Raw genomic sequence first — 57,053 nt, 5'->3', positions numbered from 1 at the left:
CCCGGCACTGGAAAAGCTGCTGCCCAAGGTGACGCTCGGTCCGGACGTCGCCGGCGCCAGCTTCGGCCGGCGCGACGGGCACGCCAACCCCCTGCGGCTTCTGGCGGCGCTGCATGCCGGCGTCGTCCATCATGGCGGCGCGCTACGCCATCGCGCCAAGGTGCAGCGGATCGAGCGTGTCGGCACCGATTTCAGGCTCGTGCTCGACGGCGAGACACTGGTGGCGCCGCGGATCGTCATCGCCGCCGGGCTCGGCTCGCCAGAGCTAGCGCGTCAGGTCGGGCTCGATGTGCCGTTGCGGCCGGAGCGGGGCCAGGTGCTTGTCACCGAACGGCTCGCACCCTTCCTGCCGCTGCCCGCCAGCGGCCTCCGCCAGACCGGCGAAGGCACGGTGATGATCGGCGCGACCAAGGACGATCCCGGCTTCGACGTCTCCACCACCGGCGAGGCGGCGGCGCGGCTCAGCCGCAAGACCGTGCAGGTCGTTCCCGCCTTGGCGAAGGTCGGCCTCGTCAGGCAATGGGCCGGGCTGCGCATCATGACGCCCGACAGCTACCCGATCTATGCGCAGTCGCAGAGCCATCCCGGCGCCTTCGTCGCGCTCTGCCATTCCGGCGTGACGCTCGCGGCCTTTCACGCCGTGGAGCTCGCCTACGCCATCGCCGCGGGCAGCCTGCCCGAACGCTTTTCTCCCTTCCACCAGAGTCGGTTCGATGTTCCGCAAGCTGCATGATCCGGGGCCGCAGGCGGTCACCATCTTCATCGACGGACGCCCCGTCGCGGCCGAGCTCGGCGAGAGCGTCGCCGCGGTGCTGCTGCGCCAGAAGGAAGGCTGGAGTCGGACCACGCCGGTCTCGCAGAGCCCGCGCGCGCCCTATTGCATGATGGGCGTCTGCTTCGAATGCCTGGTCGAGATCGACGGCCAAGGCTCGGTGCAGAGCTGCCTGACGCCGGTCGCGGGCGGCATGCGCATCGCTCGCCAGCAGGGCCGCCGGAGCCTGTCGGCATGAGCGAGCACACCGATCTCCTGATCGTCGGCGCCGGCCCGGCCGGCATGGCCGCCGCCGTCACCGCCCGCCGCCACGGGCTCTCCGTCCGTGTCGTCGACGATCAGCCGGCGCCCGGCGGCCAGATCTGGCGGGGAATCGAGACCGTCGCCGCGACGTCGCGCGCCAAGCGGCTCGGGCAGAGCTACCTGTCCGGCACCGAGCGCGCCGCGGCCTTCCGCGCCTGCGGCGCCTTCTACGAACCCGAGAGCCAGCTCTGGCAGATCGAGCCCGGCTTCCGCGCCTTCGTCACGCGTGGTGGCAAGGCCCGCATCGTGACGGCGCAGGCGATCATCCTCGCCACCGGCGCGCAGGAGCGGCCTGTGCCCTTTCCGGGCTGGACCCTGCCGGGCGTGCTCACCGTCGGCGCCGCGCAGATCCTGCTGAAGACCGCCGATTCCGTGCCTGAAAATCCGGTCTGGATCGCCGGCTGCGGACCGCTGCCGCTGCTCTACATGACCCAGTTGCTGGCCGCGGGCGGCCGTATCGCCGGCTTCCTCGACACCACGCCGCGTGGACGTGTCGGTGCAGCGCTGCGCCACCTGCCGCAGGGGCTCGGGCGCCTCGGCGACCTCATCAAGGGCCTAACCTGGTCACTGGCCCTGCGCCGGGCCGGCGTTCCGATCATCCGCCATGTCACCGAGCTGCGCGCCGAGGGTGAGGGCCGTCTCCAGCGCCTGCGCTATCGCACGGAAGACGGCCGCGAGACCGAGGCCCCCGCCGAGGTGCTGTTGGTCCATGAGGGCGTGGTGCCGAACATCCATGCGCCGCTGGCGCTCGGTTGCGCCGTGCGCTGGCATGCCGGCCAGCAGTGCTATGTCCCGGTGCTCGATGCCTGGGGCGAGAGTTCGCAGGCCAATATCTTCGTCGCCGGAGACGGTGCCGGCATCGGCGGGGCTGAAGCGGCGGAGCCACGCGGACGGCTCGCGGCGGTGCGGGTTGCGGCCAGACTCGGCCGGATAGATGACACCACCGCAGAAACTGCTGCCACGCCCGAGCGAAGCGCGCTTTCCAGCGCGCTCGCGCTGCGGCCCTTTCTCGATGCGCTCTATGCGCCGCGCCCTCAGCTTTATGCTCCGCCCGACGAGACGCTGATTTGCCGCTGCGAGGAGGTCACCGCCGGCGAGCTCCGAGCCCGCGCGGTCGAGGGCCGGCCTGGCCCGAACCAGCTCAAGGCCTTCACCCGCGCCGGCATGGGCCCCTGCCAGGGCCGGCAATGCGGCTATTCCATGGCCCATATCGTCGCCGCCGCGCAGAACCGCCCTGTCGAGGAGGTCGGCTTCTACCGGATCCGGCCGCCGCTGAAGCCGGTGACGCTCGGCGAGCTTGCCAGCCTCGACGAACAGGAACCGGCGGCATGACCGACGCCGCATACGACGTCATCGTGGTCGGCGGCGGCCTGCATGGCCTCTCCGCCGCGCTGCACCTCGCTCGCGCCGGCCGCAAGGTCGCGCTGGTCGAGCGGCGCTGGACCGGCCGCCACGCCTCCGGCGCCACGGCGGCGGGCGTTCGCACCCTCGGCCGCGACATCGCCGAGATCCCGATCTCGCTCGAAGCGATGGCGATGTGGCATCGCATCGAGACGATCGTGGGCGATACCTGCGGCTTCCACGCCCGTGGCCAGCTGCGCGTTGCGGAGAAGGCCGAGCACATGCCGGCCCTGATCGAGCGGCAGGCGCGCACCAGCGCTCTCGGCTACGGCCATGAAGAGATCATCGACGCCGCCGAATTGCGTCGCCTGGTGCCGGCCCTGAGCCCGCATTGCGTCGGGGCGCTGGTGGCGCGGCGCGACGGCGCCGCCGACCCGCACCGGACCATCGCCGCCTTCCGCCGATCCTGCGAGGCCGAAGGCGTCGTCATCGCCGAGGGCTGCGGCGTCGAGGCCGTCGACCGGTTAGGCGGCGACTGGCTCATCGTCTGCGGCAGCAGGCGCTTTCGCGCCCCGCAGATCGTCAACGCCGCCGGCGCCTGGGCCGGCCGGCTCGCCGCTCTGTTCGGCGATGTAATCCCGCTCGGCGTGCGCGCCTCGATGATGATCGTCACCGAGCGGCTCGCGCCTCTGCTCGATCCCGTCGTCAGCGTCGTCGGCCGGGCGCTTTCCTTCAAACAAGCCGGCCAGGGCACGCTGGTGATCGGCGGCGGCCTGCAGGGTTCGGCCGATCTCGAGCGCGAACACAGCAGCGTCGACTTCCGCCAGCTCGCCCGGGGCGCGCGCGCCGCCAGCGATCTCTTCCCGGCCGTGTTGGGCGTTCGGATCGCCCGCTGCTGGACCGGCATCGAGGCAGAGACGCGTGACCACATCCCGGTCATCGGCCTCTCGCCGAACGCGCCCGGCCTCGTCCATGCCTTCGGCTTCTCCGGCCATGGCTTCCAGCTCGTCCCGGTGGTCGGCGCGATCCTCGCCGAGCTCGTCACCGAGGGCCGGACGCGCCGCGAGATCGCCGCTTTCGCGCCCGGACGGCTGATGCAGGAAAGGGCGGTGGCATGATCGGCTATCTGGTCAGGCGCATCCTGCTCGCCATCCCCACGCTGTTCGTGATGCTGACCGCGATCTTCGTGCTGGTCCGGCTGGTGCCGGGCGATGCCGCCTCGGTCATCCTCGGCGACCAGGCCAGCGCCGCCTCGCTCGCCGCGCTGCGCGAAAAGCTCGGCCTCGACCAGCCGGTCCACGTCCAGTACCTCGCCTTCCTCGGCAAGATCCTCACCGGCGATTTCGGGCAATCGCTGTCGAGCGGGCGCAGCGTCATCCGCGAGGTGCTGCTCGTCCTGCCCTCGACGATCGAGCTCACCGTCGCCGCCATCACGATCGGACTTCTTTTCGGCCTGCCGCTCGGCGTCGCCGCCGCGCTCAGCCGCAATGGCTGGGTCGACTATGTCTCGCGCGTCGTCTCTCTGGTCGGCCTGTCCTTCCCCGCCTTCGTCTCCGGCATCCTGATGCTGATCGTCTTCGCGATCCAGCTGAACTGGTTCCCGGTGCTCGGGAACACCAGCGGCTCCGGCAGCCTCACCGAGCGTATGCGGGCGCTGGCCCTGCCGGCGCTCAATCTCGGCATCATCATGACCGCCTATGTGATGCGCGTGACCCGCGCCGCCATGCTCGGCGTGCTGACCGAGGACTATATCCGCACCGCTCGCGCCAAGGGCGTCGGCCCGGCCCAGCTCGTTGTTACCCATGCCCTGCGCAACGGGCTGATCCCGATCATCACCGTGGTCGGGCTCTATTTCGGCACGCTGATCGGCAACTCGGTGCTGACCGAGATCATCTTCAACCGGCCCGGCCTCGGCAAGCTGATCATCGGCGCGCTCAACGCCCGCGACTACACCCTGCTGCAGGGGCTGATGATCATCTTCGCGATCTGCGTGATCGTCGTGAACACGCTGACCGATCTCGCCTACGGCCTCGTCGATCCCAGGGTGAAATACTCATGAGCGCCGCCGACACCCCCGTCGCGATCCAGCCCGGCGGGCTCTGGCTCGCCTTCACGCAGAACCGGCTCGCCTGGATCGGGCTCGTGCTGCTGGCGCTGATCGTCAGCATCGCGCTGTTCGCACCCTGGCTCGCCCCGCACGATCCGCTCGAGCAGAACATCGTGGCGCGGCTGGAGCCGCCTTCGGCCGAATTCTGGCTCGGCACCGATTCCTATGGTCGCGACGTGCTCTCGCGCCTGATCTATGGCGCGCGCATCTCGCTCTTCGTCGGCTTCGTCGCGATCCTGATCGCCATGCTCGTCGGCACCGCGATCGGCGTGCTCGCCGGCTACATCGGCGGCGTCTTCGACCAGCTCGTCATGGGCGTGCTCGACGTATTGCTCGCCTTCCCGACGCTGCTGCTCGGCCTGATGATCGCCGCCATGCTCGGCGCCAGCCTGGAGAACCTGATCATCGCCATCGCGGTGACCGAGGTCGCCCCCTTCGCCCGCGTCGCCCGGGCGCCGACGATCACCTTGCGCCAGCGCGATTTCGTCGAGGCCAGCCGCTCCTATGGCTGCGGCCCGTTCCGGATCATGACGCGGCACATCCTGCCGAACATGATCTCGGACGTGGTGGTGATTAGCTCGCTCTGGCTGGCCTCGGCGATCCGGACCGAGGCCTCGCTCAGCTTCATCGGGCTCGGCGTGCCGCCGCCGGCGCCGACCTGGGGCGCGATGATCCGCGAGGGCTTCGAGAACATCCTCGACGCCTGGTGGCTGGCGGTCTTCCCGAGCCTTGCCATCCTCGTCACGGTGCTGGCGCTCAACCTGCTCGGCGATGCCCTGCGCGATGCCTCGGATCCGCGCACGCGCTCGCGATAATGGTGCCGGAGCTCACGGCTCCAGCTCGGAATCCCAGTAGAGATAATCCAGCCAGCTGTCGTGCAGATAGTTCGGCGGGAACAGCTTGCCGTTGCGGTGCAGGTCGTTGATCGACGGCGCGAACGGCTTCTGCATCGGGATCATGCCGACCGCGGTCGGCATCTTGTCGCCCTTCATCAGATTGCAGGGCGAGCAGGCTGCGACGACGTTCTCCCAGGTGGTGAGCCCGCCCTTCGAGCGCGGAACGACATGGTCGAAGGTCAGCTCGTCGCGCGTGCCGCAATACTGGCAGGCGAAGCGGTCGCGCAGGAAGACGTTGAAGCGGGTGAAGGCCGGGGTGCGCGAGGGCTTGATATAGGTCTTGAGCGAGACGACCGAGGGCAGCTTCATATTGAAGCTCGGGCTGTGCACCACCGTGTCGTATTCGGAGACGATGTTGACCCGGTCCATGAAGACCGCCTTGATCGCGTCCTGCCAGCTCCACAATGAGAGCGGGTAGTAGCTCAACGGCCGGAAATCGGCGTTGAGCACCAGCGCCGGACAACCGTCCGGCGAGGCCATCGGATGCATCACATGCGCCGTCACCCGTATCGCGCCTCCGCTTCTAGGGCTCGCACGAATCCTGCTGCATCAATGTAAGCGCGATGCGACAGGAATGTGAAGCGACGATGTTGCGGCGCGAATGCGCAGACGCACGCGTCATTCCCAGGCGGAGCCCTCGGGTCCGACCTTCGGTCGACCCGAGGAGAAACTCAGCGCAGACCCGGGAATCGCATGCGGAATCTGGTTTTCGAGATGCTCGGCTCAAGGCCGAGCAAGACGGCATAGTTTTCAGCGCGTCGGAATCGGCTTTTCGCCGCGATAGTCGTAGAAGCCGCGCTTGGTCTTGCGACCGAGCCAGCCGGCCTCGACGTACTTCACCAGCAGCGGGCATGGCCGGTACTTCGAATCGGCGAGGCCGTCATGCAGCACCTGCATCACCGACAGACAGGTGTCGAGGCCGATGAAGTCAGCGAGCTGGAGCGGCCCCATCGGGTGATTCGCGCCGAGCTTCATCGCCGTGTCGATCGCTTCGACCGAGCCGACGCCCTCATAGAGCGTGTAGACGGCCTCGTTGATCATCGGCAGCAGGATGCGGTTGACGATGAAGGCCGGGAAATCCTCGGAGACCGACGCCGTCTTGTGCAGCGCCGCGACGAAGCCCTTGGCGCGTTCGAAGGTGCCGTCGTCCGTGGCGATGCCGCGGATCAGCTCGACGAGCTGCATCAGCGGCACCGGGTTCATGAAATGGATGCCGATGAAATGCTCGGGGCGATCGGTCGCCGCGGCCAGCCGCGTGATCGAGATCGACGAGGTGTTCGAGGCCAGGATGGCGTCGGGGCGCAGATGGGCGCAGACGGCGGTGAAAATCTTGCGCTTCACCTCCTCGCTCTCGGTCGCGGCCTCGATCACGAGGTCGCACGGGCCCAGATCCTCCAGCTTCGGCGCCGCGACGATCCGGCGCATCGCGGTGCGGCGATCCTCGTCGGCGATGGCACCCTTGGCGACCTGCCGGGCCATGTTGCCATCGATCGTCGCCAGCGCCGCGTTGATGCGGTCTTCGGCAACGTCGTGCAGCCTGATGTCGAAGCCCGCGACCGAAGCGACATGGGCGATGCCGTTGCCCATCTGCCCGGCCCCGATGATGCCGACGGTCTTGATCTGGTGGTCCATGTGACGCTTCTGTTCCCCGAGGGAGCTGGCGCGGACGGCCTGATCGCCGCCCGCGACGCGACTTAGTCTACCGATTACTTGCCGGCTTTTTCGAGCTCTTTGTCGAGCTCGGGCAGGATGGTGAAGAGGTCGCCGACGAGGCCGTAATCGGCGATCTGGAAGATCGGCGCCTCCTCGTCCTTGTTGATGGCGACGATGACCTTCGAGTCCTTCATGCCGGCGAGATGCTGGATCGCACCGGAGATGCCGACCGCGACATAGAGCTCGGGGGCGACGACCTTGCCGGTCTGGCCGACCTGCCAGTCGTTCGGCGCGTAGCCGGCATCGACCGCCGCGCGCGAAGCACCCATCGCCGCGCCCAGGCGATCCGCCACCGGCTCGATCACCTTGGCGAAGTTCTCGGCCGAGGCGAGCGCTCGCCCGCCCGAGACGATGATCTTGGCCGAGGCCAGCTCCGGCCGGTCGGACTTGGCGACCTCCTCGCCCTTGAACGACGAGGTGCCGGGATTCTCGGCAGCCGAGATGCTCTCGATCGGCGCGCTGGCGGAGCCATCGCCGGTCGCGGCGAAGGAGGCGCCGCGGACGGTGATCACCTTCTTGGCATCCGATGACTGCACCGTCTGGATGGCGTTGCCGGCATAGATCGGCCGCTCGAAGGTGTCGGCCGAGACGACCTTCGTCACTTCCGAGATCTGCATCACGTCGAGCAGCGCGGCAACGCGCGGCATGACGTTCTTGCCGGTGGTGGTGCCGGGCGCGACCAGCGCGTCGTAAGCAGGCGCGAGCGAGACGATCAGCGCCGCCAGCGGCTCGGCGAGGCGATGCTCGTAGGATGCGTCGTCGGCGAGCAGCACCTTCTCGACGCCGTCGAGCCTGGCAGCGGCTTCGGCGACAGCCTTGGCGTCAAGGCCGGCAACCAGGACATGCACGGGCGCGCCAAGATCCTTGGCGGCGCTCAGGGCCTTGCGGGTGGCCTCGTTGAGGCTCTTGTTGTCGTGCTTGGCGAGCAGCAGCGTGGTCATCAGATCACCCCGGCGGTCTTGAGCTTGGAGACGAGTTCGGCGGCGTTGGCCACCTTGACGCCGGCGGAGCGCCCGGCCGGCTCGGCCGTCTTCAGCACCTGGAGGCGCGGGGCGACATCGACGCCGAGGGTCTCGGGCGTGGTCTCGTCGAGCGGCTTCTTCTTCGCCTTCATGATGTTGGGCAGCGAGGCATAGCGCGGCTCGTTGAGGCGAAGATCGGTGGTGACGATGGCAGGCAGCTTGAGCTGCACGGTCTGCAGGCCGCCATCGACCTCGCGGGTGACGTCGGCAGAACCGCCATCCAGAACGACCTTGGAAGCAAACGTGCCTTGCGGCCAGCCGAGCAGCGCCGCCAGCATCTGGCCGGTCTGGTTGCAATCGTCATCGATCGCCTGCTTGCCGAGGATGACGAGTTCGGGCGTCTCCTGCTCGACGACCTTCTTCAGCAGCTTGGCTACCGCCAGCGGCTCGGTGGCGGCGTCGGTCTTCACAAGGATGCCGCGATCGGCACCCATGGCGAGGCCAGTGCGGATCGTCTCGGCGGCCTGCGCCGGCCCGACCGAGACCACGATCACTTCCGTGGCCTTGCCGGCTTCCTTGAGCCGCAGCGCCTCTTCGACCGCAATCTCGTCGAAGGGATTCATCGACATCTTCACATTGGCCAGTTCGACCCCGGAACCGTCGCCCTTCACGCGGATCTTCACGTTGTAGTCGACCACTCGCTTCACGGGCACAAGTATCTTCATAAGGGCGTCACCGGTTGTGGAGAGATGCGATCTGATGCCGATCCGCCGGCCAAGCGACGGCCAGCATCGCGGCACCCGGCTGAAATGCGGACGGACCGTAGCGACGGGAATTTGCGCTTGTCAACGCCATGAAAGTCACGGCAGCCCCCGCATGCCGCGGCCGAACAAGGGCAGCTCGCGCCGGATCAGGAGCGGCGTCAGCGCTGCGCCGGCGCCGAGCCCGCCGAGATGCGCCCACCAGCCGACGGCGCCCTGCTCGTCGAACAGCGCCGAGAGCAGCTGGAACAGGATCCAGGCGCCGAGCGCGTACATCGCCGGGATGTGTAGGGGAATCCATTTGAAGGCGAGGCCCCAGACCCGCACGCGCGGGTAGAGCATCAGATAGGAGGCGATCACGCCCGAGATCGCGCCGGAGGCGCCGATCAGCGGCTGCTCCGATTCGGGGTTCATCAGCGCATGCAGCAGAGCCCCGGCGACGCCGCAGAGCAGGAAGAAGACGAGGAAGCGCAGATGCCCCATCGCATCCTCGACATTGTCGCCGAAGACCCAGAGGAACAGCATGTTGCCGATCAGATGGGCGAAGCTGGCATGCAGCATGATGCCGGTCATCAGCGTCAGCCAGGGTGGCGCCTTGAGCAGTTCCGGCGGCAATTGCGCCTCGCCGAACAGCACTGCCGGGATCGTGCCGAAGCCGGCCAGCACCGCGACCTCGCTCGCCTCGCTGGTCCAGTGCATCAGCATGAGCCGCAGCACGATGCAGAGCGCGATCAGAAAATAGGTGACATAGGCGACGCGGATGAAGCGCATCGGCATGCCGTCATGCAGCGGCACGAACATCGGCTAGATCACGATGATCTTGGATCGTCTCGATCCAAAATCGTAAGAAATGATCGATTCCGAGAGTTTAGAGCAGGATCTCTGCGAAAAACCGGTTCCCACTTTTTCGCATCCTGCTCTAGCGGTTCTGGCCGGGCGTCCAGAGCACGTCGCCCCCCGCCCTGGCATTGAGGTGGCGCGAGGCGACGAAGAGGAAGTCCGACAGCCGGTTGATGAACTTCAGCGCCGGCTGGGCGACGCTCTCGCCCTCCTCCTGCGACAATTCGACCATCAGCCGCTCGGCCCTGCGGCTGACAGTGCGGGCAAGATGCAGGTGGGCGGCGCCCGGCGTGCCGCCCGGCAGCACGAAGGAACGCAACGTCCCGAGCGGTCGGTTGAGCTGGTCGATCTCCGCTTCGAGGCGGTCGACCTGCGCCTGCACGATCCGCAGCGGCTCCCATGCCAGCTTCTCGCCGGTGTCGGGCGAGGCAAGCTCGGCTCCGAGGTCGAAGAGATCGTTCTGGATGCGGCCGAGCATCGCGTCGAGCTCGGGATCCTCCCCGGCGCAGTGCAGCCGCGCCATGCCGATGCAGGAATTGGTCTCGTCGACCGTGCCATAGGCGGAGACGCGCAGGTCGAACTTCGGCCGGCGCGCGCCGGTGGCGAGCGCCGTGGTGCCGTCGTCGCCGGTGCGGGTGTAGATGCGGTTGAGAACGACCATATCCGAGTTATAGCGCGCTGCAGCATCGGCGGAAGAGGCAATCTCACGCCATCGCCAGCGGCAAAAGTCCCGGCTCCTTCAATGTCTCCAGGGCGATCTCGGAACGCACGCGCGCGACGCTCTCATGCGGCAAAAGCACCTCGTTGACGAGGCGCGCGAGTTCCTTGAGATCGCCGACCGCCACCTTCAGCATGTAGTCGGCCTCGCCGGTCAGCGCATGCGCCTCCAGCACCGCGGGCGTCAGCTTCACCAGGTCGCGGAAGCGCCGCGCGTTGTCGCGCGAATGGGTGTTGAGCGCGACATGGATGAAGACGGTGACGGAGAGCCCGATCGCCTCCGGATCGATCAGGGCTCGATACCCGCGAATCACGCCCGCGCCTTCCAGCGCCTGGCGCCGCCGCGAGACCTGGCTGGCGGAGAGGCCGACGCGCTCGGCGAGCGCGCCATTGGTCAGCGAGGCGTCCTGCTGGAGCGCTTCGAGCAGGCGCCAGTCAAAGGCGTCGAGCTGCGGCATTTCGTGAGCCTTCCTGCGCTTCCGTACACGATCCGTGCAAACTCAATCCTAGAGCGTCGAATTTTGCAAACCTTTCGCCGTCGGGATGCGCGAGGATCGGCCAACGCAGATTTCGAGGAGGACGCATATGGGACCGTTCCCGCACGACGCCGAGCCGCCGGCCATTTCCGCCGCCAACCCGATGGGCACTGACGGCTTCGAATTCGTCGAATACGCCCATCCCGAGCCGGAGAAACTCGGCGCGCTGTTCGAAACCATGGGCTTCACCAAGGTCGCGAAGCACCGTTCCAAGGACGTCACGCTCTATCGCCAGGGCGACGTCAACTTCATCGTCAATGCCGAGCCGGAGTCCTTCGCTCAGGGCTTCGCCGCCGAGCACGGCCCCTGCGCCTGCGCCATGGCCTTCCGCGTCGTCGACGCCAAGCATGCCTTCGAGCGCGCGGTGTCGCTCGGCGCCGAGCCCTATGAGAGCAAGGTCGGTCCGGGCGAGCTGCAGATCCCGGCGGTGAAGGGCATCGGCGGCTCGCTGCTCTATTTCGTCGATCGTTATGGCGAGAAGGGCTCGATCTACGATGTCGACTTCGAATGGCTCGGCGAGAGCGACCCGCATCCCGAGCAGGCCGGGATGTATTATCTCGACCACCTCACCCACAACGTCATGCGCGGCCGCATGGACCATTGGGCCGACTGGTATGGCGAGCTCTTCAATTTCCGCGAGATTCGTTTCTTCAATATCGAGGGCAAGCTCACTGGCCTGATCTCGCGGGCGCTGACCTCGCCCTGCGGCAAGATCCGCATCCCGATCAACGAATCCCTCGACGACAAGAGCCAGATCGAGGAGTACCTGCGCCAGTACAAGGGTGAGGGCATCCAGCATGTCGCGCTCGGCTCGCGCGACATCTACTCAAGCGTCGAGCAGCTCCGCCAGAACGGCTTGCCCTTCATGCCGTCGCCGCCCGAGACCTATTACGAGAAGGTCGACGGCCGCGTGCCGAACCATGGCGAACCGGTCGCCCGGCTCAAGGCCAACGGCATCCTGATCGACGGCGAGGGCGCGGTCGCGCTCGGCTCCAAGGAAGGCCGGATGAGCAAGGTGCTGCTGCAGATCTTTTCGGCCACCGTGGTCGGCCCGATCTTCTTCGAGTTCATCCAGCGCAAGGGCGATGACGGCTTCGGCGAGGGCAATTTCCGCGCTCTGTTCGAGTCGATCGAGGAGGATCAGATCCGCCGCGGGGTGTTGAAGCCGCAGGCGGCGGAGTAAGGCGTCTCACGCCGCCAGCCGCGGCGCCGCCATCGCCTCACGCAGCGCCTGCGCGAAATGACGCGCGGCTATGCTGGCCTGCGGTGCGATCACCAGTGCGACCGAGAGCTCGAACAGCGCCGGCAGATTCTCGGACGGCTCCAGCCGACGCAGGGAAGCAGGCGCCGCGCTCTCGGTTATCGCGGTGACGCAGAGGCCCGCCTCGACGGCTGAAAGCAGCCCGGCCATATGCGACGACGAGAACACCAGCCGATGCGGCCGCTCGGCCGCCTGCAGCGCGTTCAGGATGCGCGGACGCGCCCGGCAGCCCTCGTTGAACAGGCCGAGCGGCAGGACCTCGCTGAGCTCCGGCCGATGACCGCGCGCCGCGACCCAGACCAGCGGCTCGCGCCTCAGGCGCTCGCCCTTCGGCCGGCCGGGATCCTGGGTGATCACCGCGAGGTCGAGCTCGCCCGCCGCCACTGCCGGCTCGATCCGCTTCGACAATTCGCAGTGAACCTCGATCTCGACGCGTGGATGCTCTTCGGCGAAGCGCACGATCAGCGGTCTCAAATAGGCGTCGACATAATCGTCCGGCAGGCCGATCCGCAGCCGGCCCACCGCCTTGTCGCCGTCGAGCTCGGCCCGCGCCTCGCGTTCGATCGCGAGCAGGCGGCGCGCCTGGGCAAGCAGGCGCTCGCCTGCCTCGGTCGGCGTGACCCCGCGCCGCGAGCGCTCCAGCAATTGCCTGCCGAGCACAGCCTCGAGATCCTGGATGCGGCCGGAGACCGCCGATTGCGTGCGCCCGAGCCTCGCCCCGGCCGCCGTGAAACCGCCGGTGTCGGCGACCGCGACGAGCATGGCGAGGGCATCGAGATCGAGATGGGTCGACATCACCAATCCATCGGAAACAGTAATAGATGAATCAGGTTAATCCGTTTTTCCGATTGCGGGAAGCGGGCTAGGTTATGACGAACAGAACAGCCTTCACGCCGGGGAGCGATCGCAGATCGCGGCTCCTCAGGATGGGGTTGCGTCGATTCCAGGATTCGAAAGCCTACCCCATGTCCGCCCCGAGCCTGTCCCTCTCCGATCGTCCTGCCAGCCCGGCGCTCGGCATGTTCCTCCTGCTGCTGCTCGGCGCGACCTGCATCGGTTTCTCCGGCATCTTCGTGCGCTTCGCCGATGTCGGCCCAGCCGCCGCCGGCTTCTGGCGCATGGCCTTTGCACTGCCGGTGCTCGCCGCCTGGATGGCGCTGGAAGACCGCCCCGGCAGGGCCGAGCGCGTGAAGCCCGGCGCCATGCTGCCGATCGCGCTCGCCGGCCTCGCCTTCGGCGTCGACGTCGTGCTCTATAACGCCTCGCTCGGCTTCACCTCGATCGCCAACGCCTCGCTGCTCGGCAATCTCTCGCCGGTCGGCGTCATCCTGGGTGGCTGGCTGCTATTCCGCGAGAAGCCGACCCGGCGCATCCTCGGCGCCCTGCTGCTCGCCATCGGCGGCGCCGGCCTGCTGGTCCTGCCGAAGCTCTCGGGCAGCGCAACGCCGCTTTCAGGGACCGGCCTGTTCGGCGACGGCCTCGCCATCGGCGCCGCCTTCTCCTATGCCGCCTATATCCTTGCCGTCCGCCGCGCCCGCAACCGCGCAGCTTCGGGTCGCATCGGTCTGATCTCGAGCGCCATCTGCGCCGTGTTCTGCATCGCCGCTGCGCTTGGCCTCGGCGAGACCATCCTGCCGCAGAGCCTGACCGGCTGGCTCGCAGTCGCCGCGCTCGGCCTGGTCTCGCATGCGATGGGCCAGGGCCTGATCACGCTGGCGCTCGGCCATTACGGGGCGAACGCCGCCTCGCTGGTGATGGTCTGGCCGGCGCTGGTCTCGGTGCTCGCCGCCTGGGCGATCTTCGCCGAGCAGCCCTCCCCCGCCCAGGCCTTCGGCGGCGTCGCCATTCTGGCGGCCGTGCTGCTGGTGAGGAAGGGATAGAACGCCCCCTTCCACGGATTTGCGCGTCACCAGTTCAGTTCCCAGTGGCGTAGCGCAGAATCACGGTGCCGTTCTTGAGCGGCCGGCTTTCCAGCAGCTCGAGCTTCTGGCGCTCGCTGCCCGGCTTGAAGAACAGCGTACCCCCGCCGAGCCGCACCGGCACCAACGCCAGCATCAACTCGTCGACCTGCTCTTCCCTCAGCAATGTGTCGATCAGTTCGGCACTGCCGAAGACGAGGATGTCCTTGCCCGGGGCAGCGCGCAGCCTGGCGATCTCGCCGACGATGTCGGCGGTGACGCGAGTATTGTTCCAATCGGAGCTCTGAGCGCTGCGCGAGGCCACCAGCTTGGGCAACGCGTTCATATAGCGCGTCACCTCGCCGTCTTCGTTGGCCTGGGCCGAGGTCCAATAGGCCTTCATCCCGTCATGGGTGACGCGGCCAAAGACCAGCACTTGAGCCCGCTTGCCGAACTCCTTGCTGAGCGCGTCGAGCTCCTCGCCCCAGGCGTCGCTGTGAAACGAGAGATCCCACTTCTCCTTGCCTTCGAAATAGCCGTCCAGCGTCACGAGATTCCAGACGATCACCTTGGCCATCGCATCCTCCTACCTGGCGCTGCGTCGCGCCGTCAAAACCGCTTGCATTTTGCAATCAGTTGGCTTCTAGTAAGACCGATTGTAGAATGCAAGTGGTTTTGGAGAGAAGCATGAAAGAGACCGGCCGCTCCGGCTGCCCGATCAACCTGACGCTCGAAATTCTGGGCGATCGCTGGAGCTTGATCGTGCTCCGCGACATGATGTTCGGCAATCGCCGGCATTTCCGCGAGTTGCTGTCGAAGTCGGACGAAGGCATCGCCTCGAACATCCTCGCCGACCGGCTGAAGCGGCTGCTCGAGAACGGACTGATTTCGCGTCGCGACGACGCCAGCCACAAGCAGAAGGGCATCTACAGCCTGACGGAGATGGGGATTTCGCTGGTGCCGGTCTTCGCCGCCATGGCCGATTGGGGCCGGCGCTTCCTGCCGGTGACGCCCGAGATGTCAATCCGCGCCGAGATCCTGGCCGAGGGCGGACCAGTCCTGTGGCGGAAATTCATGGACGAGCTTCGCTTCCTTCATCTCGACGCGCCCCGGCCGACGCAATCCGTCCTTGACGACCTGACCACCGCCTATCGCGAGGCCGTGGAGCGCAAACGCGTGGCTGAGGCGGAGACAGCCTGATGCCTCCGGCTGCCTAGCTATCAGGCCATCTCAGGAGATCGCCGATCCGAGTCGCCAAGTAGAGTCTCACATCAGCGACTTCGGTGATCTTCCGCACCGCCAGATCGGGCACGAGCACATTGTCGAGCTCGACATGCGAAACCACGAAGACAGTGACGTCCCGGGGCAGCCATGCGAGCTCCGCCGCCACCTCGGCCAGTGTCTCGGAGGTCGCAGGGTCGGGCAGTTGCGGGAGGTCGTGTGCCCGCTTTGCCCAGAAATTCAGGAAGACCTGCGTCGGCAGCACGTTCCGGCCGGCCAGATGCCGCAACAGCAGATGCGGGTGCTCGACGAAGACATGCGCTTCGGTTGCCGGCACCGGCTGAAACGCCCTGACCAGTCTCGCAAAACGCCAGGCACGCTCGATCGCGCCGGGACGCATCTCTCCGACCTCCGGAACGAGCAGCACGATCGCATTCGCAGGGATCTGCTTTGCGATCGCTTCGTAGGTCGCGTCGATCTGCCGGAGCGGAGACCAGAGATAGAGCAGCAGCCCGGCCTTCAGGGCCGCGATCGCGATGAGCAGCGCAGACACCGCCCGATCCAGCCTGACCGGCTGCGGCGAGGGGCCGCGCAGGTAAATCACTGCCAGCGTCACGAGAGCCGGGACGAGGCGGCGATCCGCAGCCCCGACGCTCATCAGGTCTTTCGGCATGACGATGAACAGCAGGCAGCCTGCGAGCAGCCCGGCCAATTCATGGCGGCCGGCAGTCAGACCCCGCCGCCAGGCCAGCCAGCCGACGACCCCGAGGACAAGAGCCGACAAGCCATATTCGAGCGACAGGTTCGTCGTCTTGCCGACCGAGAAGATGCCTGTGACCTTGGTGATCAGGTGCCATTCCGTCGGGCCCGACTGCCCCGGCTCCATGACCAGCAGAAGCATGCCCACCACAAGCGCAGACAGCCAGTGCAACCTGAGCAGCCTGGCGCTCGCGGCGAAGCGCCGTGCCCGCCAGTCGTCGAATGCCGCGACCATGAGGATGCCGCCGCAGAAGCATACATAGAGCATCACCGGGAAGATGCTGATCAGGCACATCGCGCCCAGGATCAGGGCCTGGCTGACGACGAAGCCGGCCGAGGGGGTCTTGTGCTGCTCGACCGCCCTGTGCAGCGCGACGAACATGACGCCGAGCCCGAGTATGTAGTTGAACAGCCCCCAATACAGCGGCTCGGAATAGACGGCGAGAAGGATGAGGAGGAGAATGGGAAGGTCTGTTCGCTCTCCCCGCGCCTGCCGGCACCAGACGGCGGCTGCGATATAGGCGCACACCGCGGTGCAGATGAATACTGTCAGCGCGACGGACGGCGACACGATCTTGCCGAGAGCGCTGGTGAACACGTCGATGGCGAGATTCGGATAAAGCCTCTCGCCGGCCTGAAAGAATTGCGCCGCCGCGTCGTCGGCCAACAGCATCTCCCACAGAGTCACGCGGAAAAGATGGTTCGGCCCGTCGACGAAGAAGGCGCCGCCCGACGCCAGGATGGGCAAGCTCGCCGCCAGCATGACGAGTGCGATGGGGCCCAGAGGCACGCCTCTTGCGGGCACGGCAACGGCGCCGCGACCGTCCTGGCCCTGGCTGCTCGGCGCTGTTCCTGCGAGGACCTGGTCTTCCATGGCAGGAGTGTAAGACGCTGCATTCCGCAGGCAGCAGCCGTGCAAAATAGGTAGCTCATCGGGGCGCGGCGCGGCTGCTCCGATGCGCTGCCTGTCCGGCTAAAGCGCCCTTGCCCTCACTCCGCCGCCAGCCGCGGCGGCGGCAGCTTGCCGGCCATCGCCTTGGCGCTGGCTTCGCCCGGCGTCTCCTCCTCGCGGATCGCCTCCCACTGGCTCTCGTCCTCGGCCTTGCCGAGGAATCGGCCGAAGACCCAGCCGGTCAGCCGGCCGAGATCGTCCATCACCACGTAGAAGGACGGCACGAAGACGAGGGAGAGCACGGTCGAGACGAGCAGGCCGCCGATCACCGCGATCGCCATCGGCGCGCGGAACTCGCCGCCATCGCCGACGCCATAGGCCGAGGGCAGCATGCCGGCGGCCATGGCGATGGTGGTCATCACGATCGGCCGCGCCCGCTTGTGGCCGGCTTCCAGCAGTGCCGTCAGCCGGTCCTTGCCGCGCGCGACCTCTTCGACCGCGAAATCGACCAGCATGATCGCATTCTTGGTGACGATGCCCATCAGCATCAGCAGGCCGATATAGACCGGCATCGAGACAGGGTTGTGGGTGGCGAGCAGCGCGATCACCACGCCGCCGAAGGAGAGTGGCAGCGAGAGCAGGATGGTGATCGGCTGGAAGACCGAGCCGAACAGCAGGATCAGCACGGCGAGCACCAGCATCAGGCCGGTGGTCATCGCGTGGATGAAACCTTCGACCACCTCGCCCTGGATCTCGGCATCGCCTGTCGCAGCGATGCGCACGCCCTCGGGAAGGCCGACCTCTTTGACGATCTCCTGGAACTTCTCCTGTGCGGTGCCGAGCTCGAAACCGCGCTTCAGGTCGGCGCCGATGGCGGCGCGGCGGACGCGGTCATAGCGGTCGATTGAGGACGGCCCCTCGCCGAAGCCGATCTCGGCCACGGCGGTGAGCGGAACCGAGACGCCGGACGCGCTGATGACGCGCAGCGCCGCAATGTTGCGGATGTCGGTGCGGGCCTGCTCGTCGAGCTGGACGCGGATCGGCACCAGCCGGTCGCCGGCATTGAACTTTGCGAGGTTGGGACCGATGTCGCCGATGGTGGCGACGCGCAGCGCCTCCGAGATCGCCTCGGGCGTGACGCCGAGATTGGCGGCCTGTTCCAGCTTCGGCGTGACGCGCATCTCCGGCCGGCTCAACGAACCGGCGGTCGCGACGTTCAAGTAGCCGTCGACCTGGCGCATGCGCGCCTCGATCTTCGCCACCGTCTCGTCGAGTGCGTCGCCGTCCTTGGACAGGATCGAGAACGCCATCTCGCGCTCGCCGCGCTCGTTGACGTACCAGGCGCGGACGTCGGGCACGCCGGCCAGCTTCTCGGCGATGACGACCTTGAGTTCCTTCTGCGGAACGTCACGCTCGGCCTTCGGCGTCAGCAGGATGAAGACCGCGGCGCGGCGGACCTCGCGCTGGCCGGTCGGCGATGCCCCGCCAAGCACGAAGACGTTCGTCACCTGCGGGATCTCGCGCAGCTTGTCGACGATCTTGTCGGTCGCGACGGTGGTGTCCTCCAGCGTCGCGCCAGGCGGCAATTCGACCGATGCGACGATGCGGGCGGTGTCCTCCTCCGGGAAGAAGCCGGTCGGCAGCAACGCCGTCGCCTGGATCGAGACGAACAGGAAGCCGAAGCCGGCGATCAGCGTGAGATAGGCCGTGTTGAACGGCAGCTTCCGCCATGTCCCCGAACCGTCGAAGCGCGGCAGCACCGGGATGCGGCGCTTCCTGAGCGAGGCCTCGAGCAGCCAGGAATAGCCGCGCATCACGAAGCCGTCCTTGGCGTCGTGGTGCTTCACCGGCCTGAAGAGATAGGCTGCCATCATCGGCGTGATCAGACGCGCGACCAGGAGCGAGAACAGCACAGCGATCGCGACGGTGAGGCCGAACTGGCGGAAATACTGGCCAGCGATGCCGCCCATGAACGAGACCGGCGCGAAGATGGCGACGATGGTCAGCGTGATCGCGATGACCGCGAGGCCGATCTCGTCGGCGGCCTCCATCGCGGCGCGATAGGGCGATTTGCCCATCTTCATGTGCCGGACGATGTTCTCGATCTCGACGATCGCGTCGTCGACCAGGATGCCGGTCACGAGGGTGATGCCGAGCAGGCTGACGAGATTGAGCGAGAAGCCGAGCAGCTCCATCGCCCAGAAGGTCGGAATGGCCGAGAGCGGCAGCGCGATCGCGGTGATCAGTGTCGCCCGCCAGTTGCGCAGGAAGACGAAGACGACGAGCACGGCCAGCGCCGCGCCCTCCAGCAGCGTCTCCATCGCCGCCTTGTAGTTGCCGTAGGTGTAGGCGACGGCGTCGTCGATCGGCGCCAGCTTGATCGTCGGATAGCGCTTGTTGAGATCGTCGATCTTGGCCGCGACCACGTCCTTGACCGAGAGCTCGCTCGAACCCTTCGAACGGAACACTGCGAAGGACACCACAGGCTGCTTGTTCAGTCGGCCGAAGGCACGTGGCTCCGAGCTGGCATCCTCGACCCGGCCGAGTTCCTTCAGGCGGACCTCGCGCCCACCTGTGAGCTGGATCTTGCTGTCGGCCAGTTCGGCGACGGTCCTGGCGCTGGCTAGCGTGCGGATCGCCTGCTCCTGGCCGCCGACCTCGCCGCGCCCACCAGCCAAGTCGACATTGGTTGCGCGGATCTGGCGGTTGACGTCGCCGGCAGTGGTGCCGAGCGCGAGCAAACGGTCGGGATCGAGCGAGATCCGGATTTCGCGATCAACGCCGCCATAGCGTTCGACCCGGCCGACGCCCTTCAGCCCCTGCAATTCGCGCGCGACGACATCGTCGACATGCCAAGAGAGCTGCTCCAGCGTCAGCCCGGGCGAGGAGGCGCCATAGGTCAGGATCGACTGGCCCTCGACGTCGATGCGCTGGATCACCGGCTCGTCGATGGTGCGCGGCAGCTCGGCCCTGATCTTGGCGATCGCGTCCTTGACGTCATTGACGGCACGGTCGGTGTTGGTTTCGAGCCTGAACTCGACCAGCGTCACCGAAGAGCCGTCGGTCAGCGTCGACATCACATGCTTGACGCCGGTGATGTTGGCGACCGCGTCCTCGACGCGCTTGGAGACCTGGCTTTCCAGCTCGGCCGGGGCAGCGCCCGACTGGGTCACCGTCACCGAGACGAAGGGCACGTCGATATTCGGGAAGCGCGTCACCGGCAGCTTCGAGAACGAGAGCAGCCCGAGCACGCAGAGCACGACGAAGAGCAGGATCGCCGGAACAGGCTTTCGGATCGACCAGGCGGAGAAATTGACGCTCACGGATAGCTCCGTCGGTTCAGTTCGACGCGATCGGCGTGATGGCGTCGCCATCGCGCACGAAGGTGCCGGCCCGCGCGACCACGCTTTCACCCTCGGCGAGGCCGGAGGCGATTTCGGCGCGCCCGCCGCCGATCAGTCCGAGCGTGACCTTCTTCGTCGTCACCTTGCCGTCCTTGACAGACTGGACCATGGCGCCGCCGCGGGCATAGGTGATCGCCGAGAGCGGCAGCACGATGCTGGTCTTGCGGCCGGTCTCGATCACGCCGCGCGCGAAGGAACCGACTGCGACCGGCGGGTTGCCCGTCAGCGTGATACGCAAGCGACCGAGCCGCGAGGCCTTGTCGACCTCGGGCGAGATCAGCCGGATCTGACCGGCGAGCGGCTTGTCGGAGCCGGCCGGCGTGACCGCGACCGCCTGCCCGATCTTGAGATTGGGCAGCTCGACCTCGGCGACATCGGCTTCGAGCTCGATCGCGCCGTCGGCGATGATCTTGAACAGCGGCTCGGCCGCCGCCATCGTCGCCATCGCACCGAGCCTGGCGTTGCGGCGGCTGACGATGCCGGCCTTCGGCGCCTTGATCTCGGTACGGGCGAGCCTGACGTCGATATCGCGGCCCTGAGCCTGGGCCAGCGCCAGATCGGCGGTGGCAATCGCGAGCGCCTGCTTCATCGAGTTCAATCGCGCCTGCCCGCCTCGCGCCGCGGCAGCGCGCTGGTCGAAGGTCTCGAGGCTGGCATTGCCGCTGTCGCGCAGCGCCTTGGTCCGGTCGAAGGCGTTGTTGGCCTGGACGAGATTGGCCTCGGCCTCGACGATCTGCGCCTTGGCCTGGTCGACCGCCGCCTCTGCGCGCTTGATCTGCGCCTCGTTCTGGGAACGCTGCACTTCGAGCGTGGTGCGCGACAGACGCGCCAGCACCTGGCCGGCGACGACGCGATCGCCCTCCTCGGCGAGCAGCTCGGTGATGACGACGCCGTCGATCTCGGGCGCAACCATGATCTCGTCGCGCGCGATCATCGAGCCGGAGACGACGACGCTCTGCACGATCTCATCGCGCCTGGCCGATGTCACCGTGATCGCAGGTCCAGCGGAGGGCTTCTGGGCGGTAGCAGCGGAGGCCGGCACCTGGGCGAAGGCCGCTCCGGGCGCATAGGCAAGCGCGACGAGCGGCAGCAAGATCAGTTTTTTGGTCGAGATGGGCATGGTCGGCCTTCTTACGAAGTTTGGCCGTCGGCGAGCGGCAGCAGCATGGTCTGCGCCAGTCCCCGCATCGCGGCGAACAGGGCTTCGGCGCCGGCGGCGGCGTCGAAATTCGGATCAACGGCACGCCGGCAGAAGAAGCCGTCCGCCATCATGAACAGCGCCGTCAGAAAACGGGCTTGATCGAGATTGCTCGGCAGTTCGCCGCTCGCCTTGGCAGCCGCGACGGCGGCTCCTAGGCCCTGCTCGACCACCTCGTCGAACCCGGCACAGATCTGCGCCATCTCGGGTGTGCGCGACGCCTCGGCCCAGATCTGCAGCGCGATGATCGCCTTCTCGCGGGGCTTGCGCACCATGTGCTGGCGGCCGAGCTCCTCGAGCTGGTCGAGCAAGCCGCCCTTGGCCGGGTCGAGCTGGGCGAAATCGGCCGCGACCTCGGTCCGGTCGCGCTCGCTGATGCCGGCGATCAGCGCGTCCTTCGACGAGAAGTAGCGGTAGAGATTGCCCGGACTCATCGCGGCTTCCACAGCGATGTCGTTCATCGTCGCGGCATGAAAGCCGGCGCGCGCGAAAACGCGCTCGGCCGCATCGAGGATGCGGATATGGCGCTCCGAGAGACCGCGTTCGGCCGAGAAGGAGGATACGACTTGTGACATGCTTGTTTGGAACAGTGAGAATGAATGTTCATTCTCATGCCTGAGCCTGGCGCGAAAGTCAATCGTCGTCAGCACTGATGGTTGCATTGCCAGAGGTGTGTTGATGAAAGATTGCACGGAGCATGCACGGCGCTGGGCTCCGTCATGCTGGCGCTGGCTTACAATTTGCTTGCAGCGACAGCCGGCAAACCGCATTTTAGATATGATCCGGCGCGGAGAATCCGGTTTCGGGAGCGCAATCGACCATCGCGATGAACGATCTGTCCTATCGCTTCGAGGCCCGTCGCCGGCTCCGCACACGCCTCGACGCCCTGCCACCTCGCAAACCGGTGTTGATCGTACTCCATCAGGAGCATTCGACGCCCGGCCGCGTCGGCCGTCTGATCGCCGAGCGCGGCCATGCCCTCGATATCCGCAGGCCCCGTTTCGGCGACCCGCTGCCGCAGACCATGCGGGACCATGCCGGCGCAGTGATCTTCGGCGGGCCGATGAGCGCCAACGACCCCGACGATTTCGTCAAGGCCGAAACCGACTGGATCGGCACCTGCCTTAAGGAAGATGCGCCGTTCCTGGGGCTCTGCCTGGGTGCGCAGATGCTCGCCCGTCATCTCGGCGCGACCGTCTACAGCCATGCCGAGGGCCGGGCCGAGGTAGGCTATTACCCGCTCAGCCTGACCGAGGCCGGCCGCGCCCATGCCACTGCTTCCGGCTGCATTTGGCCGGGCATCGTCTATCAATGGCACCGCGAGGGCTTCGACTGCCCGACCGGGGCCGAATGCCTGGCGACCGGCGGCGACTTCCCGGTCCAGGCGATCCGCGCCGGCCGCAAGGCCTACGGCCTGCAATTCCACCCTGAAGTGACGCTGGCGATGATGTGCCGCTGGTCGGTACGCGGCCATGAACGTACGTTGATGCCGGGCGCGCAATTGCGCCACCAGCATCTCGACGGCTGGTACCAGTACGATCCGCCGGTCCGCGCCTGGCTCGACAGCTTCCTCGACCATTGGCTGAAAGCGCCGGCCGAGCAGGATTCCATCGCGTGACCCGCACTGTCATGGTCATCGGCGCCGGCATGGTCGGCGTCTCCTGCGCGCTTGCCTTGCAGAAGCGCGGCCTCAAGGTCACGCTGATCGACCGGCGCGAGCCCGGCCGCGAGACCTCCTACGGCAATGCCGGGGTGATCAGCCGCTCCTCGATCATGCCGCTGAACAATCCCGGCCTGTGGAAAAACCTGCCGAAATACCTCGGCAACCGGCATGCGGCGGTGCGCTACCGGCTCGGCCACCTCCTGGGCAATCCCGGCTGGATTCTCGGCTTTCTCAACGAGGCCAGGCCGGAGCGGCTCAGCCACCGCGTCGCGGCGCTGGAAAGCCTGATCGCGCCCTCCCTGCCGCTGCACAAGCGGCTGATGACGGAAGCCGGCATCGCCTGGCGCCTGCGCGATACCGGTTTCCTCGAGCTCTGGCGCAGCGAGGCCGGCCGGTCCGCCGCCGAGGCGCGCCGGACCTTCCTGGAAGACCACGATGTCCGCGTCGAGGCGCTCGACAGGCAGGCGCTCTCGGCGCTGGAGCCGAGCCTCAATCCGATATTCTCGGCTGCCCTTCACCACAAGGACAGCGCCTCGGTCGATTGGCCGGGCGCGGTGGTCGAGGCCTACGCCACGCTGTTCGCCGCGCGGGGCGGCACGATCCTGCGCGACGAGGTCACCGCCCTGTCGAGGCAGGGCGATAGCTGGCGTGTCACGGCCAAGGGCGCCCAGCACGACGCCGCGCTCGCGGTCGTCGCGCTCGGACCCTGGAGCGCCGATCTGCTGCGACCTCTCGGCCTGAAAGTGCCGCTCAATGTCGAGCGCGGCTATCACCGCCACTACAAGCCGGCGCAGGGGCGCTTCCTCAACCGCCCGATCTACGATGTCGAAGCGTCCTACATGCTGGCGCCAATGGAGCGCGGCCTGCGCCTGACCAGCGGCGTCGAGCTCGCCGATCGCGATGCCCCCGACGACCATGCCCAGATCGAGCAGGTGCTGCCGCGGGCGCGCGAGGCCTTTCCGCTGACGGAGCCGGCGGACGATGCAACCTGGCGCGGCTCACGCCCGACCTTGCCGGATTCGCTGCCTGTGATCGGCGAGGCGCCGCGCCATCCCGGCCTCTGGCTCGCCTTCGGCAACCAGCATATCGGCTTCTCGACCGGCCCCGTGACGGGGGAGATCCTCGCCGCGCTGATCTGCGGCGAAGCGGCCCCGGCTGACCCGGCGCCTTTCGCGCCGGGCCGCTATCTCTCCTGAACGTCACGCCGAGCCGCTCGGCTGCACCGGATCAGCGGTGATGCTCTTGGCCATGCCGTCACCAAGGCCGGACCAATTGACCCTGGCCGTGCCGAGCATCAGTGCCGTCAGCGCAACGAAGGCGCCGATCGCTCCCGCGAGCAGGGCGAAATCCTCGGATTTCAGGAGCGCATAGACCAGCCCATAGCCGGTGGCGAGGATCAGCCCCAGGACGCCGCCACGCGCAAAGCTGCGCAGGACGAGGCCGATATAGAGCGCGATCAGCGCCGTCGTTGCCGCGGCAGCGGTCAGATAGGCGGTCAGGAAGCCGAGATGCTCGGCTAGAGACAGCAGCAGCACATAGAACAGCACCAGCGCGAAGCCGACGAGTGTGTACTGGACGGCGTGGAGATTGTCGCGCGCAACCAGCTCCAACCCGAACACCGCGAGGAAGACCGCGCCGACGAAGAGCACGCCGTATTTGATGGCGCGTTCGACCAGCTGATAGAGATCGACCGGCTGGTAGAAACGGGCGCCGACGGCGCCGGCGAGGAAGGTTACGTCCGCCCGTTTGTCATGGGTGAAGGCGAGCGGCAGGTTGCGCGCCAGATGCGAGACCCGCCACGAGGCCGAGAAGCCGTTCGCGTCGATCACCCGGTCATCCGGCAGATGCGCGCCGGAGAAGCTCGGATGCTGCCAGTTCGAGCTCATCCGGAGTGCGCTGTTCTTCGCCAGCGGCACGATCGAGAGGCTGCGCGAGCCGTTGAGGTCGAGCCCGACCTCGACGACGAGCGGCCTGGTCAGGTCGACGCCGCGCAAGGCGGCATGGATGCCGTTGCCGTCGCGAATGCCGGCTCCCAGCGTCGGCTCAAACTCGATCGCGGCTCCGTCGCGGATCTGCGCCGTGGCCCGGTTCTTCAGGCCGCGGACATCCGCGACGCCGACGGCGAGCACCGCCTCGTTCCAGAGCGGCTGCACGTCTTCCGAGGTGATCGTCTTGAAATCGGGCGGCAGGAAGCGCGCATTCAGCGCGACCTTGCTGCGATAGACCGGCACGTCGAAGATCGAGCGCCGCCGGATTTCGGTCTGCGCCTCCGAACTCGCCTGGAGATCATCCGGCAGGAAGACCGCGACCTCGCGCGTCGGCGCCGCATTGGCGGCCTTGGGCGGCACCAGATAGGGCACCAGCAGAGCCGGTCCGCCGACGATCTGCTCGCGGCCCCAGGCATCGCCGATCTCGCGGGCAGCCTGATTTGCGGTTGCCGACCGCTCGCCACGCAGAGTGGAGACGAACATCAGCGGGACCAGCAGCAGCAGTGCCAGAAAACCGATGACGAAGAATTTCAGGCCCGGACTGCGCCCGAAGCGCCGCGGCGTGATGCCGAGGGGCAAGAGAGGAGGTTCAGGTCTGCTCTCGGTCTGCTGCCCGTGCTCTTGCGACATGATGCGCCCTCATGCGGTGACTTAAACAGCACGAAGAGAGCGCGACGTCTTGTCGCGGACGTGATCGATTGAGGGCCGAAACCGGCGAAATCGGCGGCGGAATTGCGGAAATCCGTGCGGCCCGAAACCGAACCTCGCTCAGGCGAGCCGGAATTCGCTGGCGTGAGTCGGCTGGCGTGGCGGCCGAGAACCGGAACGGAGCGTACATCAGTACGTGAGCACCGGAAGCGCAGGCCGCCGCGTCAGACGGCCGCGCCAGTAGAATTCCGGCCGGCTCAGACCTGGCGGGCCACCATCATCTTCTTCACTTCCGCGATCGCCTTGGCGGGGTTGAGCCCCTTCGGGCAGGCGTTGGCGCAATTCATGATGGTGTGGCAGCGATAGAGCCGGAACGGGTCCTCGAGATCGTCGAGGCGCTCGCCGGTGGCTTCGTCGCGCGAGTCGATCAGCCAGCGATAGGCCTGCAGCAGCGCGGCGGGGCCAAGATAGCGGTCGCCATTCCACCAATAGCTCGGGCAGGAGGTCGAGCAGCAGGCGCAGAGGATGCACTCATAGAGGCCGTCGAGCTTCTCGCGGTCGTCCTTGGCCTGCTTCCATTCCTTTTCGGGCGCCGGCGTCGTCGTCTTGAGCCAGGGCTCGATCGAGGCGTGCTGGGCGTAGAAGCGGGTCAGGTCGGGAACGAGGTCCTTGACCACCGGCATGTGCGGCAGCGGGTAGATCGCGACCTTGCCCTTGCCGCCGCACTCATCGATGCCGGTGGTGCAGGCGAGGCCGTTCTTGCCGTCCATGTTCATGGCGCAGGAGCCGCAGATGCCCTCGCGGCAGGAGCGCCGGAAGGTCAGCGTCGGGTCGACCTTGTTCTTGATCCAGATCAGCGCGTCGAGCACCATCGGCCCGCAATCGTCGCGGTCGACATAATAGGTGTCGGTGCGCGGATTGGCGGTGTCGTCCGGGTTCCAGCGATAGATCTTGAACTCGGTGACCTTCTTGGCACCGGCCGGCTTCGGCCAGGCCTTGCCCTCGGTCAGGCGGGAGTTCTGCGGGAGATTGAATTCAGCCATCGGTCAGATCGTCCTCAGTACACCCGCGCCTTCGGCTTGATGTATTCGATGTCATTCGAGAGCGTGTAGGTGTGCACCGGACGGTCATCGAGCGTGACGGTGCGCTTCTCGTCGTCGATCCACGCGAGCGTGTGCTTCATCCAGTCCTTGTCGTTGCGGTCCGGATAGTCCTCGCGGGCATGGGCGCCGCGGCTCTCCGGGCGCTGGAGCGCCGAGTCCATGGTGACCACCGCCTGGGTGATCAGGTTCTCGAACTCGAGCGTCTCGATCAGGTCCGAGTTCCAGATCAGCGAGCGATCCGTCGTGCCGATGTCGGTGATGCCGGCCCAGACCTCGTGGATCGCCTTGTGGCCCGCTTCGAGCGTCTCGCCGGTGCGATAGACGGCACAATCGGACTGCATGGTCCGCTGCATCTTGTCGCGCAGCACCGCGGTCGGCGTGCCGCCCTTGGCGTTGCGGTATTTGTCGAGGCGGGTGAGCGAGAGATCGGCCGAGTTCGCCGGCAGCTCCGGCTGCGTCTCGCCGGCCTTGACGGTCTCGGCGCAGCGCAGCCCTGCGGCGCGGCCGAAGACGACGAGGTCGATCAGCGAGTTCGAGCCGAGGCGGTTGGCGCCGTGGACGGAGACGCAAGCCGCTTCGCCGATCGCCATCAGGCCGGGCACGACCCGGTCCGGATCGCCATCGACCTTGGTCAGCACCTCGCCGTGGAAGTTCGTGGGGATGCCGCCCATGTTGTAGTGCACGGTCGGGATCACCGGGATCGGCTCGCGGGTGACGTCGACGCCGGCGAAGATCTTGGCGCTCTCCGAGATGCCGGGCAGGCGCTCGTGCAGGATCTTCGGGTCGAGATGGTCGAGATGCAGGTAGATGTGGTCCTTATCCTTGCCGACGCCGCGGCCGGCCCGGATTTCCATCGTCATCGAGCGTGAGACGACATCGCGCGAGGCGAGGTCCTTGGCCGAGGGGGCATAGCGTTCCATGAAGCGCTCGCCCTCGGAATTGGTGAGGTAGCCGCCCTCGCCGCGGGCGCCCTCGGTGATCAGGCAGCCCGAGCCGTAGATCCCGGTCGGGTGGAACTGCACGAACTCCATGTCCTGCATCGGCAGGCCGGCGCGCAGCACCATGCCGCCGCCATCGCCGGTGCAGGTATGGGCGCTGGTCGCCGAGAAATAGGCGCGGCCATAGCCACCGGTCGCAAGGATCGTCTGCTGCGAGCGGAAGCGGTGCAGCGTGCCGTCATCGAGCTTCAGCGCGATCACGCCACGGCAATGGCCGTCCTCGTCCATGATCAGGTCGATGGCGAAGTATTCGATGAAGAACTCGGTGTTGTAGCGCAGCGCCTGGCCATACAGCGTGTGCAGCATGGCGTGGCCGGTGCGGTCGGCGGCGGCGCAGGTGCGCTGGGCCGGAGGCCCGTTGCCGAAATCGGTGGTCATGCCGCCGAAGGGGCGCTGATAGATTTTCCCCGACTCCGTGCGCGAAAAGGGCACGCCCCAGTGCTCGAGTTCGTAGACGGCGGCCGGTGCGTTGCGCACGAGATATTCGATGGCGTCCTGGTCGCCGAGCCAGTCCGACCCCTTGACGGTGTCGTACATGTGCCACTGCCAGGTGTCCTTGCCCATATTGCCGAGCGAGGCGGCGACGCCGCCCTGGGCGGCGACGGTGTGCGAGCGGGTCGGGAAGACCTTGCTGATGCAGGCGGTGCGCAGGCCGGCCTGCGAGCAGCCGACCGTGGCGCGAAGCCCGGCGCCGCCGGCGCCGACGACGACGACGTCGAAGGTGTGGTCGGTGATGGGGTAGGCCTGGCCGGTATAGGCCGGGACGGCACGGGCGCGGGTGATCGCCATGATCAGCCTCCGAACGAGATCTTCAGGAGCGCGAAGGCGCAGGCAGCGCCGACCGCGATCGCAAAGAAGGTGTTGGCCATCACGGCGAGGATCTTCAGCCCCTCATGATGGACATAGTCCTCGATGACGACCTGCATGCCCAGGCGCATGTGGACGACGCCGGAGACCACGAAGAGCAGCATCAGGATCGCGACCTGCGGCTTGGCCAGCGTCGCAATCGCGGCGCCATAGGGCTTGCCGATCAGCGAAAGCACGACGCAGAGGAAGCCGATCGTCAGGACGAGGTTGGCGACGGCGGTAAGGCGTTGCAGCCAGAAATGGCCGGTGCCGGACTTGGCGGAGCCGAGGCCGCGGACGCGGCCGAGCGGAGTGCGCATCGAGGAGTTGGAGAGCATCGGCTTTGGTCCTCAGCGCGTCAGGGCGACGATCCAGACGAGCACGGTGAGCCCGCCGGAGACGACGACACTGTACTTCGCCAGATTCGTGCGGGTCTGCGGGTCGAAGCCGTGGCCGAGATCCCAGACGAAATGGCGAAGACCACCGACCATATGGTGCAGCAGCACGAAGGTGTAACCGAACAGCACGAGCCGGCCGAGGATGGAGCCGGCGATCCACTGCGCCGTTTCGTAAGCGGCCGGGCCCGAGGCGGCGGCGATGAGCCAGAGCGCGATCAGCAGGGTACCGGCATAGAGCGCCGAACCGGTGGCGCGATGGGCGATCGACATCGCCATGGTCCAGGACCAGCGATAAATCTGCAGATGCGGTGAAAGCGGGCGCGCCGCCGGTCTGGACTCGGCCAAGTCTTGAACTCCCGACCCTTCAAGCTCACGAAGCGAAGATCGCTTGGTATCGTTCTAGAGTGTATGGCTCTCTAACGAAACCATGTCCTTGTCGCAATGCGGTATGCATTCGGGCGATTACAGAAATCGAAATCTGTAACTTTTCAGTCCACGACGACCCTCGACCGCTTCCGGATCGTCACCGCGGCAGCAGCGCCCAGTAGTCGAAATCGAGGATCACCCCGTCAGCATACTGGTCGGCGTGCTTCAGCGGGTACTCGTTGCAGGGCAGGTTCTTGGTCGCGACGAGGCGAAGCCTGAGCGCGCCGACATCCTCGCGTCCAGGCACCTCGGCCGCCTCCAGCACCTCGCTCCAGGCGAAGACGGTGTCGCCGGCAAAGAGCGGCGAGACATGGCGACCCGCGTTGATCGCGGCGATGTGGAAGGCGTTGCCGAGCCCGTTGAAGGACAGGGCGCGCGCCAGGCTGATGACATGCCCGCCATAGATCAGGCGCTTGCCGAAGCGGGTCTCGCGGGCGCCATAGGCGTCGAAATGGACCTTGGCGGTATTCTGGTAGAGCCGCGTCGCAATCTGGTGTTCGGCCTCCTCGACGGTCATGCCGTCGACATGGTCGATGCGCTCGCCTGCGCGGTAGTCGCCCCAGCGGAAGGGCGAACCCGAAAGCGCATCGTCATAGGCGGCCGGATGCAGCGGCGGGCAGCCCTCGCCCAACGCCTCCGGGGCGACGCTCTTCGGCAGCTCGGGCACCAGCTCGAACTCCGCCGGCGTGCCGGGCCGGCGCTTGCGCACCAGCACCCAGCGAGCATAGCTCAGCACGATCTCATTATGCTGGTTGCGGCCGATCGAGCGGACATAGACGATGCCGGCATCGCCGCCCGAGGTCTGCTTCAGACCGATCACCTCCGAGGTCGTCGAGAGCGTGTCACCCGGAAAGACCGGCTTGAGGAAGCGGCCATCGGCATAGCCGAGATTGGCGACGGCATTGAGCGAGATGTCCGGCACCGTCTTGCCGAAGACGATGTGGAAGACCAGCAGATCGTCGACCGGCGCGACTGGATAGCCGATCGCTTTGGCGAAGGCATCCGAGGATTGCACGGCAAAGCGCGTCCCGTAGAGCGCGGTGTAGAGCGAGACGTCGCCGACCGAGACCGTGCGCGGCGTCGCGTGGACGATGGTCTCGCCGAGCCGGAAGTCCTCGAAGAAGCGGCCGGTATTGGTCTTGCTGGTGATCTCGGACATCGGCTCGGCTCTCGCGGCGGGACCTCATTGTGCGCTGCGGCGCGGCCCGCCGTAAAGCTCGCCCGAAGCCGAAGGTCAGAGCCGGAAGTCGCGCGGCCGCAGGCCGGCATGGAACCAGGTGATCATCGAATAGATGTCGTAGACCGGCAGGCCCGTCGCCGCCTGCACCGCAGCCGCATAGGGCGGCATGTTGGTGCATTCGAGCACGATCGCGCCGACCTCGGGATGATCAGCGACCAGTCGCTGGGCCGCCTCGACCACGTCCTGCTCGGCGAGGTCGATGTCCATCTCCTCCTTCTCCGCCTTGATCAGCACGCGGAAGAATTCGCGGCCGTTCTCGGTGCCGGTGACCGGTGTGTCGGCGGGAACGCCGACGGCCGCAAGGTGCTGCGGCGTCAGCGTCGCCGCCGATACGGTGACGAGGCCGACGCGTTTGCCCGGCGGCAAAGTCGCCTGCACCCAGGGAACCTGCATCAGCGATGACGTCGCGACGGGAACACCGACCGCAGCCGCCAGCTCCTGCTGAAACAGCGAGAGGAAGCCGCAATTGGTGGTGATCGCCTCGGCGCCGTGCCGGATCAGCTCCTGCGCCGCCGCGACGAAATCCGGGAGCAGCCCGGCCGCTCCCTTCAGCACCACCTTCTCCGGGCTGGCCCCGGAGACGACGCGGTAGAGAACCGGGAAAGGCCAGGTCGTGGCGTTGCCCATGTCGCCGAAGATGCGCGGAAAACGCGCCTCCAGCATCAGCACGCCGAGCGGCGCGCCATAGACCGCCTTGCCGCCCTTGGCGATGCCGCGCCGGCTCACGCGATGATCTCGATCAGCTTGGCGAGATCGACATTGGCGCCGCAGACGAGGACGCCGAGGCGTTCGCCAGGCTGCGGCTTGTAGGAGCCGGCGATCAGCGCGCCGAGCGCCGCCGCGCCGCCGGGCTCGACCGCGAGGCGGAAATCGCGCCAGAGCAGCGCTTGAGCCTCGGTGATCGCCGCATCCGGGACCAGCACGACATGGTCGACCGCATCCTTGCAGACGTCATAGACCAGCTGGCCGACATTGCGGGCCCCCAGCGAATCGGCCGCGACCGAGGCGACGGTCACCGTCACCGGCCCTTTCGCTTCAAGCGCCGCCTGCAACGCCCGCGAGCCTTCCGGCTCGACCCCGACGACCTTGACGCTGGTGCCGGCGAACCAGGCGGCGATGCCGGAGATCAGGCCGCCGCCGCCGACTGCGACTAGGACGGTGTCGAGGTCAGGCTCCTGGCCTTGCCATTCGCGGCCGAGCGTGCCCTGGCCGGCGATCGTCTCCCTGGCCGAGAAGGGGTGGATCTTCAGCGCGCCGGTCTCGGCCACGAACTTGTCGCAGGCCGCCTGGGCGTCGTCATATTGCGCACCACCGATCCGGACCTCGGCGCCGAAGCGGCGGATCGCCTCGATCTTGGCGGCCGGCGAGATTTCCGGCACGAAGATCGTCGCCTTCACGCCGCGCTGGCCGGCGGCATAGGCGACCGCTGCACCGTGATTGCCGCCCGAGGCCGCGGCGACGCCGGCGGCCGGCACATCGAGCGAGAGCAGGTTGTTGAAAGCGCCGCGCGTCTTGAACGAGCCGGCATGCTGCAGGCATTCGAGCTTGAGCGAGACATCGGCGCGCGAGCCGAAAGCGCCGGTGCCGAGCCGCATCACCGGAGTGGTGCGGGCATGGCCGGCAATGCGGTCAGCCGCGGCCTCGATCATCGAGCGCGGCACAGGCTTGTCTGTCATGGGCGGATCCTGGGCGAGGGAGCGATCCGCGACATAGGTCCAGATCGCGATAGGTAGAGCGTGGCTATCGCGTCCCGGCGGATCGGGAAAGGGCCTCCCGCGCCCGGCGGCAATGTGCCGGGCGACGACCAGCGCTGCGAGGGCGTCGACGGCATCGTCAGCCGCGGCACCGCGCGGCGGTTTCGCATGGACGATGGCCTCCGGCAGTCCCGCCGCCAGCAGCAGAGCGCGGCGCTCGGCCATCCCGGCCGGGTTGACCACGCCCTTGATCTTCTTCGGGTGCACCAGCGGCGCACCGCGCATGGTCGCGAAAGCAAGCTCCGGATGCGTCTCGAAGATGCGCTCGCGCCAATCAGGCTCGGCCCGCAGCAGAGCGTCGATCTCGCGGATGCGCGGAAAGAGATGAAAGCCCTGCTTCGAGACCTTACGCGGCGGCTCCGAGGTCGCAAGCGCCAATAGGCAGGCCTCAGCATAGTCGGTTGCGTGTACCGCGCTGCGCGAGGGAATAGAGAATACCGAGGATTGCCGCTCGCCGAGGAGCGCCCGCACCGCCTGCTCCGGCCCACGTCCCGATCCGGAGATCCGGTCCGGCAGGCCGATCGGCATGTCGACCGCGATCAGCTCCGGCACAGTCTGGCCGGCGAGCAGATCGCTCCAGCGCGGAAGGACCCGAAAAAATGGTGCGTCCTGCCCGGTAGGATCGGCGAAAGCCGCGATCCAGCCCGCCTTGCAGCCATCGACACCGGCAATCCAGCCCATCACAGCCCCGTCATTCGTCCTTCGCAGAACTGACATTGCATTGCGGCGCAGCTTAGTGTGCACTGCAGCGAACCCGGCGACCCTCAATCCGGAGAGACACTATGACCGACATCCGTCCGCGCCGCAGCGTCCTCTATATGCCGGGCTCCAATGCCCGCGCGTTGGAGAAGGCCCGCGAAATTGCCGCCGACGCGCTGATCCTCGATCTCGAGGACGCGGTCGCTCCGGACGCCAAGGGACTGGCGCGCGAACAGGTGTGCGCCGCGGTGAAGGCGGGCGGCTATGGCCGGCGCGAGCTGGTCATCCGCACCAACGGCATCGATACGCCCTGGTTCGACGCCGACCTCGCCGCCGCGACGGAAGCCGCGCCCAACGCGATCCTGATCCCCAAGGTGTCTTCGCCGGAAGCGTTGATCGAGATCGGCCATCGCCTGACAGGGCTCTGGGCCAAGCCGGAAACGCAGATCTGGGCGATGATCGAGACACCGCTTGCCATCCTCGATTGCGAGAAGATCGCTCGGGCCGCCCGTGATCCCTCGACGCGTCTCGGCTGCTTCATCCTCGGCACCAACGACCTTGCCAAGGAAACCCGCGCCCGCTTCGTGCCCGGCCGTGCGCCGATGCTGCCCTGGCTGACCACGGCGATCCTCGCCGCGCGCGCCCATGGCATCGACGTCATCGACGGCGTCTACAATGACCTCAAGGACGAGGCCGGCTTCCGCGCCGAATGCGAGCAGGCCCGCGACCTCGGCTTCGACGGCAAGACCCTGATCCATCCCAACCAGGTCGCAGTGGCGAACGGCATCTTCGCGCCGGAGGAGACCGAGCTCGCGCGGGCCCGCGCCATCATCTCGGCTTTCGACGAGCCGGGGAACGCCGACAAGGGCGCGATCCAGCTCGACGGGCGCATGGTCGAGCGTTTGCATGCCGAGATGGCCAAGCGTGTCGTCGCACTGGCCGAGGCGATCGCGGCCTGAGTTCACCTTGCTGGCCATGACGTGGTAGCGGGAGGGGTCATGACCTCCTCCCTCCCCTATCGACCCAATGTCGGCATCGCCCTGTTCAACGCGCAGGGCCGCGTCTTTGCCGGCCGCTCGCACAGCGCCGGGCCTGAGATCGTCCTGCCGGGCTTCGACTGGCAGATGCCGCAGGGCGGCATCGACGCGAACGAGGATATCGTTGCGGCCGCCCGCCGCGAGCTCGCCGAGGAAACCGGGGTGAGCAGCGCCGCATTCCTCGCCGCCACGCAGGAGTGGTGGGCCTACGACTTCCCCGCCTATGCCGGCCCGCCGCACAGGCTGAGCGTCTTTCGCGGCCAGCGCCAGCGCTGGGTCGCTTTCCGCTTCACCGGCAGCGAGACCGAGTTCGACATCAGCCGGCCGAATGGTGACGAGCCCGCCGAGTTCTCGGAGTGGGCCTGGCTGCCGCTCGCGGAGATGCCGGAGCGCGTCGTGCCGTTCAAGCGAATGGTCTACGAGAAAGTGGTCGCGGCCTTTGCCGAGTTCGCCAAGCCGACGAGCTGATCCTCGCCTTCAGACCCAACGAAAAAGGGCCGCTTGCGCGGCCCGTTGTCTCTCGTCCCAGGCCGCGACGCGGTCCTTCAGGCAGCCTTACGCTGCTCGAACACGCCCTTGAACTCGCGCAGTTGCACGAGCTGGTCGTGCAGGCGCTTCTTCTCGGCTTCGTCATGCGAACCGGCATGGCGGGTCTCGGCGGTCAGAATCTCCGCATCGAGGACGGCGGTGTCGACGTCCTCGAGGAAGCGGGCCTGCTCAGCCAGGATGGTGAGGCTCGTGGCGTTGATCTCGGCGAGGCCGCCGGAGACGAAGAATTCCTTGCCGTTGCTCGAGTCGGTCTGGACCAGGACGATGCCGGGCTTCAGCACGGCGACGACCGGCGCATGACCGGCGAGCACGGTCATCTCACCCTCGACCGACGGCACGATGACGCTGACGGCGTCGCCCGAGAATAGGATGCGCTCCGGCGAGACGAGTTCGAATGTGAAGGTGGCCATCGTAAAATCTCTCCAGGCTCGTCATGGTCGGGCCTGACCCGACCATCTCTGAAACCAGTGTCTTCTCGTCCAGAGATTCCCGGGACAAGCCCGGGAAAGACGCGTGTCACGCCCCCCGACCGACCGATGCCGGCCGGGATGGCCCGTGAAACTTACGCCGCCTCGGCAGCCAGGCGCTGGGCCTTCTCGACCGCTTCCTCGATCGAGCCGACCATGTAGAAGGCGGCTTCCGGCAGGTGGTCGTACTTGCCCTCGACCAGGCCCTTGAAGCCCTTGATGGTGTCTTCGAGCGCGACGAGCTTGCCCGGCGAGCCGGTGAAGACTTCCGCGACGAAGAAGGGCTGCGACAGGAAGCGCTCGATCTTGCGGGCGCGGGCGACGGCGAGCTTGTCCTCTTCCGAGAGCTCGTCCATGCCCAGGATCGCGATGATGTCCTGCAGGGCCTTGTAGCGCTGGAGGATCTGCTGGACCTGGCGGGCGACGCCGTAGTGCTCGTCACCGACGATGGCGGCAGAGAGCATGCGCGAGGTCGAGTCGAGCGGGTCGACCGCCGGGTAGATGCCCTTTTCCGCGATCGAGCGCGAGAGCACGGTCGTGGCGTCAAGGTGCGCGAACGAGGTCGCCGGCGCCGGGTCGGTCAGGTCGTCCGCCGGCACGTAGATCGCCTGCACCGAGGTGATCGAGCCCTTATTGGTGGTGGTGATGCGCTCCTGCAGGTTGCCCATGTCGGTGGCAAGCGTCGGCTGATAGCCCACCGCCGACGGGATACGGCCGAGCAGCGCCGACACCTCGGAGCCCGCCTGGGTGAAGCGGAAGATGTTGTCGACGAAGAACAGCACGTCCTGGCCACGGTCGCGGAAGTCTTCCGCCACCGTCAGGCCGGACAGGGCGACGCGCATGCGGGCACCCGGGGGCTCGTTCATCTGACCGTAGACGAGAGCGCACTTGGAGCCTTCGCCGCCGCCCTTCTTGTTCACGCCCGACTCGATCATCTCGTGATAGAGGTCGTTGCCCTCGCGGGTGCGCTCGCCGACGCCGGCGAACACGGAATAACCACCGTGGGCCTTCGCGACGTTGTTGATCAGCTCCATGATCAGAACGGTCTTGCCGACGCCGGCGCCGCCGAACAGGCCGATCTTGCCGCCCTTGGCGTAAGGCGCCAGCAGGTCGACGACCTTGATGCCGGTGACCAGGATCTGCGCTTCCGTCGCCTGGTCGGCATAGCTCGGAGCCGGCTGGTGGATGGCGCGGGTGCCCGACGTCTTGATCGGACCGGCCTCGTCCACCGGCTCGCCGATGACGTTCATGATGCGGCCGAGGCACTCGTCACCGACCGGAACCGCGATCGGGGCGCCGGTGTCGGTGACCACCTGGCCGCGGACCAGACCTTCGGTCGAGTCCATGGCGATGGTGCGAACCGTGTTCTCACCGAGATGCTGGGCGACCTCGAGGACGAGGCGGTTGCCGAGATTGTCGGTCTCGAGCGCATTCAGGATCTCGGGCAGGATGCCGTCGAACTGCACGTCGACGACGGCGCCGATGACCTGCGCGACGCGGCCGGTGCCGGTGTTGGCGGGCTTGTCGGTCTTGGTCTTGGTAGCGGCTTTGGCCATGGTTCGAACCTCGGATTCGCGTTCAGCGTGTCGGATGGCCGGCACGCCGGCCTGAAGTTAGGCGGTTAGAGCGCTTCCGCGCCGGAGATGATCTCGATCAGTTCCTTGGTGATCATCGCCTGGCGCGAGCGGTTGTACAGCTGCGTCTGCTTCTTGATCATCTCGCCGGCATTGCGCGTGGCGGAGTCCATCGCCGACATGCGCGCGCCCTGCTCGGAAGCGGCGTTCTCCAGGATCGCACGCAGCACCTGCACCGTGAGGTTGCGCGGCAGCAGCGTCTCGAGGATCTCGCTTTCCTCCGGCTCGTAGTCGTAGACCGCGGCCATCGTCTTGGTGCCGGCCGGGATTTCGGCCGGGATGATGCGCTGCGCCGTCGGGATCTGCGAGATCACCGACTTGAACTTCGAGAAGAACAGCGTCGCGACGTCGAACTCCCCGGCGGCAAAGCGCGCCAGGATGTTCTGCGCGATCGTCTCGGCATTGGCGAAACCGAGCTGCTTGAAGGCGCGCAGGTCGATCACCTCGACGATGTCGGCGGCGAACTGCCGACGCAGGATGTCGAAGCCCTTCTTGCCGACGCAGATGAACTTGACCGTCTTGCCCTCGGCCTTCAGCGCCAGCGCCTTGTCGCGGGCGAGGCGGGCGATCGAGGAGTTGAAGGCGCCGCAGAGGCCGCGCTCGGCGGTGCAGACCACGAGCAGGTGCACCTTGTCCGAGCCCGTCCCGCCGATCAGCTTCGGCGCGCCCGGCCCGGAGATGCCAGAGGCGAGGTTCGCCAGCACCGTCTCCATGCGCTCGGCATAGGGACGCGCCGCCTCGGCCGCGCTCTGGGCGCGGCGCAGCTTGGCTGCCGCGACCATCTGCATGGCCTTGGTGATCTTCTGCGTCGCCTTCACCGAGGCGATGCGGTTGCGTAGGTCCTTAAGGGACGGCATCCGGTCTTGATCCCCTATCCGTCATTGCGAGGGCGCAGCGACGAAGCAATCCAGAACTGGCGCAGCGGGGCTGGATTGCCTCGCTGCGCTCGCAAAGATCAGGCGAAGGACTTGGCGTAGCCCTCGACGATCCCCTTCAGCTTCGCGGCATTCGCGTCCGAAAGGTCTTTCGAGGAGCCGATCTCGTTCAGCAGGTCGGCGTGCTTGCCGCGCACCAGCGAGAGCAGCCCGTCTTCGAAGGCGCGCACCTTGCTGACCGGCAGCGGGTCGAGATAGCCGTTGACGCCGGCATAGATCACGACCGTCTGCTCTTCCATCTTCAGCGGCGAGAACTGGCCCTGCTTCAGCAGCTCGGTCAGGCGGGCGCCGCGGTTGAGCAGGCGCTGCGTGACGGCGTCGAGGTCGGAGCCGAACTGGGCGAAGGCCGCCATCTCGCGATACTGGGCGAGCTCGCCCTTGATCTTGCCGGCAACCTTCTTGGTCGCCTTGGTCTGGGCGGCCGAGCCGACGCGCGACACCGAGAGGCCGACGTTCACCGCCGGACGGATGCCCTGGTAGAACAGGTCGGTCTCGAGGAAGATCTGCCCGTCGGTGATCGAGATCACGTTGGTTGGGATGTAGGCCGAGACGTCGTTCGCCTGCGTCTCGATGACCGGCAGCGCCGTCAGCGAGCCGAGACCGGCGGCCTCGCCCATCTTGGCGGCGCGCTCGAGCAGGCGGGAATGCAGGTAGAACACGTCGCCGGGATACGCTTCGCGGCCCGGCGGGCGGCGAAGCAGCAGCGACATCTGGCGGTAGGCGACGGCCTGCTTCGACAGGTCGTCATAGATGATCACGGCGTGCATGCCGTTGTCGCGGAAATACTCGCCCATCGAGCAGCCGGCGAAGGGCGCCAGGAACTGCATCGGGGCCGGGTCGGAGGCGGTGGCCGCCACGACGATGGAATACTCCATCGCGCCGCGCTCCTCGAGCACCTTCACGAGCTGGGCGACGGTCGAACGCTTCTGGCCGACGGCGACGTAGACGCAGTAGAGCTTCTGGCTCTCCGGCGCGCCTTCGACGTTCAGCGGCTTCTGGTTGAGGATCGTGTCGAGCGCCACGGCGGTCTTGCCGGTCTGACGGTCGCCGATGATCAGCTCGCGCTGGCCGCGGCCGATCGGGATCAGGGCGTCGATCGCCTTGAGGCCGGTCGCCATCGGCTCGTGCACCGACTTGCGCGGGATGATGCCGGGGGCCTTGACGTCGACGCGGGCGCGCTGGGCCGCCTTGATCGGGCCCTTGCCGTCGATCGGGTTGCCGAGCGCGTCGACGACGCGGCCGAGCAGCTCCTTGCCGACCGGCACGTCGACGATGGCGCCGGTGCGCTTGACGGTCTGGCCTTCCTTGATCTCGCGGTCGGAACCGAAAATGACGACGCCGACATTGTCGCTCTCGAGGTTGAGGGCCATGCCGCGCACGCCCGACTCGAACTCGACCATCTCGCCGGCCTGGACCTTGTCGAGACCGTAGACGCGGGCGATGCCGTCACCGACGGAGAGAACCTGACCGACCTCGGTGACCGAGGCTTCCGAGCCGAAGTTCGAGATCTGCGACTTCAGGATAGCGGAGATTTCAGCGGCGCGGATGTCCATCAGCCGACCTCTTTCATGGCAAGACGAATAGAATTGAGCTTGGTTTTCAGGGACGCATCGACCATGCGTGAACCCATCTTGACGATGAGACCGCCGATGATGGCCGGGTCGACCTTGAGCGAAACGTCGACATCCTTGCCCGCAACCTCCCTGAGGGCGGCAGTGATGTCCTTGAGCTGGGCGGCCGAGGGCTGCTCGGCGAGCGTGACCTCGGCGCTGACCACGCCCTTGGCCTCGGCGACCTTGGCACGGAAGGCGCGGATCATGCCCGGCAGCGCGAACAGGCGGCGCTTGCTGGCGACGAAGCCGATGAAGTTGGCGGCAAGCCCGGCGATGCCGGCCTTGGCGGTGAGCGCGGTGATGGCGGAGACCTGATCCTGCGCCGAGAAAGCCGGGCTCTCGATCAGGCGCTTGAGATCGTCGCTCTCGGCGATCATCGCGGCGAAGCCATCGAGGTCCTTGGCGACGGCGTCGACCATCTTGGCCTCGCTGGCCAGTTCGAACAGAGCCGTCGCATAGCGCTCGGCCACGCCCGAGACTGGGGACTGTTCCTGCGATCCGCCCTCGGCCACGCTCTCGCTCTCTCTTCCAGGGGACCGCTCCGGCGACCTTCCGACGAAGGTGGAGTGCACGGCCCCGACACTGCGATGATCAAGCGCGCGACAAACCTGTTCCAGGGCTTGCGGCGCTTGGATTGCGGCGGTGCGATAGCATGGGGTTTCGGGGTGCGCAACCAACGAAATACCCGCCCCACATGCTTTGGATGCGGTCGAAAGAAGCAGCCGGCGCCGGGCGCGGCCAGCTGCGCGGCTACGCAGCGGGAATCCGGCTAAAGAAAGCTCTGCGGATCGACGTCGACCGCGACCCTGACCGAGCCCTTCGGTCGCGGCGCCCGCTTCAGCCAGGCGCGCAGGTAGTCCTGCAGGTTGATCTCGCGCGCCGTCCTGACGATCAGCCGCATCCGGTGGCGCCCGCGCAGGATGGCGAGCGGCGCTTCCGCCGGTCCCAGCACGGCGACGCCGGCCGGCGCCTCGGCGCAGCGGGCCAGCGCCCGCGCATGGGTCTCGGCCTCGCCTTGCGAATTCGCCGAGACGATCAGTCCGGCGAGCCGGCCGAAGGGCGGCAGGCCGGCAGCCTCGCGCGCCGCCGTCTCCGCTGCGTAGAAGCGTTCCGGATCGCCCGAGATCAGCGCTTTCAGCACGGGATGGTTGGGGTCGTGGGTCTGCAGCAGCGCCCGCCCCGGCTTCTCGCCGCGCCCGGCCCGGCCGGTGACCTGCCTGAGCACCTGAAAGGTGCGTTCGGCCGCGCGCGGATCGCCCGAGGTCAGGCCGAGATCGGCATCGATCACCCCGACCAGCGTCATCCCCGGGAAGTTGTGGCCCTTGGCGACGAGCTGCGTGCCGATGACGATGTCGAACTCGCCCTCCGCCACCGCCATCAGCTCCTGCTTCAGGCGCTCGGTTCCCCCTGGAAAATCGCTGGACAGCACGATCGAGCGCGCCTGCGGGAACAGCGTCGCGACCTCCTCGGCGAGGCGCTCGACGCCCGGCCCGCAGGCGACGAGGCTTTCGGGCTGATGACAGGCCGGGCATTCATGCGGCCGGCGCTCGACATGGCCGCAATGATGGCAGACCAGCGCCCGCCGGAAGCGATGGTCGACCAGCCAGGCCGAGCAGTTCGGACACTGGAAGCGGTGACCGCAATCGCGGCACAGCGTCAGCGGCGCATAGCCGCGCCGGTTGAGGAAGAGCAACGACTGCTCCTTCGCCTCGAGATTAGTCTCGACCGCCTTGATCAGTTGCGACGAGAGCCAGCGCCCGCGCTCCGGCTTGTCCCTGCGCAGGTCGACCAGACCAAGGGTCGGCAGTTCGCGGCCGCCAAAGCGCTCGGGCAATTTGAGATGGAGATAGCGGCCGCGTTCGGCGTTGACCCGTGTCTCCAGCGATGGCGTCGCCGAGGCCAGCACCACCGGCGCATTCTCGATGCGCCCACGCACCACCGCCATGTCGCGGGCGTGGTAGGCGACGCCGTCCTCCTGCTTGTAGGCGGCCTCGTGCTCCTCGTCGATGACGATAAGGCCGAGGTCCCGGTAGGGCAGGAACAGCGCCGAGCGCGCGCCTGCCACCACCAGCGCCTCGCCCCTGGCGATCGCCGCCTGCAGGCGCTCGCGCCGGCGGCCGCTCACGCCCGAATGCCACAGGCCCGGCCGGACACCGAAACGCGCCTCGAACCGGTCGATGAACTGCGCGGTGAGCGCGATCTCCGGCATCAGGATGACGCTCTGACGCCCGAGCCGGATCGCCTCGGCGACGGCCTCGAAATAGACCTCGGTCTTGCCGGAGCCGGTGACGCCCTCGAGCAGCGCGACCTGCCAGGCCTGCTTGCGCACGAGCTCGGCGAGCGCATCGCCGACCGCGCGCTGGTCGTCGGAGAGCTGCGGCCTGGCGTGATCGGGGTCCGGCCTGGCCGCGATCGCCTCCTGCGGCAGCGGCTCGACCGAGAAGGTGCCGGCATCGACGAGGGAATCGATCACCGCTGTGCTGACCGAGGCGGCCTCGGCCAGCGCCGATTTGCCGATCAGGAGCCCGCCCTCAGCGGCGGCGATGGCGCGCGCTCTTGCTGGTGTCATCCGCGCCGGCGGAGCACCGACCAACCTGACACCGAGCTTCGGCCGCTCCGGCGTATCGTCGGGTGGGCGGCGCAGCGCCAGCGCCAGCACCGAGCCCTTGGCGGCGAGCGTATACCAGGCGACCCAGTCGACCAGCTTGCGCAAGGCCGGATCGAGCGGCGGCATGTCGAGCTTGCCGACGACCTTCTTCAGATTGCTGCCGCGGCCCGAACCGGCCTCCCAAACCACGCCCACCGTCTCGCGCGGCCCGAGCGGCACCTGCACGACATCGCCCGGCACGAGCGTGAGCCCCGGCGGCACGGCATAGCTATAGGCCTGGTCGAGGCCGAGCGGGATCAGCACCTCGACCGTGCCGCCACCGCCCTGCCCTTCGTCAAGCGCATCGTCCATGCGCCCGTCTCTAGCACTGATTCGCGGCGCTGACCGGCAGCAGTCGCCGCCGGTTATCGTTTCACGCCGCCGCCGGCTGGCGCCGGCCGAAGGGCAGCGCCTTCCAGAGCATCGCACCCCAGAGCAGCATGGTCAGCACGCCGAGCGTGCCGGCGATAGGCCGATCGAGGAAGCCGATGAACGAGCCGTTTGCCTTGATCATCGAGCTCATGAAGTTCTGCTCCAGCATCTCGCCGAGCACGAGGCCGAGGATCAACGGCGCGACCGGGATGCCATGTTCCTCGAGCAGCCAGCCGAACAGGCCCATCACCACCATCAGCACGACGCCGTAGAGCGAGTTGGTCATGGCGAAGGAGCCGACCATGCAGAAGATCAGGATGATCGGCAGCAGGATATTGCGCGGCACCCGCAGGATCTGCTTGGCCGACTTGATCGCGGCCCAGCCGAGCGGGAACATCAGCAGGTTGGCGAGGATGAAGATGATGAAGACGGCGTAGATCAGTTCCGGCGTCTGCAGGAAGACGGTCGGCCCCGGATTCATGCCCTTCATGTAGAGCACGCCGATAACGATCGCAGTGATCGAGTCGCCGGGGATGCCGAAGACCAGCGCCGGAATCCAGGCGCCGCCGAGCGCAGAATTGTTGGCCGAGGTCGAATCGACGATGCCCTCGATATGACCGGTGCCGAACTTCTCCGGCTCCTTGGAGAGCTTCTTTGAAACGGCATAGGAGACCCACGCCGCAATGTCGGCGCCGGCGCCGGGCAAGGCGCCGATCACCGTGCCGATGACCGAGCCGCGGATGAAGTTCTTCCAATACTTGCGCGTCACGGCACCGAGGCCGGTGAACATGTTGCCGACGGTCTGCTGCACCATCATGCCGGCCTTTTCCATGGTCACGGCTCCGCGGAGCAGCTCCGAGACCGCGAACATACCGATCAAGGTCGGGATGAAGTTGATGCCGGAAAGCAGGTCGACATTGCCGAAGGTGAAGCGCGGCTGGCCGGCGGCCGGGTCGATGCCGATGCAGCCGATGGCGAGACCGATGAACAGCGAGAGCAAGCCCTTGAGTGGATCGCCAGTGCCGATGAAGACCGCGCAGGTCAGGCCGAGGCAGGCGAGCCAGAAATACTCGAAGGAGGAGAAGTTGATCGCGACCTCCGCCAGGACCGGCGCGAGCACGATCAGGATGATGACGCCGAAGATGCCGCCAAGCACGGAAAACACGAGATTGACGCCCATGCACAGGTCGAGCTGACCCTTCTTGGTCATCTCGTAGCTTTCGTCGGCATAGGCCGCCGAGGCGGGCGTGCCCGGCATGCGCAGCATCGCGGCCGGGATGTCGCCGGCGAAGATCGCCATGGCAGTGGCCGTGACGATGGCGCCTAGCGCCGGCACCGGCGACATGAAGAAGGTAACCGGCACCAGGAGCGCCGTCGCCATCGTGGCGGTCAGGCCCGGCATCGCCCCGACGAACATGCCGAAGACGGCCGAGCCCATGATCACGGCCAGCACATAAGGGTCGAAGACCAGCCCGAAGGCGGTTGCGATCGCGTTCATTGCCGGCTCCTCAAAGGACGCTGTCGAGGACGCCGCGCGGCAGCGGAACGCGCATCAGCGACGAGAAGAACCAGTACACCAGCCCGGTCATGACGACGGCGACCACGACCGCCGTGATCGGCCTGACGCCGAACCAGAGGAACAGCACGAGCTGGACCAGGAGAGCGCAGGGGATGAAGCCGAGCGGCTCCGAGGCCAGGACATAGAACGCCATCGCCCCGAGCATCAGCGCGAAGGACGCAACGCGGCGTGGCTCGCCGGTCCACTCGTCGAGGGCGAGCCAACGCCCTCCGGCCGCGCGCTCGCGCAAGCCACGGACGATCAGGAGCGCCGAGCAGCCGATAATGCCTGCGCCGAGAATGCGCGGGAACAGGCTCGGACCGTATTGCTGGCCGGGAAACGCGGAAAACGAAAAGGTCATCGCGATCATTGCAGCGGCGATCAGGATGAAGACGAAGCCGACTGCGGCATCGTTGAAGCGCATGGGATTCAACCTTCCTGAGCGGCAGGGCCGTGGCTGGGCGCTCTGGTCACGGACCGGAGAAGACGAAAAGGCGGCGACGCACCGCGCCGCCGCCTTCGGTGCTGCGATACGTCAGGAGGCCTTCTTGGCGAGCCCGCCAGCGGCAAGCGCGACGCCCATCTGCTTGTCGCTCTCGGCCATGAACTTGCCGAAATCCGGCCCGTCCTTGTAGACCATCGCGAAGCCGCGAGAGTTCATGAAGTCGGTGTATTCCTTCGACTCGTAGATCTTCTTCAGCTCTTCGCGCATGACCTTCTGGACGTTCTCGGGCAGGCCCTTCGGTCCGCCGATTCCGCGCCAGGAACCCACTTCGGCGTCGATGCCGAGCGTCTCCTGCATGGTGGGAACGTCCTTGAACTGAGGGTTACGCTCGGGCGCCATGATCGCAAGCGAGCGGGCACGGCCGGCGTCCAGCATGGCGCGCGCCTCCGGTACCGAGCAGGTCACGAGGTCGATGCCGCCGGCGGCGAGGTCCTGCATGGCCGGGGCGGCACCGTTCGAAGGCGCCCAGGAGACATGGTCGGGCTTCAACTTCATGCCGAGCATCCACTGGATCAGCGCGAGATGCCAGATGCCGCCCTGGCCGGTGCCCGACGCCTTGAGCTTGCCGGCCGGAGCCGCCTTGATCGCTTCGGCGAGGGCCTTGATGTCCTTGTAAGGCGAGTCGGCCTTGACCTGCACACCCGCAGGGTCCGAGTTCATCTGAGCCAGGGGCGTGTAGTCAGCGAAGGTCAGCTGCGTCAGACCCTGATGGTGCATCATCGCGATCTCGGAGGTGATGATGCCCAGCGTGTAGCCGTCCGGCGCCCCTGTCGCGATCGCCGAGTGTCCGACGACGCCCGAGCCGCCGGTCCGGTTGACGACGTTGAAGGGCTGGCCGAGGCTCTTCTCGAGCAGGCCGCCGACGATGCGTACGACCGCGTCGGTGCCGCCGCCCGCGCCCCAGGGACAAATCATCTGGACCGGCCGCGTCGGCCATTTCGCCTGGCCGATCGCCGGGCGTGCGATCAATCCCGTTGCGCCGGCCGCTGCCGCGCCAGCCAGGACCGAACGTCTGCTGATTCTGCTCATCTCAATGTCCTCCCGTTCAATCGATTTAAATTTTGAAAGCTTCTTCGCCTTAGGCGCGGCCTTCTTGATGGTCTCGCTATCAGAGCCGATTGCCGCTCGCGAGGCAACAGTCTTTGTATGCTGTATGCACGATCACACCGACAGGTTCAGAGCCCGCAGGCAACCGGCACGACGCTCTTGCCCGCAGCCTCGGCGATGGCGCCCGTGCTTAGCTCGCTGGTCGCTGCAGCTGCCGCCGGCCTGGCATCGGCCTTCTCCAGCATCGCCCTGAGCTGCGCGACCCCCGCGATGGCGTAGTTGCGCTGCGGTGCGACCCCTGCGATCAGGGCCTTGTCGGAGGGATTGGCAGTGATCACCCCCGCAAGCCGGCCCTGCCGGTCGAAGATCGGGCTGCCGGCGCCACCGGGCTGCAGGGGCGCGAGCACCGCGTCGCTCGTCACCTCTCCGGGCAGCGCAACCGCGGTGCGCGCGGCGGCGGTTCCGTCATAGGCCAGCACGACGACCGCCTCTTTCGCGGCGGGCGCGGCATCGCGCAGCCCAGGCGCGGCACCTGTCGCCAGTCCGGGCACATCGAGCAGCGCAAGCCCGCTCGCCTGATCCTGCACACGCAGCTTCGCCGGGCGCGTACCGACCTTGAGGCCCTTGCAGGGATCGACGGCGGCACGCGCCGTCAGCACCAGCTCCTTGCCGACGACGAGACCGACGCCGAAGCGCTCGGTCGCCGGCTGGGCCGGAGTGGTCGCCACAGCAGGCGCGCCGGGAGCCGCCGGCGTCGGCGCCGGCCCCGGCGCTGCACCGCTCGGGAACGGCTCGAAGCTGTCGGCGATGGCGGTCACGACCTTGTCGAAGGTCGCGGAGACCCCCTTGTCGTAGCCGACCGAGAAACCGCGCAGGCCCGAAGGCCCCAAAGCTTGCCGCCTGAAGAACTTTCCGGTCGGCGTCTCGCCGGCGACGACGAAGAAGGTGGGCTGCAGCAGCTTGTAGGTGACCTTGCGCTGGATGTTCGGGTTGACGGCGATGGCGCGCCCGAAGATCGCCTGCAGCGGCTCGGTTGCGGGGCCGGCGCTGACGTCGAGCGTGATCTTGCCGTCGGCGCTCTGCCAACGGCTGCCGCCGGCGGCCGTCGCCTCGTGCTTGGGCAGCAGCTTTTGCGGGATGCCGATGCGCACGCCGGTCGGCTGGTCGGTAATCACGGCGAAGCCTGCCGCATCGCGCGCCGTCCTGGCGAGGCGCGCCAGCTCCTGCCGCTCGGCCGGCGTCAATTGCCCATTCGGCTCGCCGCGCCCGGCCTTGAAGCTGTTGACGGCACGGAAGGTCAGCGCCCCGAAATTGCCGGTTGCGGCGCTGTTGAGATGCCCGGTCCAGATCAGATCGGCCTGGATCGCCTTGCGCTCCGCTTCGGGCAGCGCGGAAAAGCTCTGCGTTGCCGCAGCCAGGCGCGGATCGGCCGGCTGCTGTGCCTGCGCAGCACCGAGGCAGGCGAGCATGCCGGCGATACCGATCCAAGAGGAAACCTTGAGCACGACCTTCTCCTCATCCAGACCGCGCCGCGACGCGGCGCCATTCAGCGTCAGCCTCGTTGCGGAGGCAAGAGGCGAGAAGGGCTCAACTGATCGCAAGCCGAGTTGCGCCCGACGCGCCCGGTGCTAGCTTCGCGCAGCGCAACGTGATGACCCGTCATCGCGTCGCCGCCTGCCGCGGCCAGTATCCTGCCGCCCGCCTTTTCGGAGACCGAGCCATGCGCCATCTCGTCCGTCTCGCCCTCCTGCTCGGCCTGACTGTCGCCGCCGGACCCGCTTTCGCTCAGAAGGCCTATGTCCGGCCCGATCTCGCCAGCGACGGGCAGCGCCTGGAAGAGCGATTGAAGCGCGAGGTCTCGGTCGGCCAACGCCCCTTCGCCACCCTGCTGCGCGACGGCACCGCCGCTCTCTCCCGCGGCGATGCCCGCGCAGCGTTGCCGCTCGCCAATGCCGCAGCGGTCGCCGATCCCGCCAATCCCGGCGGCTGGCGCCTGATGGCGCAGGCGGCGAGCGGCATCGAGCCGCGCGATTATCGGGAGCGCTACGAATTGCGCGAGCGCGCGATCAGCGCCGCCTATCTCGCCTATCAGCGCTCGACCTCGCGCCCGGATGAGGCCTCCTCGCTCGGCGTGCTCGCCCGCGTCTTCGAGAAGCACGAGCTCTGGCGCCCGGCGCTGACGACCTATCGGCTCAGCCTCGATCTTTCCGACAACGCCTCGCTGCGCACCGATTACGAGGCGCTGCGGGCCCAGCGCGGCTTCCGTCTTCTCTCAAACAAGGTCGATTCCGACGCGGCGAGCCCACGCGCCTGCTTCGAGTTCTCCGAACCGCTCTCGCGCGGCCGCGTCGACTTCGCGCCTTACGTCGCCATCACCGGCAAGGGTGATTTCGCCGTCAGCGGCGAAGAGCGCCAGCTCTGCGTCGACGGCCTGCGCCATGGCGAGCGCTATGGCTTCGTCATCCGCCAGGGCGTGCCCTCGGCCATCCCCGACGAGAAGCTGCTGAAATCGGCCGATTACGAGGTCTATGTCCGCGATCGCGCCCCGTCCGTGCGCTTCACCGGCAAGAATTACGTCCTGCCGCGCACCGGCCAGCAGGGCGTGCCGGTCGTCTCGGTCAATGCCGATAGCCTCGATCTCGAAGTGATGCGCATCGGCGACCGCAACCTGATCGGCTCGGTCCATTCCGACGACTTCCTGAGCCAGCTCGGCAGCTACAACGCCAGCCAGATCGCCTCGGACAAGGGCGCGAGCGTCTGGAAGGGCACGATGGCGGTGAGGTCCGAGCTCAACAAGGACGTCACCACCGCCTTCCCGGTGCTGGAAGCGGTCGGCCGGCTGCAGCCTGGCGTCTACGTCATGTTCGCCAAGCCGACCGGCAGCACGCGAACTGCAAGCTCCTCCGACAGCGATGGCGACTATGACGACGGCACGACCCGCGCGACGCAATGGTTCGTCGTCTCCGATCTCGGCCTGACGTCCTTCTCCGGGCCTGATGGCGTGCATGTGCTGGTGCGCTCGCTCGCCGACGCCGCGCCCGTCGCCAATGCGGAACTGCGCCTGATTGCCAAGAACAACGAGGTGCTGGCGACCGTCCGCTCCGATCGCGACGGCTATGCCCGCTTCGACGCGGCCCTCGGCAAGGGACAGGGCGGCAACGCGCCCGGCCTCGTCACCGCCAGCGTCGGTGAGGATTACGGTTTCCTCGACCTGAAGCAGACCGCCTTCGACCTGTCGGATCGCGGCGTGAAGGGCCGCGTCGCTCCGACGGGGCTCGACGCCTTCCTCTATACCGAGCGCGGCGTCTACCGCTCGGGCGAAACCGTCTACCTGACGACGCTGCTGCGCGACGCCAAGGGCGCCGCCGTCTCCGGCCTGCCGCTGACGCTCGTCGTCAGGCGGCCGGACGGCGTCGAGTACCGCCGCCGCCAGGTCGAGGACCAGGGTGCCGGCGGGCGAGCGCATTCGATCCCGCTGATCTCCGGTGCCCAGACCGGCACCTGGCGCGTCCAGGCCTATTCCGACCCGAAGGGCGCCGCGATCGGCGAGGTCTCCTTCCTGGTCGAGGATTATGTCCCCGAGCGGCTGGAATTGACCCTCGCACCGAAGAAGCAGGTGCTGCAGGCCGGCGAGCCGGCCGAGATCGACGTCAACGCCCGCTATCTCTACGGCGCGCCCGGCTCCGATCTCGACGTCACCGGCTCGATGACCGTGCGCTCGGCGGCCCAGACCGCGATCCCCGGCTTCTCCGGCTACGAGGTCGGCCTGACCGACGAGGCCTTCGAGCCGCAGCAGAGCGAGTTCGAGGACGCCGCCAGGACCGGCGCCGACGGCAAGGTCACGATCGCCAATCCAGTCGCCCAGCCCGAGACCAACCGCCCGCTCGAAGTCGAACTGACCGTGCGTGTCGGCGAGCCCGGCGGGCGCGCCATCGCCCGCTCCATCACCCTGCCGATCGTGCCGAAGGGCGCCGCCATCGGCGTGCGCAAGGCCTTCAAGGAGGGCGAGCTCGGCAACGGCCAGACCGCGACCTTCGACGTGATCATGGCCCAGGGCGACGGGCGCCGCATCGCCCGCCAGGGCGTCAAATGGACGCTGTCCAAGGTCAGCCGCAACTATCAGTGGTTCTACCAGGACGGCCGCTGGAACTATGAGGGCGTGAAGACGACCCGCCGCGTCGCCGATGGCGAGATCGCCGTCGCCGAGAATGCGCCGGCCCGCATCGCCGCTCCGGTGCAGTGGGGCAATTACCGGCTCGACGTCAGCGCCGACGGCGCCGAAGCGACCGAAACCAGCGTTTCCTTCACTGTCGGCTACGAGACCGACAAGACTGCCGACCAGCCCGATGTGCTCGACGTCGCCCTCGACAAGCCGTCCTACGCCAATGGCGAGAGCATGCAGGTGCGCCTGACGCCGCGCTTCGCCGGCAAGGCGACGCTCGCAGTAATGAGCGACCGCGTCGCCGAGATCCGCACCGTCGACGTGCCCGCCAACGGCACGACCGTGACCATCCCCGCCAAGTCGGACTGGGGTGCCAGCGCCTATCTCGTCGTGCTCGCCCATCGCCCGATGGATACCGCTGCGCAGCGCATGCCCGGCCGCGCCATCGGCCTCGCCTGGTTCAGCGTCGGCAAGGACGAACGCAACCTCGCGATCGACCTCGGGGCACCCAACTTGGTGCGCCCGCTCTCGACCTTGTCGCTCCCCGTCAAGGTCACCGGCGCGAAAGCAGGCGAAGACGCCTTCATCACCGTCGCTGCGGTCGATATCGGCATCCTCAACCTTACCCGCTTCGAGAACCCCGATCCGAGCAAGTACTTCTTCGGCCAGCGCCAGCTCGGCCATGAATTGCGCGATCTCTACGGCTATCTGATCGACGGCATGCAGGGCGCGCGTGGTGCGATCCGCTCCGGCGGCGACGCCGCCCCGCAGCTCAATGGCGAGGCGCCGACGCAGGAGCCGCTTGCGCGCTATTCCGGCGTGGTCAAGCTCGGCCCCGACGGCACCGCCAAGGTCGACTTCGAACTGCCGGCCTTCAACGGCTCGGTCCGCGTCATGGCCGTGGCCTGGAGTGCCGGCCGCACCGGCCAGGCCAGCGCCGACGTCTTCGTGCGCGACCAGATCGTGGCGCAGGCGACGCTGCCGCGCTTCCTGGCGCTCGGCGACCAGTCGCGCTTCCACCTGCAGATCGACAATGTCGAGGGTCCCGCCGGCTCCTATCTCGTCGATCTCGACGTCAAGGGCCCGGTCGTCGTCGCCGCCGATGCGACCCGCCGCAGCATGACCCTGGCGGCCGGCGCCAAGAGCTCGCTGACGATTCCCGTGACTGCCGCCGGGCTTGGGCGGGCCTCGTTCGACGTCAAGGTCACCGGCCCGAACGGCATCGGCACGGTGCAGAACCTCGCCGTGCGCGTGCAGCCCTCGACCCAGACGATCGCGCGCCGGATCGTGCGCCCGATTCCGGGCGGCGGCTCGCTCACCGTCTCCGCCGATTTGATGGCCGATCTCGTGCCGGATTCCGGCGCGGTCTCCGTCTCGGTCTCGCCGGTCGCGGCGCTCGACGTCGCAGCGGTGCTGAAGGCGCTCGACCGCTACCCCTATGGCTGCACCGAGCAGACGATCAGCCGGGCGCTGCCGCTGCTCGTCGTGAACCGGCTCGCCTCGATGGAGCAGCTGGCGCTCGACGGCAATGCCGACGAGCGCGTGACCGCCGCAATCGAACGCGTGCTCGCACGCCAGGGCAATAACGGCTCCTTCGGCCTCTGGGGTGTCGGCGGCGAGGATCTCTGGCTCGACGCCTTCGTCACCGACTTCCTGACCCGCGCTCGCGAGCGCCAGTTCGCGGTGCCGCCGACGGCGTTCAACATGGCGCTCGACCGCCTGCGCAACCAGGTCGTCAACACCAGCGAGATCAACAAGGAGGAGGCGGCCGGCATCGCCTATGCCCTCTACGTGCTCGCCCGCAACGGCCGCCCGGTGATGGGCGATCTGCGCTATCTCGCCGACAACAAGCTCGGCGATTTCGGCTCCCCCCTCGCCCGCGCCCAGATCGGCGCCGCGCTCTCCCTGCTCGGCGATCGCACCCGCGGCCGGGCCGCCTTCACCAGCGCACTGGGAACGCTGCAGCAGGCGAGCGATGACGGCCTCTCGCGCCCCGACTACGGCTCGCGGCTGCGCGACAGTGCCGGCATCCTGACCCTGATCGCCGAGAGCAATGGCGAGCGTGCCGATCTCTCCCGTGCTGCCGACGTCGTACAGAGCGCGCGCCAGAATGCGCGCTATACCTCGACGCAGGAGAACATGTGGATGGCGATGGCGGCCGCGGCGATGGCCAAGGACGCCGAGGGTCTGTCGCTGACCGTCGACGGCACCGAGCGCAAGGGCGCCTTCTACCGCACGATCCCGCAGGCCTCGCTGGAGGCCAAGCCCGTGGTGATCGGCAATCCCGGCACCGCCTCCGCCAATGCCGTGATCACCGTCTCGGGCATCCCGGCGACACCGGAGCCGGCGCTCAACCAGGGCTTCGGGCTGGAGCGCACGCTCTTCACCATGAAGGGCGAGCGGGTCGATCCCGCGCGCCTGCGCCAGAACGAGCGCTATGTCGTCGCGCTCAAGGTGACCGAGCCAGCGGCGCGCTATGGCCGGCTGCTGCTGGTCGATCCCGTCCCGGCCGGCCTCGAGATCGAGAACGCCAAGCTGACCGAAGGCGCCTCGGTCGAGGGTCTCAACTGGCTGAAGCAGGAGGTCTCGCCCGTGCATACCGAGGCGCGCGACGACCGATTTGTCGCCGCCTTCGAGCGCAGCGGCGGCAAGAACGACCCGCTGGGCTACACGGTCGCCTATATCGCCCGGGCCGTCTCGCCCGGCCGCTATGTCGCGCCGGCGGCAGTGATCGAGGATATGTACCGACCGGATCGCTTCGGGCGGACGGGGTTCGGCACGATTGAGATCTCGTCGGCGAGGTGATCTCGTGAAGCCGGGGCCGGACGAGCGAAACGCCTCTTCCTTCTCCTCTCGGGGGAGAAGGTGGCAGCGCGGAGCGCTGACGGATGAGGGAAGTCAGGCGCAAGCTGACAACTGCCTCACCCAGTCGCGCGGCCCTCATCCGTCTGCTTCGCAGCCACCTTCTCCCCCGAGGGGAGAAGGGAAGAGCGTCTGGCCGCGCCGTCTTGCCTATGCCGGCCTCGGCGTCGGTGCGCTGGCCGCGGCCACCGCCGCCTCCCTCTTCTGGTACGCCTCCACCCTGCCCCCGATCGATTTTGCCGCCGCCCGCGACCGCTCGACCGTGGTGCTCGACCGCGAGGGCAAGCTGCTGCGCCCCTTCGTCACCGCGGACGGGCGCTGGAAGCTGCCGGTCGGCGCCGATGACGTCGATCCGCGCTACCTTTCCATGCTCAAGGCCTTCGAGGACAAGCGCTTCGATCAGCATGCCGGCATCGACTCGCTCGGCGCCTTGCGCGCCGCGGGGCAGATGCTGGCGAATGGCCGCATCGTCTCCGGCGGCTCGACTCTGACCATGCAGGTCGCCCGCCTGCTCGAACCGCGCCAAGAGCGCTCGCTCGCAGCCAAGCTCAGGCAGGCGGTGCGCGCAATCGAGCTGGAGCGGCGCTTCAGCAAGATGCAGATTCTCGACCTCTACCTGACGCTCGCTCCCTTCGGCGGCAATCTCGAGGGCGTGCGCGCCGCGAGCTTCGCCTATTTCGGCAAGGAGCCGAAGCGGCTCTCGACCGCGGAAGCCGCATTGCTGGTCGCCCTGCCGCAATCGCCGGAGACGCGCCGGCCCGACCGTTTCCCGGAGATTGCGCGCAAGGCCCGCGAGCGTGTGTTAGCCCGCGTCGAGGCGGCCGGGCTCGCGACCGCTGACGAGGTTGCCGCCGCACGCGAAGAGCCGGTGCCGACCGCGCGAAAGCCCTTCCCGAACCTCGCACCGCACACCGCCGAACAGGTCGTCGCCGAGGCCCCGGAGCAGCGCAGCCAGCGCCTCACCATCGATGCCCGCTGGCAGGCGAGCCTGGAGCAGCTCGCCCGCGAGCGCGCCATCGGCCAGGGCCCGCAGCTCTCGATCGCCATCCTGATCGCCGATAACGAGACCGGCGAGATCCGCGCCTCGGTCGGCGGCGTCGATTACTTCGACGCCGGGCGCGCCGGCTCGCTCGACCTGACGCAGGCGCTGCGCTCCCCCGGCTCTGCGCTGAAGCCCTTCATCTATGCGCTCGCGTTCGACAACGGCCTCGCCCATCCCGAGACCATGCTGGAGGACCGGCCGACCCGCTACGGCCTCTACGTTCCCGAGAATTTCGACCTCGGCTTCCAGGGCATGGTCAGCGCCCGCAAGGCGCTGCAGCTCTCGCTCAACCTGCCGGCGGTGGAACTGCTATCGGCAGTCGGCCCGCAGCGCTTCCTGTCGCGCCTGAAGGATACCGGCGCGGCGATCGCCATGCCGAGGGATGGCGGCGCACCCGGCCTCGCCATCGGCCTCGGCGGCCTCGGCATCACCCTCTCCGACCTGACCCGGCTCTATGTCGGCCTCGCCCGCGGCGGCGAAGTCGTGCCGCTGCATGTAAAGTCGGCGGGCGGCGTGATCGAGCCGCCCTTGCGTCTCGTCGAGCCGGTCGCCGCCTGGTATGTCGCCGATACGCTGCTCGGCGCGCCGCCGCCGCTCAATGCGCCGCCCGGCCGGATCGCCTACAAGACCGGCACCTCCTACGGCTATCGCGACGCCTGGGCCGTCGGCTTCGACCGCAAACACACGATCGGCGTCTGGGTCGGCCGGCCCGACAATGGCGCGGTGCCCGGCCTGGTCGGGCGCGTCGTCGCGGCTCCGATCCTGTTCGACGCCTTCGCCCGCATCGGCCTCGATCCGCGGCCCTTCGAACAGCCACCGGGGACAATCTCGGCCAGCAGCGCGACCCTGCCGCCGCCGCTCCGGCATCTGCGCCAGGATGTGCCGAAGACGGTCGCGGCGCTGGCGACGCCCGGCCTCAAGCTCGCCTTCCCGCCCGAGGGCGCGAAGATCGATCTCGCTGCCTCCGGGGTCGATGGCGCTCCGCAGCTCAATCTCAAGGTCACCGGCGGCATCGCCCCCTTCACCTGGCTGGTCGACGGCGCGCCGGTGATCGCGGCGGTGAAGCGACGCGAGGCCGCCTGGCAGCCGCCCGGCAGGGGCTTCGTGCGCATCTCGGTGATCGATGCCGCAGGCGCCAGCGAGAGCGTTTCGGTCAGGCTGCAATAAACTGAGGTTGCTCAGGAGAAACGAGTCGTCGCGGGCGACCGGAGGGAGACCCGGGACCCGTTCCGGAACCTCTTTCGGATAGGCTCGGGAATGGATCCCGGATCTCCGCTGCGCTCCGTCCGGGATGACAAGGTTTTTCGATCCTTGGAACGAAGTTCAGCGTCACTCGATCTTGACGCCGCTCGCCTTGATGATCGGCGCCCAACGCTCGATCTCGGCGCCGACGAAGGAACGTAGCCCAGCCGGCTCCTGCAATTCAGCCGAGGGGATCTCGGCGCCGAGTTCGTTGAGCTTGGCCTTGACCGTCGCATCGGCAAGCGCCGCCTTCAGCGCTCCGTTCAGCTTGGCGACGACCGGCGCAGGCGTGTCCTTGGGCGCGAACATCGCGTTCCAGACCTCGACCTTGAAGCCGGGCACGCCGGCTTCCGTGCTGGTCGGCACATCCGGCAGCGCCGTCGCACGGGCAGCCGAGGCGACGGCCAGCGTCTTGATCGTGCCGGCGCGATGCTGCGGGGCGACGTTCACCGCCTGGTCGCAGAGATAGTCGACCTGGCCGGCGACGAGATCGTTCATCGCCGGGCCGGTGCCGCGATAGGGCACGCCATTGGGTTTCACCCCGACGACCGTGTTGAAGAGCAGGCAGGTGGTGTGGCTGACCGAGCCCACGCCGGCATGGGCGTTGCTCGCCGCCTTCTCGTTCGCCTTCACCCAGGCGACAAACTCGGCGAGCGTGCCGCTCGGATGGGTCTTGCGGACGGTCAGGAAGATCGGGTTGGTGTTGACCAGCCCGACCGGGGCGAAGTCTTCGACCGGCCGGTATTTCAGGTTCGGGTTGAGCGAGACGGCGGCGGCATGCGTGCCGGTATGACCAATCAGGATGACATGGCCGTCGGCGGGCGAGGCCATCAGGCGCTGCCCGGCGAGCGTGCCGGCGGCGCCGACCGCGTTCTCGATGATCACCGGCTGGCCGAGCGTGCGGCTCATATGCTCGCCGACCAGGCGCCCGACCACGTCGGTCGGCCCGCCGGCCGCGAACGGGATCAGCATGGTGACCGGCTTGCTCGGGAAGGTCTGCGCCTGCGCGGTGGGAATAGAAGTCGCCATGCAGGCGGCGAACACCGCCTTGAGCCAGAAACCGATCCTCATGCGTTCCTCCCGTTGATGTCACGGGCGGTCGCCTGAGTTCTCGCTCATTGGGCACCGCCGCCGCGACGGTTAGCGTCGGGCGGCGGCGAAAGCGAATAGACGTTTCCGCTAAGGGCTATCCGGATATCCTCTACCCGGATCGCCGATCATTCCGCCGGCTGTGGATGCGCCTCGGCAGCCGCATGGCGCGAGCCGTGCTTGCCGCGCGCCATGTAGCTGTAGGCGACCGGCACGACATAGAGCGTGAGCAGCGTGCCGAAGGTCATGCCGCCGACGATGACCCAGCCGATCTGCGAGCGGCTCTCGGCGCCGGCGCCTTCCGCCAAGGCCAGCGGCACGGCGCCGAGCACCATCGCGCCGGTCGTCATCAGGATCGGGCGCAGACGCAGCTCCGCCGCCTCGACCAGGGCTTCGACGAGCTCGCGGCCCTCCTCGCGCAGCTGGTTGGTGAATTCGAGGATCAGGATGCCGTGCTTGGTGATCAGCCCGACCAGCGTGATCAGGCCGATCTGGCTATAGACGTTGAGCGTGCCGCCGGAGAAATAGAGCGCCGCGAGCGCACCGGTGAGCGAGAGGGGCACGGAGACCATGATCACGACCGGATCGACGAAGCTCTCGAACTGGGCCGCCAGCACCAGATAGATGAAGCCGAGCGCCAGCAGGAAGACCAGCAGGATCGAGGAACCCGACTGCTTGAACTCGCGGCTCTGCCCGGAATAGTCGGTCTGGAACGAGGCCGGGAGGACCTTCGCCGCGCCTTGCTCCAGCACGCTCAGCGCATCGCCAAGCGAATAGCCCGCGCCCGGCACCGCCGTGATCGTCGCCGAGCGCAGCTGGTTGAAGCGGATCAGTTCCTTGGGGGCGACGTTCTCCTCGACCTGGACCAGGCTGGAGAGCTGCACGACCTGGCCGCCACGGCCGATCAGGTAGATCGACTGCAGGGCCTGGGGCGTGTTGCGATCCTCG

The 57,053-nt window shown here is 67.6% G+C and carries 48 protein-coding genes (2 of these 48 only partly in view); 15 read left to right on the top strand and 33 right to left on the bottom strand.

The annotated features are described in order from the left end of the window. The 6 genes in view from V7S63_RS20175 to V7S63_RS20150 are tightly spaced (each overlapping or abutting the next) and all read left to right on the top strand, a layout consistent with a single transcriptional unit that may run on beyond the window. On the top strand, nucleotides 1–733 hold the 3' portion of the coding sequence (locus V7S63_RS20175; protein WP_336531512.1) for an NAD(P)/FAD-dependent oxidoreductase. It extends 386 nt beyond the left edge of the window; 733 of the gene's 1,119 nt are visible here — the last part of the coding sequence; its start codon lies off the left edge, out of view; the stop codon is at nucleotides 731–733. Then, entirely contained in the window at nucleotides 714–1,010 is a 297-nt protein-coding gene (locus V7S63_RS20170) for a (2Fe-2S)-binding protein (RefSeq protein ID WP_336531511.1), read from the top strand. The genes V7S63_RS20175 and V7S63_RS20170 overlap by 20 nt, the downstream gene beginning before the upstream one ends. After that, nucleotides 1,007–2,407 (top strand): FAD/NAD(P)-dependent oxidoreductase, encoded by a 1,401-nt coding sequence (locus V7S63_RS20165; protein WP_336531510.1) that lies wholly within the window; start codon nucleotides 1,007–1,009, stop codon nucleotides 2,405–2,407. Before V7S63_RS20170 ends, V7S63_RS20165 begins: the two co-directional genes overlap by 4 nt. Then, nucleotides 2,404–3,534, top strand: coding sequence for an NAD(P)/FAD-dependent oxidoreductase (locus tag V7S63_RS20160; RefSeq protein WP_336531509.1), 1,131 nt, complete (start codon nucleotides 2,404–2,406; stop codon nucleotides 3,532–3,534). Before V7S63_RS20165 ends, V7S63_RS20160 begins: the two co-directional genes overlap by 4 nt. Next, the gene (locus V7S63_RS20155; RefSeq protein ID WP_100962103.1) at nucleotides 3,531–4,475 is read left to right on the top strand and encodes an ABC transporter permease; all 945 of its coding nucleotides are present in this window, start codon (nucleotides 3,531–3,533) and stop codon (nucleotides 4,473–4,475) included. The genes V7S63_RS20160 and V7S63_RS20155 overlap by 4 nt, the downstream gene beginning before the upstream one ends. Then, nucleotides 4,472–5,338, top strand: coding sequence for an ABC transporter permease (locus V7S63_RS20150; RefSeq protein WP_336531508.1), 867 nt, complete (start codon nucleotides 4,472–4,474; stop codon nucleotides 5,336–5,338). The genes V7S63_RS20155 and V7S63_RS20150 overlap by 4 nt, the downstream gene beginning before the upstream one ends. A gap of 12 nt (nucleotides 5,339–5,350) precedes the next feature. Here the strand turns inward: V7S63_RS20150 and V7S63_RS20145 are convergent, their stop codons facing one another. From V7S63_RS20145 to V7S63_RS20115, 7 genes are all read right to left on the bottom strand, one after another. Next, nucleotides 5,351–5,908: an HNH endonuclease gene (locus tag V7S63_RS20145; RefSeq protein WP_091834276.1), complete on the bottom strand. Its 558-nt coding sequence runs from the start codon at nucleotides 5,906–5,908 to the stop codon at nucleotides 5,351–5,353. Between the two features lie 261 nt (nucleotides 5,909–6,169). Then, on the bottom strand, nucleotides 6,170–7,051 hold the full coding sequence (locus V7S63_RS20140) for a 3-hydroxybutyryl-CoA dehydrogenase (RefSeq protein ID WP_091832915.1): 882 nt from the start codon (nucleotides 7,049–7,051) through the stop codon (nucleotides 6,170–6,172). 74 nt (nucleotides 7,052–7,125) lie between these two features. Then, nucleotides 7,126–8,073, bottom strand: a complete 948-nt coding sequence (locus V7S63_RS20135) for an electron transfer flavoprotein subunit alpha/FixB family protein (RefSeq protein ID WP_100962101.1) — start codon at nucleotides 8,071–8,073, stop codon at nucleotides 7,126–7,128. After that, complete coding sequence (locus V7S63_RS20130) at nucleotides 8,073–8,819, bottom strand: electron transfer flavoprotein subunit beta/FixA family protein (RefSeq protein ID WP_091832909.1); 747 nt, start codon at nucleotides 8,817–8,819, stop codon at nucleotides 8,073–8,075. Before V7S63_RS20130 ends, V7S63_RS20135 begins: the two co-directional genes overlap by 1 nt. A 135-nt stretch (nucleotides 8,820–8,954) precedes the next feature. Then, the gene (locus tag V7S63_RS20125) at nucleotides 8,955–9,656 is read right to left on the bottom strand and encodes a rhomboid family intramembrane serine protease (RefSeq protein WP_336531507.1); all 702 of its coding nucleotides are present in this window, start codon (nucleotides 9,654–9,656) and stop codon (nucleotides 8,955–8,957) included. Nucleotides 9,657–9,774: 118 nt separating this feature from the next. Beyond that, nucleotides 9,775–10,356 (bottom strand): cob(I)yrinic acid a,c-diamide adenosyltransferase, encoded by a 582-nt coding sequence (locus V7S63_RS20120; RefSeq protein ID WP_100962098.1) that lies wholly within the window; start codon nucleotides 10,354–10,356, stop codon nucleotides 9,775–9,777. Nucleotides 10,357–10,399: 43 nt separating this feature from the next. Beyond that, nucleotides 10,400–10,870, bottom strand: a complete 471-nt coding sequence (locus tag V7S63_RS20115) for an Lrp/AsnC family transcriptional regulator (RefSeq protein ID WP_091832899.1) — start codon at nucleotides 10,868–10,870, stop codon at nucleotides 10,400–10,402. A 127-nt stretch (nucleotides 10,871–10,997) separates the two neighbouring features. On the opposite strand from V7S63_RS20115, the gene hppD reads away from it, so the two are divergent. Next, nucleotides 10,998–12,131, top strand: coding sequence for a 4-hydroxyphenylpyruvate dioxygenase (gene hppD, locus V7S63_RS20110; RefSeq protein WP_336531506.1), 1,134 nt, complete (start codon nucleotides 10,998–11,000; stop codon nucleotides 12,129–12,131). A 6-nt stretch (nucleotides 12,132–12,137) separates the two neighbouring features. Here the strand turns inward: hppD and V7S63_RS20105 are convergent, their stop codons facing one another. Continuing rightward, entirely contained in the window at nucleotides 12,138–13,004 is an 867-nt protein-coding gene (locus tag V7S63_RS20105; protein WP_336531505.1) for a LysR family transcriptional regulator, read from the bottom strand. 170 nt (nucleotides 13,005–13,174) lie between these two features. On the opposite strand from V7S63_RS20105, the gene V7S63_RS20100 reads away from it, so the two are divergent. Next, on the top strand, nucleotides 13,175–14,089 hold the full coding sequence (locus V7S63_RS20100) for a DMT family transporter (RefSeq protein ID WP_336531504.1): 915 nt from the start codon (nucleotides 13,175–13,177) through the stop codon (nucleotides 14,087–14,089). 34 nt (nucleotides 14,090–14,123) lie between these two features. Here the strand turns inward: V7S63_RS20100 and V7S63_RS20095 are convergent, their stop codons facing one another. Further along, a complete protein-coding gene (locus V7S63_RS20095) occupies nucleotides 14,124–14,684 on the bottom strand; it encodes a dihydrofolate reductase family protein (protein WP_336531503.1) in 561 nt (186 codons plus the stop codon). A gap of 110 nt (nucleotides 14,685–14,794) precedes the next feature. Here V7S63_RS20095 and V7S63_RS20090 point away from each other — a divergent pair, with 110 nt between their 5' ends. Then, complete coding sequence (locus tag V7S63_RS20090) at nucleotides 14,795–15,307, top strand: winged helix-turn-helix transcriptional regulator (protein ID WP_336531502.1); 513 nt, start codon at nucleotides 14,795–14,797, stop codon at nucleotides 15,305–15,307. A 13-nt stretch (nucleotides 15,308–15,320) separates the two neighbouring features. Here V7S63_RS20090 and V7S63_RS20085 read toward each other — a convergent pair whose 3' ends face one another. The 4 genes from V7S63_RS20085 to V7S63_RS20070 form a co-directional block, all read right to left on the bottom strand. Next, nucleotides 15,321–16,877, bottom strand: coding sequence for a hypothetical protein (locus V7S63_RS20085; protein ID WP_336531501.1), 1,557 nt, complete (start codon nucleotides 16,875–16,877; stop codon nucleotides 15,321–15,323). 200 nt (nucleotides 16,878–17,077) lie between these two features. Continuing rightward, nucleotides 17,078–20,302, bottom strand: coding sequence for an efflux RND transporter permease subunit (locus V7S63_RS20080; protein WP_336531500.1), 3,225 nt, complete (start codon nucleotides 20,300–20,302; stop codon nucleotides 17,078–17,080). A gap of 16 nt (nucleotides 20,303–20,318) precedes the next feature. Continuing rightward, nucleotides 20,319–21,503 (bottom strand): efflux RND transporter periplasmic adaptor subunit, encoded by a 1,185-nt coding sequence (locus V7S63_RS20075; RefSeq protein WP_336531499.1) that lies wholly within the window; start codon nucleotides 21,501–21,503, stop codon nucleotides 20,319–20,321. Between the two features lie 11 nt (nucleotides 21,504–21,514). Further along, nucleotides 21,515–22,156, bottom strand: coding sequence for a TetR family transcriptional regulator (locus V7S63_RS20070; protein WP_199777448.1), 642 nt, complete (start codon nucleotides 22,154–22,156; stop codon nucleotides 21,515–21,517). A 251-nt stretch (nucleotides 22,157–22,407) separates the two neighbouring features. Here V7S63_RS20070 and V7S63_RS20065 point away from each other — a divergent pair, with 251 nt between their 5' ends. Together V7S63_RS20065 and V7S63_RS20060 are read left to right on the top strand one after the other, a co-directional pair. Next, a complete protein-coding gene (locus V7S63_RS20065) occupies nucleotides 22,408–23,199 on the top strand; it encodes a glutamine amidotransferase (RefSeq protein WP_100962090.1) in 792 nt (263 codons plus the stop codon). Continuing rightward, a complete protein-coding gene (locus tag V7S63_RS20060) occupies nucleotides 23,196–24,440 on the top strand; it encodes an NAD(P)/FAD-dependent oxidoreductase (protein ID WP_336531498.1) in 1,245 nt (414 codons plus the stop codon). Before V7S63_RS20065 ends, V7S63_RS20060 begins: the two co-directional genes overlap by 4 nt. Nucleotides 24,441–24,443: 3 nt before the next feature. Here the strand turns inward: V7S63_RS20060 and creD are convergent, their stop codons facing one another. The 8 genes from creD to V7S63_RS20020 form a co-directional block, all read right to left on the bottom strand. Next, nucleotides 24,444–25,862, bottom strand: coding sequence for a cell envelope integrity protein CreD (creD, locus tag V7S63_RS20055; RefSeq protein WP_336531497.1), 1,419 nt, complete (start codon nucleotides 25,860–25,862; stop codon nucleotides 24,444–24,446). Between the two features lie 275 nt (nucleotides 25,863–26,137). Then, nucleotides 26,138–26,923, bottom strand: a complete 786-nt coding sequence (locus V7S63_RS20050; RefSeq protein ID WP_091832860.1) for a succinate dehydrogenase iron-sulfur subunit — start codon at nucleotides 26,921–26,923, stop codon at nucleotides 26,138–26,140. 14 nt (nucleotides 26,924–26,937) lie between these two features. After that, nucleotides 26,938–28,770 (bottom strand): succinate dehydrogenase flavoprotein subunit, encoded by a 1,833-nt coding sequence (gene sdhA, locus V7S63_RS20045; RefSeq protein ID WP_091832857.1) that lies wholly within the window; start codon nucleotides 28,768–28,770, stop codon nucleotides 26,938–26,940. Between the two features lie 2 nt (nucleotides 28,771–28,772). Further along, a complete protein-coding gene (sdhD, locus tag V7S63_RS20040; RefSeq protein ID WP_244543789.1) occupies nucleotides 28,773–29,165 on the bottom strand; it encodes a succinate dehydrogenase, hydrophobic membrane anchor protein in 393 nt (130 codons plus the stop codon). A gap of 12 nt (nucleotides 29,166–29,177) precedes the next feature. Then, complete coding sequence (gene sdhC / locus V7S63_RS20035; RefSeq protein ID WP_336531496.1) at nucleotides 29,178–29,570, bottom strand: succinate dehydrogenase, cytochrome b556 subunit; 393 nt, start codon at nucleotides 29,568–29,570, stop codon at nucleotides 29,178–29,180. 178 nt (nucleotides 29,571–29,748) lie between these two features. Beyond that, the gene (locus tag V7S63_RS20030; RefSeq protein ID WP_336531495.1) at nucleotides 29,749–30,810 is read right to left on the bottom strand and encodes a MaoC family dehydratase; all 1,062 of its coding nucleotides are present in this window, start codon (nucleotides 30,808–30,810) and stop codon (nucleotides 29,749–29,751) included. A 75-nt stretch (nucleotides 30,811–30,885) separates the two neighbouring features. Then, nucleotides 30,886–31,617 (bottom strand): aspartate/glutamate racemase family protein, encoded by a 732-nt coding sequence (locus V7S63_RS20025; protein WP_336531494.1) that lies wholly within the window; start codon nucleotides 31,615–31,617, stop codon nucleotides 30,886–30,888. After that, a complete protein-coding gene (locus V7S63_RS20020) occupies nucleotides 31,614–33,326 on the bottom strand; it encodes a serine/threonine dehydratase (protein WP_336531493.1) in 1,713 nt (570 codons plus the stop codon). Before V7S63_RS20020 ends, V7S63_RS20025 begins: the two co-directional genes overlap by 4 nt. A 101-nt stretch (nucleotides 33,327–33,427) precedes the next feature. On the opposite strand from V7S63_RS20020, the gene V7S63_RS20015 reads away from it, so the two are divergent. After that, nucleotides 33,428–34,303 carry an HpcH/HpaI aldolase/citrate lyase family protein gene (locus V7S63_RS20015; protein WP_336531492.1) on the top strand — a complete coding sequence of 292 codons (876 nt, stop codon included), beginning with the start codon at nucleotides 33,428–33,430 and terminating at the stop codon, nucleotides 34,301–34,303. Between the two features lie 39 nt (nucleotides 34,304–34,342). Next, on the top strand, nucleotides 34,343–34,849 hold the full coding sequence (locus V7S63_RS20010) for an RNA pyrophosphohydrolase (protein WP_100962084.1): 507 nt from the start codon (nucleotides 34,343–34,345) through the stop codon (nucleotides 34,847–34,849). Between the two features lie 77 nt (nucleotides 34,850–34,926). Here V7S63_RS20010 and V7S63_RS20005 read toward each other — a convergent pair whose 3' ends face one another. The 10 genes from V7S63_RS20005 to V7S63_RS19960 form a co-directional block, all read right to left on the bottom strand. Continuing rightward, nucleotides 34,927–35,340, bottom strand: coding sequence for a F0F1 ATP synthase subunit epsilon (locus V7S63_RS20005; protein ID WP_091832833.1), 414 nt, complete (start codon nucleotides 35,338–35,340; stop codon nucleotides 34,927–34,929). Nucleotides 35,341–35,492: 152 nt separating this feature from the next. Beyond that, on the bottom strand, nucleotides 35,493–36,953 hold the full coding sequence (atpD, locus tag V7S63_RS20000) for a F0F1 ATP synthase subunit beta (RefSeq protein WP_336531491.1): 1,461 nt from the start codon (nucleotides 36,951–36,953) through the stop codon (nucleotides 35,493–35,495). Nucleotides 36,954–37,018: 65 nt separating this feature from the next. Further along, nucleotides 37,019–37,888, bottom strand: coding sequence for a F0F1 ATP synthase subunit gamma (locus V7S63_RS19995; RefSeq protein ID WP_336531490.1), 870 nt, complete (start codon nucleotides 37,886–37,888; stop codon nucleotides 37,019–37,021). A 98-nt stretch (nucleotides 37,889–37,986) separates the two neighbouring features. After that, nucleotides 37,987–39,519: a F0F1 ATP synthase subunit alpha gene (atpA, locus tag V7S63_RS19990; protein WP_336531489.1), complete on the bottom strand. Its 1,533-nt coding sequence runs from the start codon at nucleotides 39,517–39,519 to the stop codon at nucleotides 37,987–37,989. Then, a complete protein-coding gene (locus V7S63_RS19985) occupies nucleotides 39,519–40,091 on the bottom strand; it encodes a F0F1 ATP synthase subunit delta (protein ID WP_336531488.1) in 573 nt (190 codons plus the stop codon). The genes atpA and V7S63_RS19985 overlap by 1 nt, the downstream gene beginning before the upstream one ends. A gap of 257 nt (nucleotides 40,092–40,348) precedes the next feature. After that, complete coding sequence (locus tag V7S63_RS19980) at nucleotides 40,349–42,538, bottom strand: primosomal protein N' (RefSeq protein ID WP_336531487.1); 2,190 nt, start codon at nucleotides 42,536–42,538, stop codon at nucleotides 40,349–40,351. A 61-nt stretch (nucleotides 42,539–42,599) separates the two neighbouring features. Next, entirely contained in the window at nucleotides 42,600–44,096 is a 1,497-nt protein-coding gene (locus V7S63_RS19975; protein WP_091832813.1) for a tripartite tricarboxylate transporter permease, read from the bottom strand. A 10-nt stretch (nucleotides 44,097–44,106) separates the two neighbouring features. Continuing rightward, the gene (locus V7S63_RS19970) at nucleotides 44,107–44,580 is read right to left on the bottom strand and encodes a tripartite tricarboxylate transporter TctB family protein (RefSeq protein ID WP_091832810.1); all 474 of its coding nucleotides are present in this window, start codon (nucleotides 44,578–44,580) and stop codon (nucleotides 44,107–44,109) included. 111 nt (nucleotides 44,581–44,691) lie between these two features. Beyond that, nucleotides 44,692–45,690, bottom strand: a complete 999-nt coding sequence (locus V7S63_RS19965; RefSeq protein ID WP_091832807.1) for a tripartite tricarboxylate transporter substrate binding protein — start codon at nucleotides 45,688–45,690, stop codon at nucleotides 44,692–44,694. A gap of 146 nt (nucleotides 45,691–45,836) precedes the next feature. Then, the gene (locus V7S63_RS19960; RefSeq protein WP_336531486.1) at nucleotides 45,837–47,213 is read right to left on the bottom strand and encodes a trypsin-like peptidase domain-containing protein; all 1,377 of its coding nucleotides are present in this window, start codon (nucleotides 47,211–47,213) and stop codon (nucleotides 45,837–45,839) included. Between the two features lie 215 nt (nucleotides 47,214–47,428). Between V7S63_RS19960 and V7S63_RS19955 the strand changes: the two genes are divergently transcribed. Together V7S63_RS19955 and pbpC are read left to right on the top strand one after the other, a co-directional pair. Next, nucleotides 47,429–52,675, top strand: a complete 5,247-nt coding sequence (locus V7S63_RS19955; RefSeq protein ID WP_336531485.1) for an alpha-2-macroglobulin family protein — start codon at nucleotides 47,429–47,431, stop codon at nucleotides 52,673–52,675. 76 nt (nucleotides 52,676–52,751) lie between these two features. Continuing rightward, nucleotides 52,752–54,941, top strand: a complete 2,190-nt coding sequence (gene pbpC / locus V7S63_RS19950; RefSeq protein ID WP_442896490.1) for a penicillin-binding protein 1C — start codon at nucleotides 52,752–52,754, stop codon at nucleotides 54,939–54,941. A gap of 162 nt (nucleotides 54,942–55,103) precedes the next feature. On the opposite strand, the gene V7S63_RS19945 is transcribed toward pbpC, so the two are convergent. Beyond that, complete coding sequence (locus V7S63_RS19945) at nucleotides 55,104–56,087, bottom strand: tripartite tricarboxylate transporter substrate-binding protein (protein WP_336531484.1); 984 nt, start codon at nucleotides 56,085–56,087, stop codon at nucleotides 55,104–55,106. Nucleotides 56,088–56,233: 146 nt separating this feature from the next. Next, a protein-coding gene (locus V7S63_RS19940) for an efflux RND transporter permease subunit (RefSeq protein ID WP_336531483.1) crosses the window boundary here: on the bottom strand, nucleotides 56,234–57,053 show its 3' portion. 2,255 nt of this gene lie beyond the right edge of the window; 820 of the gene's 3,075 nt are visible here — the last part of the coding sequence; its start codon lies off the right edge, out of view — the gene reads right to left on this strand; it ends in the stop codon at nucleotides 56,234–56,236.

The organism is Allobosea sp. CCNWLY174, assembly GCF_037120455.1.
GTDB lineage: Bacteria > Pseudomonadota > Alphaproteobacteria > Rhizobiales > Beijerinckiaceae > Allobosea > Allobosea lupini.
This window is presented reverse-complemented; position numbering and strand designations above follow the sequence as displayed.

Bases quoted from the DNA above. Each gene is read 5' to 3' on its own strand.
- V7S63_RS20170 (WP_336531511.1), top strand. From the start codon at position 714: ATGTTCCGCAAGCTGCATGATCCGGGGCCGCAGGCGGTCACCATCTTC.
- V7S63_RS20165 (WP_336531510.1), top strand. From the start codon at position 1,007: ATGAGCGAGCACACCGATCTCCTGATCGTCGGCGCCGGCCCGGCCGGC.
- V7S63_RS20160 (WP_336531509.1), top strand. From the start codon at position 2,404: ATGACCGACGCCGCATACGACGTCATCGTGGTCGGCGGCGGCCTGCAT.
- V7S63_RS20155 (WP_100962103.1), top strand. From the start codon at position 3,531: ATGATCGGCTATCTGGTCAGGCGCATCCTGCTCGCCATCCCCACGCTG.
- V7S63_RS20150 (WP_336531508.1), top strand. From the start codon at position 4,472: ATGAGCGCCGCCGACACCCCCGTCGCGATCCAGCCCGGCGGGCTCTGG.
- V7S63_RS20145 (WP_091834276.1), bottom strand. From the start codon at position 5,908: ATGCATCCGATGGCCTCGCCGGACGGTTGTCCGGCGCTGGTGCTCAAC.
- V7S63_RS20140 (WP_091832915.1), bottom strand. From the start codon at position 7,051: ATGGACCACCAGATCAAGACCGTCGGCATCATCGGGGCCGGGCAGATG.
- V7S63_RS20135 (WP_100962101.1), bottom strand. From the start codon at position 8,073: ATGACCACGCTGCTGCTCGCCAAGCACGACAACAAGAGCCTCAACGAG.
- V7S63_RS20130 (WP_091832909.1), bottom strand. From the start codon at position 8,819: ATGAAGATACTTGTGCCCGTGAAGCGAGTGGTCGACTACAACGTGAAG.
- V7S63_RS20125 (WP_336531507.1), bottom strand. From the start codon at position 9,656: ATGTTCGTGCCGCTGCATGACGGCATGCCGATGCGCTTCATCCGCGTC.
- V7S63_RS20120 (WP_100962098.1), bottom strand. From the start codon at position 10,356: ATGGTCGTTCTCAACCGCATCTACACCCGCACCGGCGACGACGGCACC.
- V7S63_RS20115 (WP_091832899.1), bottom strand. From the start codon at position 10,870: ATGCCGCAGCTCGACGCCTTTGACTGGCGCCTGCTCGAAGCGCTCCAG.
- hppD (WP_336531506.1), top strand. From the start codon at position 10,998: ATGGGACCGTTCCCGCACGACGCCGAGCCGCCGGCCATTTCCGCCGCC.
- V7S63_RS20105 (WP_336531505.1), bottom strand. From the start codon at position 13,004: ATGTCGACCCATCTCGATCTCGATGCCCTCGCCATGCTCGTCGCGGTC.
- V7S63_RS20100 (WP_336531504.1), top strand. From the start codon at position 13,175: ATGTCCGCCCCGAGCCTGTCCCTCTCCGATCGTCCTGCCAGCCCGGCG.
- V7S63_RS20095 (WP_336531503.1), bottom strand. From the start codon at position 14,684: ATGGCCAAGGTGATCGTCTGGAATCTCGTGACGCTGGACGGCTATTTC.
- V7S63_RS20090 (WP_336531502.1), top strand. From the start codon at position 14,795: ATGAAAGAGACCGGCCGCTCCGGCTGCCCGATCAACCTGACGCTCGAA.
- V7S63_RS20075 (WP_336531499.1), bottom strand. From the start codon at position 21,503: ATGCCCATCTCGACCAAAAAACTGATCTTGCTGCCGCTCGTCGCGCTT.
- V7S63_RS20070 (WP_199777448.1), bottom strand. From the start codon at position 22,156: ATGTCACAAGTCGTATCCTCCTTCTCGGCCGAACGCGGTCTCTCGGAG.
- V7S63_RS20065 (WP_100962090.1), top strand. From the start codon at position 22,408: ATGAACGATCTGTCCTATCGCTTCGAGGCCCGTCGCCGGCTCCGCACA.
- creD (WP_336531497.1), bottom strand. From the start codon at position 25,862: ATGTCGCAAGAGCACGGGCAGCAGACCGAGAGCAGACCTGAACCTCCT.
- V7S63_RS20050 (WP_091832860.1), bottom strand. From the start codon at position 26,923: ATGGCTGAATTCAATCTCCCGCAGAACTCCCGCCTGACCGAGGGCAAG.
- sdhA (WP_091832857.1), bottom strand. From the start codon at position 28,770: ATGGCGATCACCCGCGCCCGTGCCGTCCCGGCCTATACCGGCCAGGCC.
- sdhD (WP_244543789.1), bottom strand. From the start codon at position 29,165: ATGCTCTCCAACTCCTCGATGCGCACTCCGCTCGGCCGCGTCCGCGGC.
- V7S63_RS20030 (WP_336531495.1), bottom strand. From the start codon at position 30,810: ATGTCCGAGATCACCAGCAAGACCAATACCGGCCGCTTCTTCGAGGAC.
- V7S63_RS20020 (WP_336531493.1), bottom strand. From the start codon at position 33,326: ATGGGCTGGATTGCCGGTGTCGATGGCTGCAAGGCGGGCTGGATCGCG.
- V7S63_RS20015 (WP_336531492.1), top strand. From the start codon at position 33,428: ATGACCGACATCCGTCCGCGCCGCAGCGTCCTCTATATGCCGGGCTCC.
- V7S63_RS20010 (WP_100962084.1), top strand. From the start codon at position 34,343: ATGACCTCCTCCCTCCCCTATCGACCCAATGTCGGCATCGCCCTGTTC.
- V7S63_RS20005 (WP_091832833.1), bottom strand. From the start codon at position 35,340: ATGGCCACCTTCACATTCGAACTCGTCTCGCCGGAGCGCATCCTATTC.
- atpD (WP_336531491.1), bottom strand. From the start codon at position 36,953: ATGGCCAAAGCCGCTACCAAGACCAAGACCGACAAGCCCGCCAACACC.
- V7S63_RS19995 (WP_336531490.1), bottom strand. From the start codon at position 37,888: ATGCCGTCCCTTAAGGACCTACGCAACCGCATCGCCTCGGTGAAGGCG.
- atpA (WP_336531489.1), bottom strand. From the start codon at position 39,519: ATGGACATCCGCGCCGCTGAAATCTCCGCTATCCTGAAGTCGCAGATC.
- V7S63_RS19980 (WP_336531487.1), bottom strand. From the start codon at position 42,538: ATGGACGATGCGCTTGACGAAGGGCAGGGCGGTGGCGGCACGGTCGAG.
- V7S63_RS19975 (WP_091832813.1), bottom strand. From the start codon at position 44,096: ATGAACGCGATCGCAACCGCCTTCGGGCTGGTCTTCGACCCTTATGTG.
- V7S63_RS19970 (WP_091832810.1), bottom strand. From the start codon at position 44,580: ATGCGCTTCAACGATGCCGCAGTCGGCTTCGTCTTCATCCTGATCGCC.
- V7S63_RS19965 (WP_091832807.1), bottom strand. From the start codon at position 45,690: ATGAGCAGAATCAGCAGACGTTCGGTCCTGGCTGGCGCGGCAGCGGCC.
- V7S63_RS19955 (WP_336531485.1), top strand. From the start codon at position 47,429: ATGCGCCATCTCGTCCGTCTCGCCCTCCTGCTCGGCCTGACTGTCGCC.
- V7S63_RS19945 (WP_336531484.1), bottom strand. From the start codon at position 56,087: ATGAGGATCGGTTTCTGGCTCAAGGCGGTGTTCGCCGCCTGCATGGCG.